Source organism: Bacillota bacterium (assembly GCA_013314855.1).
Classification (GTDB): Bacteria; Bacillota; Clostridia; order Acetivibrionales; family DUMC01; genus Ch48.
Map to the genome: position 1 here is coordinate 1 of JABUEW010000026.1, position 42,769 is coordinate 42,769.

Sequence of the window (42,769 nt, forward strand, 5' to 3'; positions counted from 1 at the left end):
TAATTAATATAATCAATTCCAGGGCTTTATTTAATTACAGGGTTCATATTACCCTGTGGATAATATATTACAATGGTTTTAACGACGCCTGTACTAAAGTGCAGGGGTTATACTTTCGACTAAAAGTAGATTAAAGTAAATGTGGGTGTTGTGCAAACCTGCCACTTTACTTATTCTCCATGGTTTTAGTAAATATCCGAAAGCTTTTCAACCCTGCATTCTACCGTATACGGGTCAATCATTACATACTTTTCCGGAGAATTCAATATAAGCCTTTGTGCAGACTCAATGCGCTTGTAACGGCATTGCTGAACAATAGGTGTTCCAAAGCTGAATACCCTCATTTCACCTATCCGTTCAACAGCACGTTTTACACCTTCGTATATTTCACGGGCTGCCCGCATGGGATGTTTACTGACAGCAAGATTCCTTCCAAGGCCACGTTTTGTATATACTGTTTCTACCCAGGGCAGGAATCTTTTAGCTTCCACTGTCCCCTGATAGTCACTCGCTACAAAAATTACAGGGACACCTGCAACTTCATTTGCCATTGCAGCATCTATTGCAATTTCTCCTACTTCAACTTCGTTAATTTTTACCCACTGTAAGGTCTTTGAACTAAAGGTATGGCAAAGGACTCCGTCTATAGTATTATCCATTGGATGATATCCGATTAATAATACGCCTGCAAAGGTATTGTCAATCCCAGGCCAGCGGTGCCTTGCCCCAGTTCCCATAACAATTTCACATCTGTCGTCCAGTTTATCATACTGAAGATTAAGGCTGCTGCCATGATTATCCCATATATAAACTTCTGTGGCTCCCGAATCAAATAAAGCCGCTGCTGCTGCATTTGCTTCCCTCACAGCTTGTTGACAGGCAAATTGATAGTTAACGCCGTCGGTTAAAGGCTGTTCAGGAGCACCCACGGTACAGGCAACTCCTTCCAAATCAACACCAATCATAAACTTCATAAATCAACTCTCCTTTTCAAGTTCAAGGTTTTCGATGTCCGATACTTGGACTATCCTCTGTGATTCCCTCATCTCACATCCCAGAAAAACACATGTATTTTTTCATTCCCCCCAAGTAGTTAAGGGTATGAATCGGATTGCGCAGGTAGTTACATCTACAGGGATACGAACAAGCCTTTGATAGTTATTTCTTACTTCCAACAGCAAATGGTACTTACCCTAGCCATCCTCTGTTGCAATTTGAAAATCCTTAACCAAAGTGTGCGGAACATGAAATGACGAATGACCTTCAAGCGGCCAAAAACATGGCATATTCTTAATTTCTCGGTTTAAATCACTGTCGAATACAAATCTGATCTCATTAATATGCTCAGCTTTTTCAAACGTGTATTCAACCCAGTCGCCCTTACTTCCGGTCCATCCGTTATCCTCACTGCCAATTGGCCTGTCGAATCCATTTCTTAATACCTCTGCGCAACCCTGCGATGTTAAAATCCTGGCTCTCATTGTGAGCTCCGGTATCTCTCTTTTATGCCATAGAAGGTAACAGTCGTCTTCCATTAATAATTTTTGAAGTGTTGCGATCTCTTTTTCATAAACACCTCGTGGTGTTAAACCCTTTTTTACGGCAATAGCCGCTGCAGTTCCAACCGCCTGTCCAATGACATTGCAGGTACCCATGACCCTTGTTGCACTCATAGCTGCATGTGTGGTACTTATATTTCTTCCCGCAAAGAACAGGTTTTCAATGTTTTTTGAATAAAGGCACCTGTAAGGTATGCCAAAGGGTGACGGTACAGAATGAAAAGTGGTCGGATACCCTAGGTGCTTAAATCCTGCAAGATGATGGTCATCCATACTCCATCCTCCGTAAGCCACTAAATCGTCAAACCTGCCCTGGGCCATTATATCATTCTGGGTCAGGATGTGATCCCCTACGTAACGTCTGCTCTCCCTTTTACCGGGAAGAAAACCGATCCAGTCTATCACCCAGTTATCAACCCCGTGATCTCCATGGTTTTTCATGTGGTCCCAAACCCCGAAAGCGATCTTCAATAATTCTTTTATCCACAGCACCTGTAAATGCAGTCATTGTACCACCGCCGCTTAATCCCATCATTCCTATTCTATTCGGGTTTATCTCAGGCCTGGTTTCAAGATAATCAATACAGCGCATAGAATCCCATATATTAAGGGTCAAAGTATATATTCCCAAAATTGAACCTTTCATATAATTTATATCACATGGGTCACGTCCTGGGAAATGTGAATTATAACCTTTTTCACCATATACCCTTACCCTTGGAATAATGGTTAAAAAGCCTGCTTTTGTCATTTGTTCTCCATAATTATGATTGTGTGTTTTAATATTCTCTACATGCTCAGGAGATGATTTTATCCCTGCTATAGGTTCGTTCCCAAACGGATTATGTCCATGACTGCACAAAATGGCCGGATTTGAACCATCCGGTTTCATTTCTTTAGGACGGAGGACATAGCAGGACACTGACATAAACTCTTCAGAATTAAAAACAACTTTCTCCCTTATAATGTCGCCATCTTCGATTAAGTATTCAATCTCAGCATCAAGATCGACTTTTTTAGGAAATTCCCCCAGGAGTTCCAACAATTTAGGATAGGATTTATCCTACCATATTGTCCAATCCTCTTTTGTCTTACCTTTAAATGCCAGTTCGGGTTCCCAGTCTGTAATTTTATTTTTCCAATACTCATCCATTAAAAAATTACGTCTAGCCATAAAAACCCCCCTCTTATTCATAATAACAATACTTGCATTTAGTAGCCATAGTACATCGTTATATTTGGTATATCTGGCATCACTTTACAAATAAATTATACCTTATACATTTGAATAATTCAACCGGATTCTTTGTTTTAATAGTGGCAGGTTTATGTGAGACCTGCATTTGCTTTAGTCGACTTTCGGCCGAAAATATAACCCCTGCACTTTAGTCCAGGTATCATTAAGTTTCGGAATGCCGGATAATATGTAAATTTGAAGCTGACCTCATGTACTTATTGGTTTTTTACATGCGGTCAGCTTTAAATTGTTATAAAATATGTCTGTATTGAATTTTAGATACTGAGTTGTATGTAGTTTTATTTTATTATTCCCAATGCCTTACTCTGCTTTTCACATTCATCCAGGTAAGCTTTGTAGTTATACTTAGTTTCCAACGTCTTTAAAAATTCATCGTATTTGTCGAGAGGTTCTTTTTTAAATAAAAACTTGATGATCATATCTCTAGGAGCCTGCCCGAAAACTCTACTTTAAAAAAGCTTCATTTATTTCCAGGCTTAATTTTATGGAAATTTATGTATAGTTATCTCTAAATAATATGTAGTTTTCTGAGTTATGCCGGTGGAATCCCGTATTTATATTCAGTTTTCATCCCCTTTTATTTCTCTCAACTCATCTGAGGACATAGTTCGTTCACCTCTTGAAATATCAGGTTTAGTTTTATTTTGTATATATTCCATAATCATTTTCACATTGTGATTTATAGATGCCATAATAATCTGCCATTTTGTTTTCTTTTTGCCTCTGTACCGTGACTTTCGCCCACCATGTGATTGTTACCATGGGATATGCTCCTCTCTCCATTTGCTCGTTTACTGTAATCTTTCTTGAATTCCTCAGTCTTTTGGTACACCCTCTGGTCCTGCAGTTTGTCTTCATAGGGATGGATCAATATCCGCCTCCCATCTATCTTTACATTGGGTGCATTTTTCCCTTTGGGGACAATTTCTGCATGTTTTCTCCGAAAAATGGACCGAAAACTTTTTTCTTCCCTCGAGGACCTCTTTAGCTTTGAACTCCCTTACCTTGCCTTCAGGGCAGGTGACAGTACCTTCTTTTAAATCTATCTTAAATTCATCTTTTGTATAACCACCGGCTCCATTATGACTGGACCTGACTTTAACACAAAACTCCATTTCCTCTTTACGTTTTTCCATCTCTTCAAAATCCGAATATGCACTGTCTCCATACATCTTTTTTATTTCTACACCATTACTCTTTGCTTCTTCAATAAGCTTACCCATATATCTCCCGTCCTCGGTGTTTGCACCGTCAACCTCAACAGCCACTAGGTTTCTTATACTCTTTATCATAATCGTTTCTCTGTATAAATATTTTCCTTCCTATTTCACTGTTAAAATATCTCTTTCGGTGCTCGGATAATGTATTTGCATCAATTCCATCAAAATCTCTTGGAGCTGTTATTGCATACTTTACCCTCTCATCAAACCTTGACTCGCCTTCAAATTCACGGTCCGAATACCCCTTTTCAAGCTGTACCAGCATCCCTGCAAATGTGTATACAGGAGATACTGATGGCCTTCCGTAATAGGAAAACAACGGCTGGAATATTTTCTCGTCCAGATTTTCCAAGACCCATTTTCTCATTTTATGCCAGTAGCTGTTTTCCGGAATTTTCCCTTCCAACCAGTAATCTGAAAATGTTATTTGCTTTTCTACACGACCCATCATATTACATCACCAATTTCTCCTTAGTTTTAATAATATTATAGCATAAATCTAGAGAAATTTAAAGATATATGTAAAATAATGAACATAATTTTAATAAATTAATTAATATCGTTAAATTTGTAGTATAACTCCTACTTTTATATTATGTATTACTATATTTTAACATTAAATGCATTATTTATAGTATGTCTTCGGGCAGGCTCCTAGGCGCACAGGAGGGTTCACAGATTACTGTCCGCATGTTGTATGCATCACCCGGTTATCAACAAACAGTTAAAGGAGAAGAGGGGCAGGAGAAATAGAGAGGAATGGCCTGTCCGCATATAGAATAATATGGTGAAGAAAGCCAGTTCTTATAAATGGTTTATTTGGGTAACACTACTTTTTGCCTATCTGATCGTGATTTTTCACAGATGGTCTTTCGGGGTTATCGAAGATAATCTGTCCAGTAGCTTTTGCATGTCGGCGACAGCTTTTGCAGGGATTGGTTCAATGTATTTTTACGCATATGCGTTTATGCAGATTCCGTCGGGAATGCTTGCAGACAGCTTGGGAGCAAGGTTCACTGTAACGGTGGGTATGCTTCTGGCAGGTACCAGTTCTTTTTTATTCGGTTGCTCATCCAGTATTTTTTATATTTTTGCAGGAAGATTTCTTGTAGGTATAGGGGTTTCGGTAGTATTCATATCTATTTTAAAAATATTGTCAAAGTGGTATGAAGAGAAGAAATTCGGCACAATGACCGGATTAACATCCTTTATTGGAAACATCGGAGGGATCCTTACCCAATCCCCTTTTGTAATCATACTATCACTGATATCCTGGCGGATTGCGTTTATAATGATAGGTACTATAACCTTGTTGATAGCCTTTCTATGCTTTGTCATTTTTAGAAATGATCCTGAAGATATAGGAATTTGCCTTGTTAAAAATAAAAAAAGGAAGTTGGAAAAACGAATAAAATCAGGATTACGCAAGCCTTGATAGAAATACTGAAAAATCCGTACACATGGCCGCCTTTTTTTATGAATGCAGGAATTTATGGGGCTTATCAGGCACTTGCAGGGGTCTGGGGGCAAAGTTATATAATGAAAGTTTACGGAATGAACAGAATCACTACTGCTAATTACATGCTTTTGCTATTTATCGGCGCTGCCTTCGGAAGTGTCGTTATAGGTAAACTATCCGATATGTTATCAAAAAAAAAGCTTCCAATGATAATATTTGGAGCTGTTAATCTTGGATTATGGGTATTTATTGTTTTGCTTAACGATGGAAAAGTGCCTTTCGAAACACTGGGAATATTACTGTTTTTGCTTGGTTTCTCACAAGCTGCTATTATTTTATCCTGGGCTTGCGGCAAAGAGGTTAATAACCCAAGATTTGCAGGTATATCCATGGCGGTTGTAAATATAGGAGAGTTTTTAGGAGCTGCAATTGTACCTATGATTACAGGGGTGTTTTTGGATAAATATAAGAATTTATTAAGTGCCCAGCAAGTATACGCAAGGTCTTTTACTTGCTACCTTATAAGTGCAGCCTTGGGTTTTGTTTGTATATTTTTTATCAAGGAAACGAAATGCAGGAATATATTTTAAGACTCTCATGCTTACGGTTAACGAACTTGATGTGGATTTCAACGGCCAGTATAACACATTGGTTATTGCTCATAAAGACACACCTGGCTCAATATTATATTTATTGCAGAATCCTTAAGCACCCTCATTCCAGAGAACAGAGGCCAGAGAACAGAGAACAAATTTTGGAAATTACTTCAAAGCAATACTTAAAATCTGACATCTGATTTCTGTTGTCTATTTTCCAGTATGGGGAATCCCCTTTCCAAACCCCAGCGTATAGTAATTTAATTACCAAATATTAGGGTTTTTTATAAATTACTATACGCTGAAAAAGTATTCACAATGAACGACATTCACAAAGTATTTTTTACAAATACTTTGCCAGTACATCCTTATCTACTTCCGACGCAGAGTCTTCATCAAGGAAAAGGTTGGCATTTTTATGCCTTTTGAGCATGGTAGCAGGTATTATATTTGTCACATCATTTTCCAGTGTCAGTTTTATAGCATTTGCTTTTACTTTATAAGGGACGCATGAAACTATTATATTGCATTGCATAATTTGGTGTACCGACATTGAAATTGCCTGCTTGGGAACATCATCCACCGTTGAAAACCACCCTTCCCTGACTTGCTGTTTTTTACAGGCTTCATCAAGACTAACAATAATATAAGGCTCCCTGGTATCGAAATCAGCCGGCGGGTCGTTAAAGGCAATATGGGCATTTTCCCCTATCCCTATTAACCCTAGGTGTATCGGTTCTCGACTAATTTCCTTATTTAGTTCAAGGATATTTTTTTCCACATCTCCTTCACCATCAACAAAAAATACTTTTCCCGGATTTACAATGCTCACAAATCTTTCTTGCAGATATTTTCTAAAGCTCGCCGGATGTGTTATAGGCAGGTTTATGTATTCATCCAGATGAAACATCTCAACCTTACTCCAATCCAAATCCTCTTTGACTAGATACTTCAATGTATCAAATTGGGATGCTCCTGTAGATAAAACTATTCTGGCCTTATTGTATTTCTCTATGCTCTGTCTAATAATGTTTGCTGAAAAAGCTGCGGCAGCTTTACCCAATTCTTCTGAATTTTTAAATACTCTTACCTTCATGCAAATCACTCCCCTTATTTATAGTAATCGATTACTATATATATTCATAATATCAGATATCCAAGAAAGTATCAATAAGAAAAATACTAATCGGAAAAATTTTGTTTATCATGTTTAAACCAAGAAAATAAAGGGCAGGTTAAAAATAAAACTTAACAATAATGTAATATATATATATCAAAATCTATGGTATGATAATAACATATAGTTAAAATCTCAGGGCTCGGGAAAGAATCCTATGGTAGTTTCTCAGAGTATTATCTTGGGATAAAGATAAAAATAATTGCAAAGTTTAATATTTAGAAAGGCTTAATACTTGGAAAGGTTAAAGGTAGCAAATATGAAAATACTTATGGTGTATCCTACATACCCGAAAACATACTGGAGTTTCCATTATGCACTGAGATTTATATCAAAAAAGGCCAGTTTCCCACCACTTGGTCTTTTAACAGTTGCATCAATGCTTCCTGAACATTGGGAAAAAAAGCTTATAGATATGAATGTATCAAAGCTTAAAGATAAAGATATTATGTGGGCTGATTATGTCTTTATAAGTGCAATGGTTATTCAAAGTAAATCTGCCCGGCAGGTCATAGACCGTTGTAAAGCGCTCGGCGTTAAAACTGTAGCCGGAGGACCTCTATTTACTTCAAGCTATGAAGACTATGGCGATGTTGACCATATTTTATTAAATGAAGGCGAAGTAACATTGCCTCATTTCCTTAAGGATTTAGAAAATGATACAGCAAAACACATTTATAAAGAAGATGGGTGGGCCGATATAGAAAAAACGCCAATCCCGTCATGGAACCTGATTAATATAAAAAAGTATGCATCAATGAATATTCAATACTCCCGGGGCTGTCCTTTCAACTGTGACTTTTGCAATATTACGGTCCTCTACGGGCATGCCCCACGTACAAAGCAAGCTTCACAGCTATTGAGAGAGTTAGATGCGCTTTATGAGGCAGGCTGGAGAGGCGGAGTATTCTTTGTTGACGATAACTTTATTGGCAATAAGAAAAAGTTGAAAGAAGAAATACTTCCAAGTTTAATTAACTGGATGTCTGAAAAGAAATATCCCTTCTCCTTTATGACGGAAGCTTCAATAAACCTTTCCGATGATGAAGAACTGATGCAGCTAATGATCAAAGCAGGGTTTGATACAGTATTTATCGGAATTGAAACACCTAATGAAGATAGTCTTGTTGAGTGCAACAAACTTCAGAATAAAAACCGCGACCTTATAATGTGTATAAAGAAAATTCAGAGATACGGGTTACAGGTTCAGGGAGGATTCATAGTTGGATTTGATAATGATAATGTATCAACTTTTGACAAACTGGTAAATTTTATACAGGAAAGCGGAATAGTTACTGCTATGGTTGGCCTTTTAAATGCTCCAAAGGGGACCAAACTATATAAAAGGCTGATGGGAGAAGGAAGGCTTTTACATGATATGTCCGGCGATAACACGGGTTTTACAATAAACTTTATACCGAAAATGAACCTTGAAATATTGATGAACGGATATAAACATATAATTAATACAATATATTCCCCAAAGCACTACTATGAAAGAGTGATAACCTTTTTAAAGGAATACAATCCTATAAAACAAGGTGTACAACGAATAAAACTTATTGATATTACAGCATTTTTAAGGTCTGTTGTACAATTGGGAATTATCGGTAGAGAAAGGTTTTATTATTGGAAGCTGTTTTTTTGGTCATTATTTAAGCGTCCAAAACTTTTCCCTCTGGCAATATCATTTTCCATATATGGCTTTCATTTCAGGAAAGTATTTGAAAATAATTAAGACCTACTTCATAGTCACTTATGAAAGTATCATGAGCGAAGAGTATAACGCACGCAGCAAGGCAAGGGATAAGGTGCAAGGTGCCCAGAGCATTTATAACCGCAGCATAGGAGCATAGAACATATCGAAGCTTACCGGAGCTTACCGGTGTTTACCGAAGCTTACCGGTGCACATACAAAACACGCAAGGGCACCTACACCGATTCCTATATTTTACTTTCCTACTTTCTTTGCTGCATTCTTAATACCTTTAATTATTGCGTCAAGGTCATCTTCAGTAAGTCTTGGATGATGAGGAGTATTAAACTCTCTCCTGTAAAAAAATTCTTCAGCTATTGGGCATAAATCCTGTGCGTAACCCATTTTCTTAAGGCCTGTAAAGTGATATGTGGGTTGATAGTGGAGAATTCCCTGGATTCCTTCTTCCCTGTAAAGGACCCTCAGGAAATCATCCCTGCTTGCGCCTAATTCCTTTTCCTCGACACAGACAGTATATAAGTGATAAACATGCTTACAGTTAGGATCTTCATAAACAGGGGTTATTCCCTTAATGCCTTTAATTCCCTCTGTTATATACCTGCCATATTCTATCCTCTTTTCATTAAGTTTGTCTAATTTTTTCAACTGTGCTATTCCAACAGCTGCCTGGGCTTCATTCATTCTATAATTATTGCCCCATTTCCCATAATAATCTACTACATCAAAGTGCGAAGGTATCCAGTAATCCTTTTGATCTTTCCAGTGTTCAAGGTTCATGCACCTAAGTTTTTCTATTCCTTCAGCATACTTGTCATTATTGCATGTAATCATTCCTCCTTCACCTAATGTAGTCATATTCTTCAGTGAGTGGAAGCTGAAACATCCAAAGTCTCCTATGGAACCTGCTTTTCTTCCTTTGTATTCAGCTCCCGGAGCATGAGCACAATCTTCCAATACAACTAAATGATATTGTTTTGCAATTTCCATAATTGGGTCCATGTCCACCATCTGGCCTCCATAGTGGACAACATAAATTGCTTTAGTCCTGTTTGTAATTTTCTTTTCAACTTCTTCCGGGTCGATATTAAAAGTTCTGGGATCAATGTCTGCATATACAGGAGTTGCCCCTTCTTTAAGTATGACAAGAGATGTGGCTATAAAGGTATTTGGTGTAACAATTACTTCATCTCCGGGCCTTAAACCGATAACCTGTGAACATACATGCATGGCTGTAGTACAGTTGCTTACTGCAAAGGCATACTTGGTACCACAGTATTCTGCAAATTTCTTCTGGAATGTCTGAACCTGGGGGCCCATTGTAAGAGAGTCCTGCTTCATTGCCTCAAGGACTGCTTTTTCCTCTTCCTCATCGTAAATACTACCGAAGAATGAATATGGTACTTTTAAAACCACCCCTTCATCAACCTTGTAGCTACTGGTGATACCCCCTTCTGATTCCTTGCCGACGTTAACCTTACTCATAAATAAGACCTCCTTTAAAAATATTAATATAGTAGTATAAATTATAAATAGTCCGCCAATCTCAAAGCATAATAAGCTTATCATTCCTGGGTCTTGAGACTTCTTAACACTTAATGTATCAGTACTTCAAAGGTTAGATATTAATTTATGCATTGTCTAAATTAATTATACACAAAAAAAGAAATACTTTCAAGATAAATTTTATTTTTCCCTAAATCTTTTCCTTACACTATTTACCTTAAATTTTTAAATTCTTTTCCTAAATTAAATTTCAGGTCCCATAAGGTCAAAAAGCTTATCGGTAACATATAATGACACCCCGGTTATAGCACGTTCAGCATCAATATTAACTCTTTCATACTGTAAATTCTTTGTAAATTGCTCATAAGCCCTGGAATTTGCCTCCTCTAGAGCAATTTTATACACGTAGTCTGTAGTTAAAAGTACATCTCCATTTATAATTATTCTTTTTGGATTAAATATATTAATAATATTTGCAATTCCTATCCCTAAATATTGGCCGCACTCTGTTAGAACTTCCTGAACATCATAATCTCCCATTTCAAAAGCCTTTACAATAGTTTCATATGTTAAAGCCATACCCTTTTCCCTGATTAACTTTTTTAATACACAACACCTGCCTTGCTGTAAAAGTTCATTGCATTGATTTATTACAGCATCTACGGAACACATGACTTCCAGGCATCCTCTGTTACCGCAAAAACAAGGAGGACCGTCTTTTTTTACGGTAGTATGTCCAATTTCTCCAATTACAGCTTCATTAACTTCATTTTTATAAAAATTAATAATCCCTACTCCCATCGTAAGGTCTAGAAATATAATATTCTCTTCTGCATTTATGCCGTTTTTACGTAATACGGCCAATGCTTTTGTCTTTGAATTATTCTGTATATAAACAGGAAGGTGAAAAAGCTTTTCAAAATATTCTTTCAGCGATAATCCCTTCCACTTCATACTTGTAGATATTTCAAGCCTTTCATCATTTAGAACCAGGCCGGAAACTGCAATACCAATACCTACTACATTAGCAGATTTCAGTTTTTCAGCTTTATTCAACATTAAGCTTATTTCTTTTTCAATCATTTTTAAAATTTCATGTTCTTTTACTTCCTTGTCCAATCTCAAGGTTTTCCTTTCAATAATATTGCCAATATTGCCATCCAGGTCGGTAAAGGCTACATCAATACTGGAAGTCTCAATGTTAACGGATATAATATTGGCAGCAGAAGGGTTAAACCTTATTAAAACAGCTTTTCTTCCTACCTCCTTTGAATCTACTCTTCCTACTTCCACGCACAGGTTTTTATCCATCAAATATGTTACTATGTTTGTAACGGAAGATGGACTCAAGCCGGTATTCTTAGCAATATCCGGCCTTGCCACCTCCCCTTTCTGTCTTATAAAATTCAACACTTTTAATCTGTTTATTTTTTGCATTAATTGCACATTTCCAACTGCATTATCTATTTTCAAGCCTATCCTCCTTATTAATCATTTAGGGCATTTAGGGCCTATATAACCTATATAAAGTTTAAACTTAGTGGATCAACAAATGGTATAGGAAATACTCTGCTGAAAAAATCAGCAAATACATCAAAATTCGATTCAGGCAAAAAGTCTTCCCTGCATACCTCAGCACCTCCAAAAATCATGTCATTTAACTTGGCTTTATCAAATATTATACATGTATACCCATTATAGGAAAAGCATGCACCTTTATCATCATTTATAAATTCCAGGTTGTCAATAAATCTATTATCATAGATTTCATAAAAATGCTGTTTTAAAGATTCCATAAATCCTTTGAAATTAACTATTTTTATTGTCCCGCTAAGCCTCTTTTCTTCTAGCGGTATATTTTTCTCTCTACAATAGTCTATAGCTGACTGGTGATAAGTCATAAGCCTCCCTTTTATGCTTTCAAGACCATATTCTTCTATAAGCTTGGAACATGCATCAATTATTAGTTCTCTTGGCCCGGCGCAGTCATATATAGTTGCTGTATTTCCGTCAATAACCATATAGAAGTAGGCTTTATAATTGCCTTTATCCTCAATTATATATGTTTTCTTCTGTGCCGACTTTTTCATAACAAACTTAGAAGAATTTAGCAACTCATAAAATTTATCATAATGGCGTACAAACCTTATGCTTTCCTGTCTATAAAGGTCCACAAGTTTCTCAAAACACTTCTGGCCAGATGTCTGGACATTGAATTCCCTGATATTATAGTTACATGTATTGTAGTTATTTAACAAGTTATTTAGAGCTTTATTGCCGTTATTTCCAGTAATACTATAGACATACATTAATCCTGCCGGCATACTTCCAATATTTCTATACAACCGCCTATCCCCGGATATTAGAAGTACATCAACACCCTCTTTGTTCATTTTATTAAGACAATCATCAAGAAGCATGGATGCATAACCTCTACCCCTATATTCTTTCAATGTAGCAACTCCCCCAAGAGATGCGATATTAATATTGCATCCGTATATGGATACTGTACCTGGAAGATAATTTATATTTGAAACAGGCTTTCCATCTTCCACAATAACTCGTATATTATCTATATTTTCTTCGCAAAACAAATCAGGAAACTCTTGAAACATTGACTGAGTAGCATCCTCAAAGTTACGGAAAACTTCATTGGACAGGCTTTCCACCAAAGGCAGTTCATCAACTCTTGCAGCTCTTGGTCCTTCCATTATATATCCCTCCTAAAGAAAGTTTTACACTCCAACCAGTCTTGCAATTTTTGCCGGCATTAGTTATGGCAAACAAAACGCCCTCTACTCCCCATAACACTATCCCTTCCATTAAAATTAATTGTACTATATGGATAATTATTTTGCAATATGATAAAAATAAAGCCCTTAGAGGCTGTAGATTAGAACGGGAGATTAACAAAAACGTTGTTCTAAATAAAGCAAGGTCGATTTTGCACATAGCTGAATTTACAGCCTCTAAAGCCTGTAGTGATTATAAGTCTCACAAAAGGTCATCAAGAATAGGCTTAAGCCCTACTGGCGTTACCGTATTGTCTGCCAGTTTATCAACAACTCTGCTTGTTTCATTAACACAGCAGGAAAAATTAAGGACGCTATTTTCTTCAAAGCAGGTATCATTAATCTTTTTAACTATACTGATTCCATATACTTTTTTTCCGGCAAGCTCACTTTTGTAGTCAATATTACTTTCAAGCAAGTAATATTCGAGCTCCATAGGAATGTCGTGGAAATAATCGTTAGATTCTTTTAACACAAGTTTTCTCTTTAGAAATTTAGTAACCAATTCATTTCTACCTCCCAAACTTCATATTTTTATTTATTACATTATTATTATACAATAATTTACTAAAAATTACAATAGTGTTAATTAATATTATTATATCCATTATATTATATGTCTGTTATATACTTTCAGGAGGAGAATTTAAGGTATCGTCTTTTTTTTTGCTCATCTTGACTCATATTGATTTTTTACTTGTGGCTCGGGTAGCTCCCGTAGAAATGCCTCCATCAACAAGTATTGTTTGGCCTGTCACGTATTTGCTTTCGTCTGATGCCAGGAATATAATTATCCCATCAAGGTCATCAGGCTGGCCGGGGCGTTTCAGTGGTATTCTGTCGCATATATATTCAACCCATTCTTTATCTTCATACAGTACTTTGTTTTGTTCAGTTCTGAACCACCCGGGAGCAAGGCAGTTTACCGTTATACCGTATTTTCCCCAATCATCTGCCAGGCTCATGGTCATCTGTTTAACTCCGCCCCTGCTTGCACAATAAGGTGTAATTCCTGCATAACCAAAGACACTGGTAACAGAGCCTATATTTATTATCCGTCCGTACTTTCTCGGTATCATCTTTCTCGCTACAGCCTGGGCAACAAAAAATGAACCCCGAAGATTGGTATCAAGGACTGTATTCCAGTCGTCCCATGTTATTTCCAAAGCAGGTTTCCTAATATTACAACCCGCATTATTAACAAGAATATCTATTTTCCCGTATTCTTCATACGCCTTTTCTACCATTTTTTGTATACTATTATAATCACAGACATCCAGTTCCACAGGCAATGCTTTTCTCCCCAGGGACTCAATTTCTCCCCTAAACTTCTCAAGAGAATTTATGTTCCTGCTTGTTATTACAAGGTCTGCACCGGCTCTTGCCAAAGCACGCCCAAAATATTGCCCCAACCCTCTGCTGGTCCCGGTAATTATTGCAACTTTTCCCGTTAAATCAAACATATTATCAGCCACTTAAACCACTCTCCCAATATTTTATTTTTCTCACGGTTTTAATATAACTTTCATTAAACCCGGTTCTTTATCATATAACCGTTTAAACCAGGCAGCACCCTCCTCCAATGGCGCAACGGCACTGATAAAAGTGTCTATATCAACAGCACCCCCTGCTATCATATCAAGACATCTTTCATATTCTCCAGCTGAAGCGCAACTTCCATTCAAGGTAATTTCCCTGGTTACAACCAATTGTAAAGGCAGCTCAACAACAGGAGACAGATTTCCTACTATTGTTGCTAATCCACCTTTCTTCAGGCATTTTACTGCAATATCCAAAGTGGATGAAATACCTACTACTTCGAAAGATACATCTACACCCCTGTTTTTAGTAATATTATATATTTCTTCCACAACATTTCCCCCGTCTGCCTTAATCCCCGCAAAAGCGCCAAATTTTTCAGCAAACTGCAATTTGTCCGGGTCTATATCAACTGCTATCACCTTGCCGCACCCTGCATTTATCAATAGCTGAATAATAAGAAGGCCTATCATTCCCGCTCCGACTACGACAACATTATCATTAAGCTTTAAACTAGTCCTGTTTAGAGCATGAAGAGCAATAGAAAGCGGCTCAACCATTGCAGCCCTTTCAAAAGATACAGTATCGGGAATTCTGTAAAGTATATGTTGAGGTACAGCCACATACTCAGCGAATGCGCCATTTTGACGGTATTCACTGCAGGATACCCCTAATACACGCCTGTTGTCACATAGGTTGATTTTCCCATTAAAACAGTAATAACACTTGCCGCAGTATATTGTAGAATCAAAGGTTACCCGGTCTCCCGGCTTAAAATTCCTCACGTTACTCCCGGTTTTATCAATAACACCGGAAGCTTCATGACCCATAATAATAGGGGGAATTCTACGCCCTGTACTTCCGTCCATACCGTGCACATCACTTCCGCAAATAGAACATGCCTTTACCCTTATTAATACATCCTCAGGACCTATTTCGGGAGTTGGTACGTCCTCCACTTCAAACTTTTTATAATCTTTTAAAACTAGGGCTTTCACACTATCACATCCTTATTATAGAATTAATGTAATTTTAATATAATTACATATGCATTATTAAACTCTTAACTTTATGCCTAACTTTATGCTGGCCTACTTAAGAACTGTCTCTATAAGCTTTAGAATTTGTAAATGTGCTTGCTAATTTCCTGCTTGCTAATTTCCTGCTTGTTAATCCTCCTATACCGTGAAGGGGTCATTCCCCGGATTTTCTTAAAAGCCTTACTAAAATGGAACTGGCTGGAATATCCAAGCCGGTCCGATATCTCGGATAGGGAAAAAGGGGTGTTTTTCAGCAATTCTTCAGCCATGCCTATCTTGAGGTTATCTACATACTTTTTAGGCTGCATTCCGGTAATATCTTTAAAAACCTGCCGGAACCTTCGTTCACTCAATCCTGCCATATCTGCCATGGTTTTTACCGAAATACTTTCCCACATATTAGATTTTATATGTACTATCACTTTTTCAATAGCCTCCCGGTGAGGGTTGCTGACTTCCCTGCTTTCTATATGCAACAGCCATTTATGAAGCAATATATTTAAAGTGGCTGAAGCTAATAAAAGGGATGCATTATCATTTTTCCTGAGAAGCTCCATGCAAGTATTACAATTGCCGGCTTCACCTTCCACATAGTCAACAAAAAAAACCTTGTTCAAGGGTAACTTTGTCCCCCAACCTGAAGCAAACTCAAACCACCAGAAATCCCATTTTTCACCACTACAAAAATAACGTCTCACCTTATCATGCTCAAAAAAGATAAGAGTACCAGGCCCTACAGGCATTTCTCCAATCCCTTCAATAGCTACTATCCCCACTCCTCCTGTTGTCCTTAAAGCTATCAAATCTTTATTTCCAACTCCCTTCTTCTTTACATCGTAGGTAGGGTCGGCATATACTACATATACTGTCCTCAGAGCTACGGGTTCTATTGCCATTGGCCTGTTGGTTATTGAAAAATCAAATTTCATAAAAACATTATACCTTATAATTGCCGTAAAGTATATATTTTTTACCGGATTTAACATTTGATTTTGCAGGAATAAGTACTATTATATATATTAAGATAAAATAATATATGATAGAAAAAGCGAAAAACATTTTAAAATTTAAAAAGATAAAAGATTAATGATTGTTTTTTCGGGGTGGTATTTTTGGATAGCAAAAGTTTATATGATGGAATACATGCTATGGTGCCAAGAGAGAGTATGAATCCAGGGGCAAGAAAACTCCGCGACTTCTATGAAAAAAAGCCTGATGCTCCAATTTATCAGTGTGAATTCGGATTTTATTCCCTGGATAGATGGAAAAGAGAAGGCTATATAGATGACAACACAAACCTTGCAGAGCTTTTTGGTTATGATGAACCCGGAAGTTATAGTCTTGGTGGTCTGGGATGGTGTGAAGCCGCGTTTTATCCACCTTTTGATGTTAAAATAATTGAAGACAGGGGAGAACATGAGGTTGTTCAAGACCATGCCGGCCGGCATGTGCTGTATTTCAAGGGACGCAGGAGTGGGTTTATGCCTGAATACCTGGACCATCCGGTAAAAGATATGAAAACCTGGGAAGAAAACTGCAAATGGCGTCTTGATCCTAAAACACCCGGCAGGTATACGGATTTGGAAAAAAAGGTAGAGCAAGCAAAAGAATGTGCCAAAAAAGGCATGATAATCGTACAGAACCTTATAGGAGGCTATATGTATCTAAGAAGCCTTATAGGGCCTGTAGATTTATTATATAAATTTTATGACGACCCTGAATTAATCTATGATTGTATGAAAACCTGGCTTGAACTCGCCGACGCAGTTATAGCAAAACACCAGGAATATTTAACACTGGATGAATTTTTTATAGCAGAAGATATCTGTTACAATGGTGGCCCCCTTATTTCTCCTGATATGATGAGAGAATTCCTCTTTCCATATTATCAGCAGCTTATTGCTAATATTAAGTCACGCCAGATAGATAAAAGCCGTCATTTATATATACAGGTAGATACTGACGGTTTTGCGGAGCCTGTTATACCGGTTTATAAAGAAATCGGGATGGATTACATGAGTCCTTTTGAAGTTGCTTCAGGCTGTGATGTTGTAAGGGTTTCAAGAAATTATCCCGATTTGCTGATAAGAGGGGGTATGGATAAAAGGGTACTTGCCCAGGGGAAGGATGCCATAGACAAAATGGTGGACAACATAGTCCCAATTATGAAGAAAAGAGGGGGATATATCCCTGTATGTGACCATGGTGTGCCTGAAGAAGTAAGTTTTGAAAACTATATGCACTTCCGCAAAAGATTGCTGGAATTTGCCGATTAAAAATAAATATCCAGGACGTGTCCCTGAAGTTCACCTTGCCATGTCATTGTTTTCCTAACTGGTCCAAAATCACTTCAATAACCTTCATGGTCCCATTTCCCAAATTGCTGGCTTTCATCCTATTGATTATTGCTCTTCTTTCTTTATAAACATTTAAAGCAGTTTCCAGTAGAACAGAAGGATTTAAATCTTCTTCCCGCAAAACATAACTAAATCCCTTTTCTCTAAACGACTCTGCATTTAATATCTGGTCACCTCTACTTGCCCTCTTTGATAATGGTATAAGAAGATTAGGCTTTTTTAATGCCAGAAGCTCAAACAAGGTTGTAGCTCCGGCCCTCGATACAATCACATCCGACATTGCAAACAAATGGGGCTGTTCTTTAGTTACATATTCAAACTGTTTATATCCTTTCAAACCAAGAAGAGTATTGTCAACAGCTCCTTTCCCGCATATGTGGCATAGCTGGAATGCAAACAGCAGTTCCTTTAATCCTGCCCTTACTACGTCATTTATAAACCTGGATCCTTGACTGCCGCCCATAATAAGCAATACCGGTTTTTCCGCCGTAAAACTGCACATCTTCCTGCCCACATTTGCATCTCCGGTAAACAACTCATTTCTTATGGGTATACCTGTCATACAGGCTTTATTCTTTTTAACATACTTATCAACATACTTCGCTGTTTCCGGGAAAGCATAGCATATTTTATCAGCAAAGGGAATAGACAACCTGTTTGCCAACCCGGGTGTTATATCTGATTCATGGATGACAATAGGAATTTTAGATAAGTAAGCTGCCCATACTACAGGCGTTGCTACAAAGCCTCCCTTACTGAATATAATGTCCGGCTTTATTTTCCTTATTATCTTCATAGACTGCCACAAACCTTTTAGAATCCGTGCTGTATCTGTCAAATTTTCAAGATCAAAATACCTTCTCAATTTACCCGCAGTAATAGGGAAATATTCAACTTCCATATCCTCAATAAGTTTTTTTTCAATTCCTGTTTTAGTACCTATGTAATAAATATCAAAATTTAATTTCCTTAATTCAGGGATAAGTGCCATATTGGGCGTAACATGACCGGCAGTACCGCCGCCTGTTAAAATAATCTTTGCCACTTCCTTCAACCTCTCCTAACTCTATAAATAATACAACTTAATCTATTAAATTATATTTTCACATTTTAATTATATCACAGTATTTTACTCCAAAATTATATCACGGTATTTCTACTCTAGGCTTATAACTTTAAATTGCTTAAATAGTATGAATAAAATAACCATAATAGCGAGTAAAGCAAAGTTTACAATGGTGAAAACCAAAAGGTACTTACCAGGTTTTGAACCATTACTCTTACAATATATCCGGAAAGAAATGAGACTTGCAAGAGAGGCAACAAGAGTGCCCATTCCACCTATATTTGCACCTACAAGCAAACCCGAATAATTATTGGTAAACCCGGAAAGCATTACAGCAGCTGGCACATTGCTAATAAATTGACTTATTAATATTGTAATTAACATTTCACGGCCAGAAATAAGTTTCCCCAGAATGTTTATTACATCAGGCATATTTCTAGCATTACCGACAAAAATAAAGAAGCATATAAATGTTAGAAGTAAAGAATAATCTGCTTGCTTATACAATCTTTTATCTGCTATAAATACTATTACCATTAACAACACCGAAGCTATAACATAGTTTACTATATTGAACACTGATAACAAAGTTAATAGAAAAAGAGCAGAATACAAAACTAATTCCTTTGTGTTACTAATCTTTACAATTTCTAAGCCAGTTACATCTACTGGCTCATTTTTTATAGCAAGTATACAGGTAAAGACAAGCAAACCTCCAATAACAACTACTGGTAACGTGGCAGTAAAAAAGTCGGCAGGAACTATATTGTAAAAAGAATATAGGTATAAGTTCTGAGGATTACCAACAGGTGTCATGGTACTTCCAATATTAGCTGCCGCTGTCTGTAACGTGATTATCCCAATAGCGAATTTCTCTTTTCCGGATAAAAATAACACAGACAGTGTAAATGGTACAAACGCAATGAGAGCTACATCATTTGTAATAAGCATGGATGAGAAAAAACACAAAGCTATCAGTACTAAGGCCAGTTCCCTTGTATTCTTTGTTCTTTTTAAGAGCCATACGGCAGCTGCCGAGAATAAGTTCAACTTTATAAAGCCACTTATTACAAGCATTAGGCATAAAAGTAAAAGAATCACCTTGGTATCAATATATTTTAGATAATTAAGGGAAGGATGGACAAAAAAGCAAGAAATAAGCGCAACTAAACTCGCACATAAAAGCACGACTTGCGATTTTATGAATTGTGTAAATACATTAAGCAAATTTACTTTATTAACCTTTTCTATTATTTTACTTTCCATAAACTTATTTCACTCACCATCAAATCATATCACTAAACTATCTTGACAATTTCAGAAACCCTTTGATTTGTCAAGTCCGAAATATCCGACGTTCCGTTATATACCCAATAATTACAATCTTTTTGGGAAAAACAGAGCTCAGTACACTTAAACCCATGCTTTACCATAGTTTCAGCTGCTTCCTGGGTCGTCATATTTTTGAAACTCCGTGTAACAATTCCAATATTCATAAGAATTCTCCTCTCAACAAGAATATATCTTAGATTTTTAGTTTGTAAAACAGATAAATTTTAGCATACTGTAATTCTGTTTTCAATTTTAAATTTCCTGTTATTTTTAAAGCTATCACATATAATCTATCATACAGATAAGAGAAATACGGCCGCGAGGAGTATTGTAATCTTTTCATTATAAAGGAGCTTTATTAACTTCTTTTTATCTATTGGATAAGTATATAAGAGACTATGTTTGTAAAGAAAGGTATGAAGTGCATGTGTAGAACAGAAAAATGAAGAATAATAAGATAAAAACTAAAATTATTCTTACAATATTATAACAATATGTGTTATAATTCAATTGTGTTATGATATTTAAATGAAAAACTTAGTTTAATTGCAAATAAATTAGTATTTTTATGAGCAAGGTGATGTTTAACAGTGGTTGAAATAATAAGCGAACCTATAGGTGATAGGTTTTTTAATTTAGTTACAGATAGCAAAAATAAAATTCGGCTATGTGCTCCCTATATAAAGGAACCTATAATAAATAAAATATATTGTAATAAAAGACCTTATACAAAAGTAGAAATAATTTCTAATTTTAGTTTACCTAATTTTTACAATAAATCTTCAGATATTGAAGCTTTTAAAATCCCAATAAAAAATAAAGATAAGGTATATAATTGTCAGACACTTCATGCTAAGATTTATATTTTTGATGATAAGTATACAATAATAACTTCATCAAATCTTACTTCGGCAGGATTTGAAAGAAATACAGAGTATGGCATTTTTATCAATGATTATATTTTAGTAAATCAAACAGTCAATGATTTTAAAACTATTTGCCAAAAAGAAAATACAGGAGAAGTTAACGAAAACATAATTAATAGGATACAATCTATTTTAGAAAATATTTATTCGCCTAAAATACTAGGTTTCAATATAAATGAACATACTGAGGCGGATAGCGTTTTACATGTGGATACAGAACTATTAACAAGTAATTTCAATAATTGGCAAAAGAAAACATTTAAAGTTATTAACTTAATAAATAAAAATGAGTTTTCACTATCTGACGTATATGCTTATGAAAGTGTTTTTGCCGAAGCTTTTCCAAATAACAATACTATTAGAGATAGTATAAGAAGAAATCTTCAAGAATTGAGAGATTTAGGCTTAATTAAGTTCTATGGAAATGGTATGTATAAAAAATTGTGGGGTTAAATAAGACCTTACTATTATGTAGTTGCTTCTTTCCCTTGTCCCAGACAGACTTTACTTTCCAGATATAAGTGACATGTATTTTCTTTTTTGACTTAATGAACGCGATACACCATATAATAATTTTTTCATATCTATCTTTTACTTCCGATTATGTTTGAGATTCTTTCTTTTGGTCACTGAGAAACCAAAATATCCAAGGGATTGTTTCAAATTCCGGTATTCTCCATGCAAAAAGCATATAAGCCCCGCTTTCTCAAGACAAAGCTTCCCATTTTTGTCCAGCAACTTCTCGTCTACATTAACAGCAACAATTTCTCCTATAAACATAACATGGGAGCCAAGCTCAATAGCATCTCTTACTACACACTCAATGTTCACCGGGCTTTCTCCAATAAGCGGTACGTCTACTTTAGAGGCTTTTTCAGCAGTAAGTTTCATAGCATCAAACTTATCTACATCACGGCCTGATTTTACTCCGCAATAGTCTGCAGCAAAAGCTAACTTTTCAGTAGTCAGGTTGATTACAAACTGGCCTGTTTCTTTTATTAATTGATAAGAATAACGCTCTTTCCGTACTGAAATTGACACCATGGGAGGTTTGGAATTGACAGTTCCCACCCATGCAAGGGTTATAATATTAGGCTTTTCATTCTTTCCCATACATGTAACCATTACCACCGGTACCGGATTTAGAATTGCCGATGGTTTCCAAACCTGCTTTGCCATTTGAGTTCCTCCATCTTTTCTATAATAATTATAATATGTTTATTATAAGTTTTATCATAACTTATTAATTACCGAATTTCAATGTTCAGTATAAATGGAAGCATTTTCTTCATAAAAATAAAATGCGCCCGTATAAATTAAGTATTACATACTTATTTATACATTATTTTTTTATACTTAGAGGATTTATAAGTTTTATGTAGAAATACTAAAAAGTAAGTTTTTAATTTAAATAATAAAAAAATGAATGATTTAAAAGAGAGGGTGATTTTCCATGATAAAAAGAAGCGATGAAATGGTAAAGGAAATAAGGAACCGGATGAGAGGCGGAAACGGTGATGTTGAAATATGCCATATATTTAAGCAGGATGAATTGAAAGGGAAATCAAGGCTTTTTGCAAAAATCACATTGGAACCCGGTTGCTCAATAGGTCCTCATGAGCATGTTAATGAAGAAGAAATATTCTATATCCTGAAGGGTACTGCAACAGTGGACGACAATGGGAAAATAAGCCGGCTTAATCCGGGGGATGCATTACTTACGGGTGGAGGAGCTATGCATTCAATTGCAAACGCCGGTAATGAAATCCTCGAACTGATGGCTGTGATTATTCTTTATTAAATTAAATTGACACTTATTAAAACCCCTTGCTTGGCATAATAACTGCCAAGCACTTGGGCTTCTTATTCAACTCTGCTCTGTCTCATTGAAAGCAGCTCGGGGAAATACTGCTTGGCAAGGAATTCCATCTCTGCATCACCAATAACAGTAGTTCTGCCATTTTCATATTCTTTATCAATCCATTGCTTGATCAAAGCAATTTTTTCGTTCCTTTTATCAATAGCCTTGTCGCCTTTAAGTGAAAAATAGTTGTTCAACCATGCAGCAATTCCGGCTAATCCTGAATGTGCATCCACTACGACAACAGGAGGTTTACCCAAAATTTTAGTTGTATCAAATATGTTATAAATTTCTTCATCCTTTAAAAGACCGTCTGCATGAATTCCCGCCCTTGTAGCATTAAAAGCTCTTCCAACAAAAGGTGTCCTGGGAGGTATTTCATAGTTGAGTTCATTTTCAAAATATTCTGCAATTTCCGTTATTACCCTTAAATTCATTCCCCCATCATTTCCCCGAAGCTGTACATATTCAATTACCATTGCTTCTAGGGGAGTGTTTCCTGTCCTTTCGCCAATTCCCAACAGTGAAGTATTGACAGCTGAAGCACCATAGAGCCAGGCAGTAGTAGAATTGGTTACAGTGCGATAAAAATCATTATGTCCGTGCCATTCCAGCCATTCTGAAGGGACCTCGCCATAATTTACTAAACCGTAAATAATTTGAGGTACACTTCTCGGCAAAGCTACACCGGGTATGCTTACACCAAGGCCCAGAGTATCACAGGCTCTTACCTTTACAGGTATTCCAGCCTGCTTTGATAGTTCCATTAACTTATTTGCAAATGGAAGAACAAAACCATAAAAATCAGCCCTGGTAATATCCTCAAAATGGCACCTGGGAATAATACCCGCTTCTAAGGCTGCTATAACTATTTCCAAATAACTATTCATAGCCTGGGTCCTGTTCATTTTCAATTTCTTAAATATATGGTAGTCAGAACAAGAAACAAGAATTCCTGTTTCTTTTATACCTATTTCTTTAACTAATTGAAAATCTTCTTTTCTGGCCCTGATCCACGCAGTAACCTGGGGAAAGTCATAGCCCTTTTCCATGCATTTTACTACAGCTTCCCTATCTTTTTTTGAATAAACAAAAAATTCACTTTGTTTAATAATGCCGCTTCCATTGTCCAATTTGTGCAGTAAATCAAACAATTTGCATATCTCTTCCACAGTATACGGAGAACGCGACTGTTGTCCATCTCTAAAAGTAGTATCAGTTATACAGAGATTTTCAGGAATATTCATAGGAACAATCCTATGGTTAAACACTAATCTTGGAACTTCATTGTACGGATATATGTTGCGAAATAGATTAGCCTCCTTTACATCTCTGTATTGAAATTCTATCTCCATCATTCTTGTAGATTTATTGTATTTAACGTTCACAATATACCTCCTTTTCTAAATTTTACCATGTTATTATTTATGAAATTAGACCATTGGACAAAGCAGGATTTCTCAAAATAACTTTAAACCTGAACTTTATACCTGCCTCTCCTTTTAACAATCTTATACAAAACTTAAAATTCATCACTTTGGACTAAAACATGATAGAAACAAAGAGTAAAGCAAAGACTATCATTTAAAATTAAAAGCGGTTATCACCTAACCCGTTTGTGAAAACCGCTTTAAGGTAAAAGTCTCCCCCTTCCCCTCAAAGCTTCCGAGGTTAGCTGACGGATTCGGGCCGAAAGGAATTAGCCCTACCGGAATGTCCAGCGGTTTTCTACCGTAGACCTTTACCGGATTCACCCCAGTATATTGGTTCCCCCGTATCCTGTAATTGAGTTATTTTACAGGAATTCAGCATTCACAACCTATTAGTTTATGTTATGAATTAATTTATGTTCTTGTGGTTTATTTCTTAATACAACTATTAAACTTCGTAATTATACTCTATTATATTCTATTATAGATTATATTTTATCATAAAAAATATAGGTTTACAATTATTTTTTGAAGGTATTTCTTGTTATTCACCACAAACATACTTATTTAGAAACTCAGCAATCTTTTTCTCATACCCTTCCTTATCAACGTTATATGCAGTGCCATGGCTGGCTCCGTCAACTATAAACAGTTCCTTTTCACTGCTGCAATTTTCGTACAACTTGTATACCATTTCCAAGGGCACAAAACTATCTTTACTTCCATGTATGAAAAGGATAGGGGTTTTTGATTTGCTTACCTGCCGTAATGAAGAAGCCTCTTCAAAGTAGTACCCAGCCCTTATTTTTGTAAGAATGCTGGTGCTTTGCAAGAGAGGAAATGCAGGCAAGTGATACATTCTCTTAAATTGGTATGCCAGCTGTTCCTTCACAGATGTATATGCACAATCGGATATAATAGCCTTTACATTACCCGGAAGCTGCTCTCCACTTGTCATAAGTACAGTGGCTCCCCCCATGGAAACCCCGTGAAGGACAATTTCCGCATTGTCTCCAACACGGTCAATAATATATTCAATCCACTTTACATAATCTTTTCTGTCATGCCAACCAAATCCTATATAATTGCCTTCGCTGCTGCCATGCCCTCTAGCATCGGGCATAAGTATGTTATATCCAAGGGTTTCATAAAAAAACTTTGCATAAACTCCCATTGCTTTTGCCCACGAAGAGTAACCATGAGCAAGTATTGCCGTCCTGTTTGTTGGAGTTTTAGCTTCAAGATAGTACCCATGCAATTTTAAGCCGTCAAAGGATGTTATTTCAACCTCTTCAAATTCCTGTTCATAAACCCAGTTGCTATCAGTTTGTTCCATTTGGGCTACAGATAGGATCTCGACTGAGGCTTGCAGGTCTTCACTATCCCGTAAAAACTCTTTTGTATTACGGGCTATAGCTACTTTGTAAAAATAAAAACTACCGGTTATATCTCCTACAAGCAAAATAATAATAAAAATTACCAGCAATACTTTTGTTAACATTTTCATCTTTTCCTGCTATCCTCATAAATACATTTTTTAGTGCTATTTAGTGCTATTATTAGATCGCAGATATAATAACATATACAACCGCAGTATTCAATTGTATTTACCATAAAATGCAGTGGTATATTATGGTTTAGCGTACCCTGAAAAGTATCTTTTCCTTTTAAATTTTGCAGCAAATACTATACCGGCTACCATAAACAAGAAACATACTACTAGCATGGGCATAAGACGCGCATACTGTTGCAAAATCCCTCTGAAACTAGTATTTCCCTCGTTATGCAACTGATTATTATTTATATTACCCCGAGCCATATTATCCCGGGGGAAACCGCCCTGCCCGTCAGGGAAATTATCCTGTCCCCTGGGAAATCTGCCTTGCCCGCCTGGCAAGCCGCCCTGTACGTTAGGCAAACCGCCCTGCTGATCCGGAAAGCCGCCTTGCACGTTCGGAAAACCGTCTTGTCCATCCAAAATTTCTCCCTGCCTGTCTGCAAAAACTCTCTGTCCATCTGCCGGAAAGTTGTCCGCCTGTCTATCATTTTGTTGTTGAGGATTAAAGTTATGTTTCGGGAATTTTAATTTGACACAGACCCTAAACGGTGTTTTGCTGTCATTTGAGGCGGCTGTATTTGAAAGCGGTATCCGGCTTAAAACCAATATACAGCCTGGTATCTTTTTCAATGGCGACAAAGAAAGCTTTGAGCGTCTGATAAATATTCTGATGGACAACGCGATAAAAAATACTCCCCAAGGCGGTGTTATTTCTGTACTTTTGAGCTGTGATAGAGGGATTGTAAAGATTGTAGTAAAAAATACAGATCCGGGAATCCCTCCTGAAGATATTGATAAGATATTCGAGAGATTTTACCGCTCCGATACTTCCCGTACCAGGGAAAGCGGCGGTTACGGCCTGGGCCTTGCAATTGCCAGAGCAATTGTCCAAAAACATCATGGGAGAATATATGCCCAAAGCAATGTCAATGAAACTACATCATTTATTGTAGAATTGCCTCAGGGCCGAAAATGAAAACGAGTTTGCCCAATGTTGGTTTTGACCTTAAGTCCCCTGTAACGGTTTATGGCAGCTCCAAGCTCTAACTTTCTCGGAAGGGCGAGGTTCCCAGGATGGCCCGTATAGGGCGATATTTCATCTAACCCCTTTTGTTCAATAACCTTATATAGTTTGTCTAATGCCTCAGCTAATGTCAACCTGTCATCCAGAATCTTCTCGATTAAGTACATCAACATAACGGCAATACAGTTGGTCTGGCTGGTATCTACCAACTGTTCAATATTACTTAAATCAATTGCAGTTTTATTATATAACACGGTGTGAAGCCCCTTTGATTTTATCTCCCTGCCCTTCCTACCTTTGGGGAAGCTGGATTTTAATATAATTCTCGGGGTTATTTCTCCAAAAACTCCACTTGCCGGACTTTCCCTTACATACCGGGTTGTTTCGGCTATTTCCTTTGCCATTCCTGTAACATCCTTAGGAACATACTCATCCATCATTATAACTGTATCAGCCACATCAAAGTAATCTCCCGACCCGCCAATAACCAGGACAGTTGACACCCTATGCTCGTTGTATAACTGTCTAACCCTGTCGATAAACGGGGTTATGGGTTCCTTTTCCTTAGCCACCAGCTTTTGCATTCTGCCATCCCGGATCATAAAATTTGTTGCTGATGTATCTTCATCTATCAATAAAAGCCCGGTTCCGATTTCAAGAGCTTCCATTATATTTGACGCCTGGGATGTGCTTCCACTGGCATTATCCGTAGAAAACTCTTTTGTATCCTGACCATTGGGAAGATTATTAATAAATGGCGATATATTCACCTTTTCCACTTTACGCCCATCCTCAGCCCGGATTTTTACCGCATCGTCACGGGTAACAACATATTCTCTTCCATCACCGGCAATATGGTTATAAACCCCACGTTCCAACGCTTTCAGCAAAGTAGATTTGCCATGGTAGCCGCCACCCACAATCAGAGTAACACCTTCAGGGATACCCATCCCCTTGATTGGGCCTTTATTGGGAAGATTCAATTCTATTTCAAGACTTTCAGGGCTTTTAAAAGGAATAGCACCTTTTTTCATAGGGAAATCTGAAATTCCGCTCTCCCTGGGAAGTATTGCTCCATTGTTTATAAAAGCCACCAATCTTCTTTTTTTGATTTCATTCCGCATAAAAAACTGGTCTTCCGCAAGCTTTACCTGTTCTTTAAGCCTTTTTACATCTATATTTCTGTAGTAAAGGGAATTTTCTACAATTTGGGGCAATGCATTTGAAAATATAAAATCTGCCGCTCTGCCTAAAATTCTCCGGCCTTGAGCAGGAAGTCCCACTTCAAACCGGGCTTCCACTCTGGTATTGTCTATAACTACTGATGTGCGATTAAGTATCTCTTGGCCACAGTAGTCAATAGTGAGTATTCCGCTTTTACCGGATCCTCCAACGCCATCGTAATATTTTTTTATGGATTCCCAAAAAACCCGCGTTAAAAAATCACATACTGCAATATTTTTGTGCGGTTTGTCATACAACTCCAGTGGAAAACCTGCATTTTCCATGGGTACAATAATCCTTGCCTTGGTAGGTGATGCGAAAGGGTCACCCTGGACATGGTCAATAGATAAAATGTAACCTTTGTACCTGTACTGCCCCATTATATCCTTATAAGCTTTATAACCTCTTCCATCTATTTCATACAGCTTTTGCCGAAGGTCAGTGTAGTTCTTCAATAACTTTCCTCCATTTCATCCATTTTAGGAATGCTCGTGCTTTAACTTTTAGCTTTATTATAACATAGAAATCTTTATGATAGAAATTGCATTTTTGTGAAAGGATATTGCATTTTGTATGGCGAATATATAAACATAGTTGTATATAATGTATATATATAGTGAACAAGTGGTGAATAAAATGAATAATTATTTTACACCTGATTATAATGGCGAACCTTTTGAGTTGTTTTCCACAACTCATATTATTACCATTATTGTATTGGCATTAATAAATTTCTTCATAATATTTCATTATAAAAAGAAAAAAGAAGAGGAGAAACTTAAGAAAAGATTCCGTTACATATTAGCTCTCTTTTTGCTTCTTAACGAAACTGCATATACTACTTGGAGTGTTGTAACAGGTGACTGGACTCCCGGCTACTCTCTTCCCCTTCACCTTTGCGATATGGCTATGTTTTTTTCTGTAATAATGCTTATTTCGAAAAATTACTTTTTATACGAAATTACATATTTCTGGGGACTTGGCGGAAGCTTGCAGACATTGATAACCCCTGATCTTTACCCCTATTCCTTCCCGCATTTTATATATTTTAACTTCTTTTTTGCTCACAGTGCTGTAGTTACTGCAGTGTTATTTATGACTCTTGTTGAAGGGTTCAGACCTTTTAAAAAATCTATATTAAAAGCTGTTATATTTACAAATATTTACATGGTGATTATATCAGCAGTAAACATTTTAACTGGCGGAAATTACCTATTTCTTTGCCACAAGCCAAACAGCCCTTCAGTTATAGATTATCTAGGTCCATGGCCCTGGTATATTTTAGGTCTTGAGATAGTAGGAATAGCTATTATGTGTATTCTTTATATGCCATTTTTTATAAAAGACCTGAAATCTTTAGACAGTTAAGCTTTTCAACTTTTGCAAGCATTGAGTATTCTTAATATGCTTATAGTTACTGCTTATGGTTTTGCCAGGTACAAATTTCCACTTAGGAATGCTTTATATTAATAGTGTTGATAAGTATACAGTATCACTAGTTTAATCTGACGACTAAAGCTTGCTTTTCATCATCCGACTTTGCATAAAAATACGAGTTCAGATACTCTGTCAAGTAGTAGAAAAACGAGTAATAGCAATAATAACAAAATCGGTTGGAATTCAATTGATAATCTATACCGTGATTTTTCAAAACCGTATTTATAGTGTCTGTTTGTTTTTTATCCCATATAAAAAACCATGCATCTCGCTCAATTGGAGAAAGTTTAGGATAATCCCAGTCCACAATCGTCAGTTTTTCTCCATCTATTATACAGTTACCACCCGCATCTCCATGAGTGATGTGGAATCCATCAAAATTAGTTTTACAACGGTCAGAGAATATTTGCAGTCGCATTGCATAATGTTCAAGTAATTTCGTTTTGTCTGCAAGTAACAAAGCAACCTGTTTTGATATTTTGGAAGCCTGCAAGACAAGTTTGCTGTATAGTTCCTTATACTTTACTACCACATCAGAATCAAAGGTTTCTTTTTCAAGTGATAAATTATCTGTTGGTAGATTATAGATTGGTGCAAGCTTTTCAAAGAGTTTGTCAATAGGATAATCCTCGGTGTCTTCTCCCTCAACAAACTCAAAAATGCCCATTATACCGCCATTAAAGTCACAAAATAGATCACCGCTTTTTGTTTTTATAATTTTCGGTATATAATCGATTCCGTTTCGTGTTATATAATCAATGATGGAAAAATTTTTTTTATAAATTGCCTTATGATAATCCCAATAATCAATTTTAACAAAGAACTTACTATCCTGCGTAACAGCGCTCCATGTTTCTCCAAAGAACCCACGCTTGGCAGGCGCAATACTAAGCAAATTCAAGCCATATGTTTTAAGGATAAAATAAGTAAGTATATCTAAATATACTTTGTCCATATTCTTCTTCACCACTCCTTTTTCCACATTTTACGGTGACAGATTGTTTCAAAACCGATAGCGGTATAAAATTCAGGTACGCCGCTAAAGCAATAAGTTGCACCGAGTGCCTTTATTTTCTTCATTGCTTCGGTAAGTGCAATTGTGGCAAGTCCTATCCTGCGATATTCGGGAACAGTCGCAAGCGGCTCGAGATAAGCATACTTATTTATCTCATCGAACCACATCCCGGCAAAGCAGGCATAATCACCATTAGGAGCCTTGATTACAGTTGTTAAGTCTTTTCTGAAATTTGGGCACATTCCGTAATATTCTTTTGCGGTCAATCCAAACAATAACCGGTCATGGTATTTACCGTTCATAAACACTTCGTCTCTGACAATACCTTCCTGTCTGCAAGTTTTATAAATGTTTTGTTCCATAACAAATTTCTCCTATCATAACGTGATTAAGTAATTTTTCAATTCATCAAAACTGATAAACTGCCTGATCTTTACCCCGTTGGTTGTCAACAGCTCAACAAATTTCACTTGATGATTTTGCGCTGCCGATACAAGCGGTTCCAGATTATTGGGGTCGAACGCGCCAACTAAGTCGGGTAACTGAGTTGATGATACACCTGTGTCTTTTAGGGCTTGCTCAATCTCATTAGTTAATTCTGCGCTTGCGAACAGAGCTGTAACTGCATCATGTGTTTCACAGGCATGATAAATTTTATTGTAAAAGTTTATCATTTCCTCATAAAACCCACTTAGAGCATCCGTAAAGGAAACTGCTTCACAAATCTTTTCTTTCTCTCGTAAAATAAGGGTTTCTGTGTTTTGTATCAGTTGTCCGTATGCTTTTTTGAATATATCAATATCACTGTCGGTAAACACTGTATCATACAGTTCCGAAAAGCCCTCCGGTACAAGCGGCATATTCAGTATTTCTTGTTTTAGTTTCCCACGGCCTCTTTTTACTGTAATTCTGTTCAATAGCGCAAGTGCATAGGTTACGGTATAAATAATGCCAATGGCATATATGCGACCGTCCGAAATGGTGTGTGCATTTAGAAGCCCCCAATAGTCTTTATATACTTCATTTAACTTATCGCTTGCTTTATGGATAAACTTTCTCCTGTCTCTTGTATCAAGCGCTTTTTGCTTAATCTGATTAAATCGCTCAATATCTGCTTCGGATGAATAATAAAGTACCTTTCCCTCCGTAATGATAGATGTGGTTTTCTCATTAAAGTTTGCAATATGCTCCAGTCGTTCCCATGAAATCGGCCAATAATCAAAGCCAACTCCATCAAGAACGAATGTAAAACCAAGATTGTATCCACGTTCAGTATTAGGTACAAAAAACATATCTAAATCTGATCTACTGTGCGTTTCGCCATAAATATACGAACCCATAATGACTACCAATGCAATGTCATCCTTGTAGTCTGTTTTGATTTTTTCAATCAGCAATTCTGCTGCACGAATCATATTCATATCTAAATTCCTCCCAAAATAAAAAACTCCATTTTTAAACGATTAATTGATCGCCGAAAATGGAGTTACTTATTGCGTTATTTACCCAAAAGAATACAGAAGCCCCTTTGGATATACCTTTGGATATAATTATAGCGCAACCAATGACAAACCGAATAAATTCGATTAAGCAATCCAAATTCCGACAACAAATCAAAGCCCGTACAACCGGACTATTTAACCTATTATCAGTTAATTTGAGATTACTTTAAAATCATCGTCGCGCCTCATTTCAATAAATATATATTATTATTTCATATTTTTTCTTTGTTGTCAATTTTTAAAATTCAATAACACAGCCACATCGATATACCCTTCTCCGCGTTTATTGCCCAACTTTTCTAACACATCCGCACCCCCTCGTCCTGTCCGGGTTCCCGGAAGGCTTCGCCCAGCTCGTAGTCTTGTTCGGCATTCCTTGTGTCGGCAAGCGTCCAGAGGACATGCCCCATATCCTCGTTCAAAACAGTGCCCTGCTCGTTCAGCCACTGGTCCCGCACCACCTCCAGCGGGTTTTGAAAGCGCAGCAGATATTCCAGATAATCGGCATTGCATCCGCCATTTCTCAATTCCTTGTAGACCAGGCTGGTGGCGGCGATTTTCCCTGCCTTTTCGATCATTTCCGTGGGATCAAGTGCCAACCATTCCTGAACACAGGAATTATAGTTTGTGTCCGGCTTTTCCAGCAGCTTTTGTTTCAAATCCTGTTCGTTCATCAGAAGACCTCCTTTCAGCATAACAAAAAAAGAACGGAGGTCATCCGCTCTTTTTCGCCATGCACATTCTTTAATTATGCCGTAGAATCCACTCCAAGAGTTGCTTATCATCCATCTCGCCGGCGGCAAGCTTTAAGCCGGTTTCAATAATATCCTGATCCGAACAGGTTAGCTCGATGCGATTGATCTCCAGAAAAACCAGCATGGCAAGCATTCCGATTCTCTTATTGCCATCTACAAAGGGATGATTTTTTACGATGGAATACCCCAAACGCGCCGCCTTCACCTCCAGTGTTTTATATACATATTCACCGCCAAAGGTCTGAAATGGAGCGTTGACCGCCGAGTCCAGCAGGTTCTCGTCACGAATCCCGTCCAATCCTCCGGTTTCCTTGATCAACGCGCTGTGCATCATCACGATTTGTGGGATGCTTAATCTTTTCATTTAGCCAGTTCCTCAAACGCCGTCCGGTGCTTTGCAATCAGGCGGCGGGCTATACTTTTCACATCCTCGTCAACTGCCATTTCCTCCGCCTGAAATTCGCTGAACTCTATGATAATATAACGCGGCACATTGTTTTTCAAAATGACCGCAACACCATTCTCATCAACCAAGCGCGCCACCTTGGAAAAATTCTGATTGGCCTCGGTAATGGATACAAGGCTGTTTGTGTTGATATTCATTCATAGCACCTCCTACTTCTATTATACATAGAAATAGGATAAATTCAACCTATTTTATTCAAAACATCCCGCCGAGGGACTTGATGATCTCATAGCCGATGATGTCGAGATAGGTAAACAGGAAGCACATCAGCATGATGAAGGAGAAAATCCGGATTTTGGGCGGTATCTTCTGCGCCTCACCCTTGAGTCTTTGCAGCTCCAGCACCTTAAAATCGTGGGCGAGCATCTGAAAATAAATCGCACCGTCATCGCCACGCAGCACACCAATGAGTCCGCGCACTACATCAGAGAGTTGCGGTGAATTGAGCCTTGCCTCGAACCGCGTGAGTGCTGCCTCGTAACTTGATGAGCGTATGTCTGCAGTCACGATGTCCAGTTCACTTGCAAAAGCAGTGCCTGCGTTTTTCTTAAAATTCTCCAGAATGGACAGCACATCGCGGCTGCTTTTCAACGACTGTTCGATGGTCGCCACAAACCTTGGCAGTTCGCTTTCGATCTGCTCTCGTTTGACCTTCAGCTGCTCATCCGCTTTTCTGGTTTCCTTGAAATAGATCAGCACGGCGAGCCGCACGGTAGTTTACAAGTTATCTAAAATTAAACTAGGAACTATTCAAATAATACTTTCTTGAAAGATAGCATTTATAGGTAATCTACGACATGAGAATATTACTATATATTCAATTTAATTGTAGAACCCTGTAATTTTACCCAGTAATTATATTATATAAAGAGTTTTATAACTATATATAGAACCTATATAATGTAATTATGATTAATATGACTACTATTAGTAAGTCGTTCAGGAGGTAAAAATGCATTTATATATATAAAAAAATAAAAAATAATATTGAATACTATTATCAATGTAATTTAAAATTTATAAATAAACTAAAACCGTCCAACTATAAGGAATTATTAAAAATAAGCCTGGATCAATATAAGCAGTATGTTACTGATAAGGGTGATGTATTTAATGATACAAAAATTTATGTAACAAATAAAAAATATATGGTACAGAAAAAAAGATAGTTATTAAATACAATCAAGCTCATTTTGATGCAGAACATAAAACATTAAATGAGCATTTACTAGAGACAGAAAAAGGGTTAAAAGAACTTGAAAGTAGATTAAATTGAAGGATCAACGCCTCAAAGTCTTTATTCTCGATGACCGTATCCTTAAGCCTGCGGCTTCCCGACCATATCAGGTGGAAGGTTTTCCGGATATCAAAGGGCTGGCAGCTATAAGAGGTGCAGCCGCTGCCGTAGCTGTAGCGGATCAGCTTGAAGAAGGCGGCGGCGCGTTTTACGTCCGACATGGTCGCGTTTTCAATGAGGATCGATTTGATTTCCTCAAACTGCGGCTCGATCAGATAGATCTGCGCCAGTTCCAGTTCCTCGTTTAAGTATTATTGGTGAATTTCTCCTTGAGCAAGTATTTTTTCAATGCGGCAAACTCATCTCTACCGTTTAGCGGCAGAAAATTCAGTTCCTTAAGCAGAGCAAAGGGGCGTTCTTTTACGCACAGGAACAAATTGGCAAGGTCGGTGTTATAGTTATTATAGACCTCCATGCTTGTATCCGGTTTCCTGCCGAAGAGTACCCAACCGCCGCCGCCAAAGACCTCAATGTATCTTACAGTCATCCCTCTCCGATAGGATGCTCATAATGCGGTCCGATGACCAGGAGTCCCGGTAATGGCAGTGGTAAAGGAACAGCATTTCACCATAAGCTTGACGGTTAAGGTCGGAAGAACATGCCTTTATCTTATCTAACCACTCGTGCAATATTTCATTTGGGCAGCACCAGGGCATCACGCGGGCGATGGAATAGAAAGCGACCTGTTTTTCAAGGACCTGGGGGCAAGTCCTAATAACTGCGTCGTACATACGTGTAGCTTCTTCTGGATCACCATTGAACAGTACAGGCATATGCATCATGGTCAATGCCCATACGTTAGGATGCTTTTCATAACGTAGCCTGCTCTTGACGATACGTGCCCAATTGTTGTAATCAGGTGGTTGGCGTTCGAGATATCCTGCTGTAATGGCACGTAACATGGTGCCACGGCCGTGGGGTAAGAAGAATAAACCACCCGTCCCGAATAGAATTGATCCTTTGATTTCTTTTGCTTTCTCCTCTTTGGGTTCATTCATTTCGGGCCAATTAGGTTCCGGGTGTTCTGCCACCCACTTTTCAAGTAGTGATAAAACTTCCTCAGGAAGACTATTTTCACGTCCAGCCAGTTTTTCAAAAGCTGACGCCGCTCCCTCACGAAAATGTCCTGAAGAAAATCCCCTTTTGTCCAGGTTTTCAACCACAGTAGTTAGCTCATTAAGCGGTAAGCCTGATTCAGCCAGACCATCTAAGCCAGCACCGGCATAGGTTTCATGCCGGCCGGGCTCAAGACTGGCAATCAAGCGGACGGCGCGATGTGGATCAATCTTTGCCAGTTCCCTAAACTCCCTCGACTGCTGTACCGAGCCACCGCTGCGGGAAAAATCCTCCCATCGACGCTTGGGGTTATCCCACTGAGTTCCGTCTGGCAACTGATTGAATAAATTCATTAATTCGCCATCGGAGGCTTTAGCCATCTCATCAGCCTTTAACCGGGGACCGATCCACCCACCTGAAACACCGCCATCACAATCAGCCGATCCTGGGAAAGCACGTTCTTCTTCCGCTTTTACTTGCCTGGTTCTTAGACTTAGATACTCCTTTAGCTCGTCACTCATGCCGTTAGTTTCGTGCCCCGCCTGTTCTAGGATAGAGGCAATTTGTCCCCAGGCCGGGAGTTCCAAGGTTACTTTTTCAGCGTTGACGCTGTTTAGCCTGACATCGTGGCGACATTCGAATTCGCGTGAAGACGCTATGATGTGTACACTTTTTTGACCAGAAAGATTATGGATGAGGTTTAACAATACGTTTAAACGGCCCGACTTGCGGTCGAGTAACTCGGAGACTGCGTCGAGCTGGTCTATGATCACGACGACTTTTTCCCTCTCAGCCAGGGCCAAGACACCATCTCTAACATCTAAGCTTAGGTCTAACACTTTTCGTAAATCTTCAACCGTATTGACGTCCGTGCTCAGCGTGTCGGCTTTGATTGCAAGCACGGGCATGCCTTTTTCCTTTAAATGGTGGGCAAGGGTTGAAAGCAAGGATGATTTACCTGAACCAGGACTGCCCAGGACCAAAGTGGTGGAGTGTTCTGATTCCTCGATGCGTTGAAGCAATTCCGTGAATTCTAGGAATTCTAGGCGCTCTATCTGTCGTCCGTCCATAAGGGTTCTTTGATAATTCAACAGTACGTTTGAAGCTAGCAAAAGTTCCTGCCGTAATCGATCAATTGTAATTTCACGATGTCCCCCACCAAGGTTCAGCAGGATATCTGTTAAGTGTGCCTGGAATTTTTTCTCAAAATCCCTCGTTCCATCAAAAAAACAAGCTAGAGCCTGGTACTCATTAAAAATTGCTTCTCGAAAACGCCTTAAAGCCTCAAGTTGGTAATCATCTTGCTCATGAGGCGGGGCACTTTTTTTGTTAAAAAAGATACTAACCCTGGGGTGGCCTCCACCCTTTTCGTTCAGTTGCCGCGCCAAGTTCCACTCTTCCTCTGTACCGGTCATACCCAAGCCAGCGTCGCTGCCAAAGCGGTGCCAAAAAATAAAAACAAACCAGTCAGGATTAAATTTTTCCACGGCCACGTTAATGATGGATTGGGGGCGCCCAATATTAGAACATACGTCTTCCCAACCAAATACGTCCAAAGAAATATGATTTGCTCTGCAGATAGTTAATATAGTATGATCTTCGTTACAAACACGCCGCACTGCTTCTCTTTCCAATATGCAATCGCCAGATGAAGCAATAAAAATCCGCAACTGCTTGACAGTATCAACCACTAAAAAACCCCCAAATTATTTCAAAAGAACTATTTCGATCTTAAGCACACAAAATGCGGTTAGGTTCATAAATGCCATGCTATGGATGTTTAAGCTCTCTACAACTTCCCATTATAGACATAATTATATCATAAATTTTGGTAAACTTGTTAAAAGACTTTTTTTCGGCTAATTTTTCAGAATATCATTCGTGCTTTCCTGGCGAGCTATATCCCCATATTTATCAAAGAAAATTCAGTCAGGCTATTAATACTTTTATGGTTGTTTATTTTATAAAAGTAAAAACCCGATCATTTTAAAAATAATCGAGTTTTTATTATTAATTATCATCGTTTTTACCCTTCAAAAACTGCCTTTCAAAATCGCCAGAAAGCCTTATTTCATGCGGCTTTCGGCACGTTTTATCAGAACTATGCACTCCACATGCTTCGAGCGGCGAAAAACGCTTAAAAGAAAACACGTGGGAAAGTATGCTTGCCATTATTTTGAAAGTCCTATAAACATCAACTTTACTATTTGAACCGCTTCCGCAGTGACCGGCCAACCTTTTATTGTCGTATCCATATCAATGGTCGAACGGGCATCGAGCCCGACCATCGCTGCAACGAGCATTCCACCCTTTAAAACGAAGTTGTTTTTATAGTCCGACAAAGAAATGCGCTCGAGCAATCTTTCGAGTATATAGTTTCTGAGGAGTATTTGCGCATCAATATTTTTCTGTTTTGCCAGATTGCGAATTAATGCCTTTAACTGAGTAGCGGTCTTCATAACAGCACCTCCATATAATTTCTGAGAAGCTTGGTTACTTTGAAGGTTTCTGCATATTCCATAAGTTTAGGAATATTTTTATCCATGCGCTTGGCATACCGTTTTAAAGCGTCGGTTAAAATTGAAATGTCCATTTTACTGCGGCTCCTAATCATATCGCAAACCGTCCTTTCCATATTATAAGCCTTAACACTTCTGCCAAAAGGTGTGGTCAAAGTTGTTAAACCTACTTCATAAAGCTCCTTCCTGATCGAAAATACTATCAAGCCTTCATCTTTGATATTCTTTGTGTTATAACCAATTGGAACGGTTACACTGTAGATTAATGGATCCCTATCAGAGAGATCATGTAAAAACAGCGCAGTATCATGGGAAAATACAATAGCCGGTTTCCTGCGCTGCAGATAGTACATTTTGTCAGCCAATGCATCGGGAGTCAAATATACTCCATAGGCTATTCTCTCAAGCTTACCTTTTTCCACAAGCTGTGACAGATAAATTTTGGGAATGCCTTCTGCTACTATGTCTTTTGTGCAAATAAGTCCATCACTTTCTTCAATTATCTTTATGAGTTTTTCCATGTAACTCAATTAGCTCACCTACTCTATTTTACTTTTATGCTAATATTGTATCCAACTTTAGCATAAAAGTAAACAACAAAATATTATTGACTAAACAAAAATTGCCATCAAGCCACATTTAACGTGACCTGATGGGCCCATTTCTGTATCTGCTTTTTCATATTCAATTGCCCATTTATTCTTTATCTGTAACATCCTCTGTACCGCCACCAAAATACCACCCATGACTCTCTACAAAACGAATGAACCTTTCCAGGAAGTCATCGTGGGTCATGCATGGCTGGATAGATACACATCCATTAATTTTTATAACCCGCTCATTTTTTATTCCATCCGGCATTGGCAAAGCATCTGAAATTCGTTCAGCGGCTTTGACATATTTTTTTATTCTTTCATTATCCTGCTCTGTAGGATTTTCAATTCTTGTCAAATCCATATTGTCACACAAATCCGCAAGCTTTACATGGCAAGCGGTTTCATTTGTTAGTATTCTGTTTATAAACTCGTCATAGCTTTCGTCAGCATGCTTTGTCAGGCAATCCAGAATAGTGATTACTTCCTCTGAAAATCCCTCTTTTCTAAGATCATCAAAGGTAATATCCGAATCCTCAACAACATCATGTAGTACAGCACATATTCTTTCCAGTTCATTTTTCCTGGACAACATCACCCTAAGCGGATGAAGGATGTACGGTTCTCCACCTTTATCAACTTGCTCGGAATGAGCACGATTAGCTATCTCTATTGGTTTATTCAACATTTCACTGCCTCCCCCTCTTCTATTTTACCAAGTTCATTAAATTTTCTTTTTTTATAAATGTGCAGCAAGCGCAACCACTACTTAATTTGAATATCCATTCTGAATAAAGTACAATAATCTACCAACTCATATTTCGCGTAAGTGCTCAATATCATGGGGTAAAGCTATTTACAGTTTATAGTAAATTATAATAAATTACATTTGCCATATCATGTGAAACATAGGATAATATAAGCAAAAGAATATTATGTTGATAGATATGGTGGATGTGAATAATGGATTTTGAATATCGATCGGGTTTGATAGGAAAAATAAACATAGATGAAATTGACTTCAATAATGCACCTTTTGTCAAAGAGACAATGGAACTGGTATTGAACGGCTATGAGGAACTTTACTGCAAATATATTGAAATGTACAGAATAGCCCAAAGTTATAAAAACGAAGTAAATACGCTTAAAGGTGAGAAAGGTACACCTGATATAAAACCTAGTAAAAAAAGCACTACTCAGGAGGCTGTAAAAAACGATACGGACACGATAGAACCACAGTCTAAGAAAAACTGGTCCAAATCCTCCTAAAAGGGAAAAATTAAAATAGACCGTGTGGAGATAATAAAGATAGATAAAAGTAAACTGCCACAGGATGCTGAATTCAAAGGTTACGAGGAAATTACGGTACAGGAAGTTGTGATTAAAACGGATAATGTACTTTACAAGCGTGAAAAGTACTACTCTCCATCTTTACACAAGGCGTATATCGCTGAGCTACCGGAAGAAGTAATAGATACAGAGTTTGGGCCTAATCTCAAGGCCTTGTGTGCAACCTTGTATTTTGACTATCGTGTAACGGAAAACAAGATAGTCAAGTTTTTAAATGAATTTGGCATTTCAATCTCCGAAGGTACGCTATCCAATATTCTGATTAAAGAGAAAGCAGATGTGCTTACAAAAGAGAAGTCGAAAATTTACATGGCAGGTCTCAAGAGTACAAAATACCAGCAGACGGATGATACCGGCTTTCGTGTAGATGGTGTAAACTGCTATGCACAAATTATGTGCAATCCTTATTATTCGGTCTATTTTGTAAACAGGAATAAAAATAGAGAAACTGTACAATCCATAGTTTCCAATGGTACAGGGAAAGTAGCTTTCTTCGATATACTTGTAAGCGATGATGTTCCACAATTTGACAAGGTTACCGATATAAGAGGATTATGCTGGGTGTATGAGTACAGGCATTATAAAAAGCTTATTCCTTTTATTGATCGCAATAAGGAGTTAGTGGCAGAGTTCAAAGTCAAAATCAGCTCGTTCTATAAAGAGTTGAAAAAATATAAGGAATCTCCCTCCGAGGCCTATAAGAATGAACTTTATGATAAATTTGAGAAACTGTTCAGTACAAAGACAGGCTATGATATGTTGGATGAGAGGATTGAGTTGACCAGAGCCAAACGGTCTCAGTTACTTACAGTGCTGGAACATCCGGAAATTCCTCTGCACAACAATTTATCGGAAAATGGCCTTAGAGAGATTGTTGTAAAACGCAAGGTGAGCTGTGGTACAAAAACCAATGAGGGAACCACAGCATGGGAGAATTACCTGACCATATCAGCAACCTGCAAAAAACTGGGGGTAAGCTTTTTTGATTACATAAAGGACATATTCTCCGGTAAAACACAGACTCTAAGACTTGCGGATTTGATAAGGCAAAAAAGCGTATGTTCATAAAGAAACCCATCCGTTTTAACGAAATACGCCCTTTTGCCATGCCTTCAAGCCTTTAGTTTCTTTCAAATGATCTAACAGCTTTTTTAATCGCATGGCGTTACGCTCCAATCTTTCAACCTTGGGAACTTCTTTTTTGAATAATTTGATACTATCAATAAGAGTTTTTTTTACTTCCTCGGGATTATTTGTATCAACATTTCTTAGTCTTTCAATCATATTTTTCAACTTGGTTCCGATATCCATGCCCTATTACCTCTCTGTTATAATCTTATAATTTATTATCGCTTATATGTTTTGACGTAGCAAAGGTAATTTACCCCAGCTTATTGAGCACTTACACATTTACAGCTATATTATGTAAACCATATTTGATATATTTTTAGCAGGGATCCATTTTGAAAATTAACAATAGCCATGCTGACTACACTTAAAAAGTATGGTTACTCATATACTATCCCAGTACAAGATTTTACATCAAAGCAATTGAAGTTTATATGCCTGGTATTGGCAAAGTTAAGTTGGCGATTGTCAAAAACGGCTATAACGTCACCTTTCAAAATACCAGGTTTATTATAACTGATATGCTTGATACTCCTGCTCAGGGTATTGTTAAAAAGTATCTTAAGTCGTTTGGGATATCGAAACCTTCTTCAGAGATATCAAGCAACACCTTAACTTTGAAAAAGTGCAGGCACGTGACCCTAAGAAGCTTGAAGGTTATTTCTCTGCAATGTTTTTTTCATTCATATTCATACAAATATTGCAAATTCAGAATAACCTCAATACAGTTGGTGAAACCTGTAATCTTCTTACAGGATTTTGTGCAAATTAAAGTTAATAATGTTGTTTACATTATTAATGTAACATCAAAAGACCTTAAAAGTAAACAGGTAAATGATGTCACAGATCCAGTAGCAACAACCATTTGGGACAAATTAAGTGCCTGATATGTAGAGTAAAGGACAGGTGGCCACCTGCCCCTTCTCATCAAACCGTACGTGAAGTTTTCCCTCATACGGCTTTCCAATGTTCTTTCCTCCCTCAGCTTGCGGAGTATGAGGCTAGCGTCACTA

At 37.6% G+C, this 42,769-nt stretch carries 45 protein-coding genes and 3 pseudogenes; 11 read left to right on the plus strand and 37 right to left on the minus strand.

What is annotated here, in order from left to right; translation table 11 throughout:
* Positions 1–185: 185 nt before the first annotated feature.
* The 7 genes from HPY74_06375 to HPY74_06405 all read right to left on the minus strand — a co-directional run bounded on the left by HPY74_06375 (position 186) and on the right by HPY74_06405 (position 4,488).
* Positions 186–974 carry a M55 family metallopeptidase gene (locus HPY74_06375; GenBank protein ID NSW90292.1) on the minus strand — a complete coding sequence of 263 codons (789 nt, stop codon included), beginning with the start codon at positions 972–974 and terminating at the stop codon, positions 186–188.
* A gap of 219 nt (positions 975–1,193) precedes the next feature.
* Positions 1,194–2,000: an FAD-dependent oxidoreductase gene (locus HPY74_06380; GenBank protein ID NSW90293.1), complete on the minus strand. Its 807-nt coding sequence runs from the start codon at positions 1,998–2,000 to the stop codon at positions 1,194–1,196.
* Entirely contained in the window at positions 1,972–2,604 is a 633-nt protein-coding gene (locus HPY74_06385; GenBank protein NSW90294.1) for a hypothetical protein, read from the minus strand. The genes HPY74_06380 and HPY74_06385 overlap by 29 nt, the downstream gene beginning before the upstream one ends.
* Positions 2,605–3,095: 491 nt before the next feature.
* A complete protein-coding gene (locus tag HPY74_06390) occupies positions 3,096–3,236 on the minus strand; it encodes a hypothetical protein (protein ID NSW90295.1) in 141 nt (46 codons plus the stop codon).
* Positions 3,237–3,496: 260 nt separating this feature from the next.
* Positions 3,497–3,688 carry a hypothetical protein gene (locus tag HPY74_06395; protein ID NSW90296.1) on the minus strand — a complete coding sequence of 64 codons (192 nt, stop codon included), beginning with the start codon at positions 3,686–3,688 and terminating at the stop codon, positions 3,497–3,499.
* Entirely contained in the window at positions 3,672–4,109 is a 438-nt protein-coding gene (locus HPY74_06400) for a transposase (GenBank protein NSW90297.1), read from the minus strand. Before HPY74_06400 ends, HPY74_06395 begins: the two co-directional genes overlap by 17 nt.
* Entirely contained in the window at positions 4,075–4,488 is a 414-nt protein-coding gene (locus HPY74_06405; GenBank protein NSW90298.1) for a transposase, read from the minus strand. The genes HPY74_06400 and HPY74_06405 overlap by 35 nt, the downstream gene beginning before the upstream one ends.
* Before the next feature lie 333 nt (positions 4,489–4,821).
* Here HPY74_06405 and HPY74_06410 point away from each other — a divergent pair, with 333 nt between their 5' ends.
* Positions 4,822–5,472 carry an MFS transporter gene (locus tag HPY74_06410; GenBank protein ID NSW90299.1) on the plus strand — a complete coding sequence of 217 codons (651 nt, stop codon included), beginning with the start codon at positions 4,822–4,824 and terminating at the stop codon, positions 5,470–5,472.
* A complete protein-coding gene (locus tag HPY74_06415; GenBank protein ID NSW90300.1) occupies positions 5,469–6,086 on the plus strand; it encodes an MFS transporter in 618 nt (205 codons plus the stop codon). The genes HPY74_06410 and HPY74_06415 overlap by 4 nt, the downstream gene beginning before the upstream one ends.
* A gap of 349 nt (positions 6,087–6,435) precedes the next feature.
* Here the strand turns inward: HPY74_06415 and HPY74_06420 are convergent, their stop codons facing one another.
* Complete coding sequence (locus HPY74_06420; protein NSW90301.1) at positions 6,436–7,188, minus strand: glucosamine-6-phosphate deaminase; 753 nt, start codon at positions 7,186–7,188, stop codon at positions 6,436–6,438.
* A gap of 340 nt (positions 7,189–7,528) precedes the next feature.
* Here HPY74_06420 and HPY74_06425 point away from each other — a divergent pair, with 340 nt between their 5' ends.
* A complete protein-coding gene (locus HPY74_06425) occupies positions 7,529–9,007 on the plus strand; it encodes a DUF4070 domain-containing protein (protein ID NSW90302.1) in 1,479 nt (492 codons plus the stop codon).
* A 213-nt stretch (positions 9,008–9,220) separates the two neighbouring features.
* Here the strand turns inward: HPY74_06425 and HPY74_06430 are convergent, their stop codons facing one another.
* The 7 genes from HPY74_06430 to HPY74_06460 form a co-directional block, all read right to left on the minus strand.
* Positions 9,221–10,468 (minus strand): DegT/DnrJ/EryC1/StrS family aminotransferase, encoded by a 1,248-nt coding sequence (locus HPY74_06430; protein ID NSW90303.1) that lies wholly within the window; start codon positions 10,466–10,468, stop codon positions 9,221–9,223.
* A gap of 264 nt (positions 10,469–10,732) precedes the next feature.
* The gene (locus HPY74_06435; GenBank protein NSW90304.1) at positions 10,733–11,962 is read right to left on the minus strand and encodes an ROK family transcriptional regulator; all 1,230 of its coding nucleotides are present in this window, start codon (positions 11,960–11,962) and stop codon (positions 10,733–10,735) included.
* Positions 11,963–12,009: 47 nt separating this feature from the next.
* Positions 12,010–13,200, minus strand: a complete 1,191-nt coding sequence (locus HPY74_06440; GenBank protein NSW90305.1) for a GNAT family N-acetyltransferase — start codon at positions 13,198–13,200, stop codon at positions 12,010–12,012.
* A 283-nt stretch (positions 13,201–13,483) separates the two neighbouring features.
* A complete protein-coding gene (locus HPY74_06445; GenBank protein ID NSW90306.1) occupies positions 13,484–13,786 on the minus strand; it encodes a hypothetical protein in 303 nt (100 codons plus the stop codon).
* A 175-nt stretch (positions 13,787–13,961) separates the two neighbouring features.
* Complete coding sequence (locus tag HPY74_06450; protein NSW90307.1) at positions 13,962–14,756, minus strand: glucose 1-dehydrogenase; 795 nt, start codon at positions 14,754–14,756, stop codon at positions 13,962–13,964.
* 30 nt (positions 14,757–14,786) lie between these two features.
* Entirely contained in the window at positions 14,787–15,818 is a 1,032-nt protein-coding gene (locus HPY74_06455) for a galactitol-1-phosphate 5-dehydrogenase (GenBank protein ID NSW90308.1), read from the minus strand.
* A gap of 119 nt (positions 15,819–15,937) precedes the next feature.
* On the minus strand, positions 15,938–16,789 hold the full coding sequence (locus HPY74_06460) for a helix-turn-helix transcriptional regulator (protein NSW90309.1): 852 nt from the start codon (positions 16,787–16,789) through the stop codon (positions 15,938–15,940).
* Positions 16,790–17,008: 219 nt separating this feature from the next.
* On the opposite strand from HPY74_06460, the gene HPY74_06465 reads away from it, so the two are divergent.
* Complete coding sequence (locus HPY74_06465) at positions 17,009–18,136, plus strand: hypothetical protein (GenBank protein NSW90310.1); 1,128 nt, start codon at positions 17,009–17,011, stop codon at positions 18,134–18,136.
* A gap of 43 nt (positions 18,137–18,179) precedes the next feature.
* On the opposite strand, the gene HPY74_06470 is transcribed toward HPY74_06465, so the two are convergent.
* The 3 genes from HPY74_06470 to HPY74_06480 form a co-directional block, all read right to left on the minus strand.
* Positions 18,180–19,262: an undecaprenyldiphospho-muramoylpentapeptide beta-N-acetylglucosaminyltransferase gene (locus HPY74_06470; protein ID NSW90311.1), complete on the minus strand. Its 1,083-nt coding sequence runs from the start codon at positions 19,260–19,262 to the stop codon at positions 18,180–18,182.
* A gap of 111 nt (positions 19,263–19,373) precedes the next feature.
* On the minus strand, positions 19,374–20,549 hold the full coding sequence (locus tag HPY74_06475; protein ID NSW90312.1) for a citrate transporter: 1,176 nt from the start codon (positions 20,547–20,549) through the stop codon (positions 19,374–19,376).
* A 32-nt stretch (positions 20,550–20,581) separates the two neighbouring features.
* The gene (locus HPY74_06480) at positions 20,582–20,779 is read right to left on the minus strand and encodes a hypothetical protein (protein ID NSW90313.1); all 198 of its coding nucleotides are present in this window, start codon (positions 20,777–20,779) and stop codon (positions 20,582–20,584) included.
* A 426-nt stretch (positions 20,780–21,205) separates the two neighbouring features.
* Between HPY74_06480 and HPY74_06485 the strand changes: the two genes are divergently transcribed.
* On the plus strand, positions 21,206–21,994 hold the full coding sequence (locus tag HPY74_06485) for a type II deoxyribonuclease (GenBank protein ID NSW90314.1): 789 nt from the start codon (positions 21,206–21,208) through the stop codon (positions 21,992–21,994).
* Positions 21,995–22,132: 138 nt separating this feature from the next.
* Here the strand turns inward: HPY74_06485 and HPY74_06490 are convergent, their stop codons facing one another.
* Positions 22,133–22,720 carry a flavin reductase family protein gene (locus tag HPY74_06490; protein NSW90315.1) on the minus strand — a complete coding sequence of 196 codons (588 nt, stop codon included), beginning with the start codon at positions 22,718–22,720 and terminating at the stop codon, positions 22,133–22,135.
* Positions 22,721–22,994: 274 nt separating this feature from the next.
* On the opposite strand from HPY74_06490, the gene HPY74_06495 reads away from it, so the two are divergent.
* A complete protein-coding gene (locus HPY74_06495; protein ID NSW90316.1) occupies positions 22,995–23,342 on the plus strand; it encodes a cupin domain-containing protein in 348 nt (115 codons plus the stop codon).
* A gap of 62 nt (positions 23,343–23,404) precedes the next feature.
* Here the strand turns inward: HPY74_06495 and HPY74_06500 are convergent, their stop codons facing one another.
* From HPY74_06500 to HPY74_06510, 3 genes are all read right to left on the minus strand, one after another.
* Positions 23,405–24,760, minus strand: a complete 1,356-nt coding sequence (locus tag HPY74_06500) for a 2-isopropylmalate synthase (GenBank protein NSW90317.1) — start codon at positions 24,758–24,760, stop codon at positions 23,405–23,407.
* A 616-nt stretch (positions 24,761–25,376) separates the two neighbouring features.
* Complete coding sequence (locus HPY74_06505; GenBank protein NSW90318.1) at positions 25,377–26,339, minus strand: alpha/beta hydrolase; 963 nt, start codon at positions 26,337–26,339, stop codon at positions 25,377–25,379.
* Between the two features lie 123 nt (positions 26,340–26,462).
* Positions 26,463–26,810, minus strand: a complete 348-nt coding sequence (locus tag HPY74_06510; protein ID NSW90319.1) for a hypothetical protein — start codon at positions 26,808–26,810, stop codon at positions 26,463–26,465.
* Positions 26,811–26,919: 109 nt separating this feature from the next.
* Here HPY74_06510 and HPY74_06515 point away from each other — a divergent pair, with 109 nt between their 5' ends.
* Positions 26,920–27,366, plus strand: coding sequence for a sensor histidine kinase (locus HPY74_06515; protein ID NSW90320.1), 447 nt, complete (start codon positions 26,920–26,922; stop codon positions 27,364–27,366).
* On the opposite strand, the gene HPY74_06520 is transcribed toward HPY74_06515, so the two are convergent.
* Complete coding sequence (locus HPY74_06520) at positions 27,351–29,093, minus strand: ABC-ATPase domain-containing protein (GenBank protein NSW90321.1); 1,743 nt, start codon at positions 29,091–29,093, stop codon at positions 27,351–27,353. The two genes, HPY74_06515 and HPY74_06520, sit on opposite strands and share 16 nt — an antisense overlap.
* A gap of 181 nt (positions 29,094–29,274) precedes the next feature.
* Between HPY74_06520 and HPY74_06525 the strand changes: the two genes are divergently transcribed.
* Positions 29,275–30,006, plus strand: a complete 732-nt coding sequence (locus HPY74_06525; protein NSW90322.1) for a TIGR02206 family membrane protein — start codon at positions 29,275–29,277, stop codon at positions 30,004–30,006.
* Between the two features lie 127 nt (positions 30,007–30,133).
* Here HPY74_06525 and HPY74_06530 read toward each other — a convergent pair whose 3' ends face one another.
* The 13 genes and pseudogenes from HPY74_06530 to HPY74_06590 all read right to left on the minus strand — a co-directional run bounded on the left by HPY74_06530 (position 30,134) and on the right by HPY74_06590 (position 39,966).
* Positions 30,134–31,030: a hypothetical protein gene (locus HPY74_06530; protein ID NSW90323.1), complete on the minus strand. Its 897-nt coding sequence runs from the start codon at positions 31,028–31,030 to the stop codon at positions 30,134–30,136.
* A gap of 8 nt (positions 31,031–31,038) precedes the next feature.
* Positions 31,039–31,452, minus strand: a complete 414-nt coding sequence (locus HPY74_06535) for a GNAT family N-acetyltransferase (GenBank protein ID NSW90324.1) — start codon at positions 31,450–31,452, stop codon at positions 31,039–31,041.
* 15 nt (positions 31,453–31,467) lie between these two features.
* Positions 31,468–32,511: a hypothetical protein gene (locus HPY74_06540; protein ID NSW90325.1), complete on the minus strand. Its 1,044-nt coding sequence runs from the start codon at positions 32,509–32,511 to the stop codon at positions 31,468–31,470.
* 380 nt (positions 32,512–32,891) lie between these two features.
* Positions 32,892–33,266: a DUF3848 domain-containing protein gene (locus HPY74_06545; GenBank protein NSW90326.1), complete on the minus strand. Its 375-nt coding sequence runs from the start codon at positions 33,264–33,266 to the stop codon at positions 32,892–32,894.
* Positions 33,267–33,336: 70 nt separating this feature from the next.
* Positions 33,337–33,711, minus strand: a complete 375-nt coding sequence (locus HPY74_06550; protein NSW90327.1) for a type II toxin-antitoxin system death-on-curing family toxin — start codon at positions 33,709–33,711, stop codon at positions 33,337–33,339.
* Positions 33,708–33,950, minus strand: coding sequence for a type II toxin-antitoxin system Phd/YefM family antitoxin (locus tag HPY74_06555; GenBank protein ID NSW90328.1), 243 nt, complete (start codon positions 33,948–33,950; stop codon positions 33,708–33,710). Before HPY74_06555 ends, HPY74_06550 begins: the two co-directional genes overlap by 4 nt.
* 58 nt (positions 33,951–34,008) lie before the next feature.
* Positions 34,009–34,518 (minus strand): annotated as a pseudogene (locus HPY74_06560) (secretion protein F).
* A 561-nt stretch (positions 34,519–35,079) separates the two neighbouring features.
* Positions 35,080–35,588 (minus strand): annotated as a pseudogene (locus tag HPY74_06565) (DNA adenine methylase).
* Positions 35,578–37,857 (minus strand): AAA family ATPase, encoded by a 2,280-nt coding sequence (locus tag HPY74_06570; GenBank protein NSW90329.1) that lies wholly within the window; start codon positions 37,855–37,857, stop codon positions 35,578–35,580. Before HPY74_06570 ends, HPY74_06565 begins: the two are co-directional and overlap by 11 nt.
* A gap of 319 nt (positions 37,858–38,176) precedes the next feature.
* Positions 38,177–38,338, minus strand: coding sequence for a hypothetical protein (locus HPY74_06575; protein ID NSW90330.1), 162 nt, complete (start codon positions 38,336–38,338; stop codon positions 38,177–38,179).
* The gene (locus HPY74_06580) at positions 38,338–38,625 is read right to left on the minus strand and encodes a nucleotidyl transferase AbiEii/AbiGii toxin family protein (GenBank protein ID NSW90331.1); all 288 of its coding nucleotides are present in this window, start codon (positions 38,623–38,625) and stop codon (positions 38,338–38,340) included. Before HPY74_06580 ends, HPY74_06575 begins: the two co-directional genes overlap by 1 nt.
* Positions 38,622–39,215: a type IV toxin-antitoxin system AbiEi family antitoxin domain-containing protein gene (locus HPY74_06585; protein NSW90332.1), complete on the minus strand. Its 594-nt coding sequence runs from the start codon at positions 39,213–39,215 to the stop codon at positions 38,622–38,624. The genes HPY74_06580 and HPY74_06585 overlap by 4 nt, the downstream gene beginning before the upstream one ends.
* A gap of 334 nt (positions 39,216–39,549) precedes the next feature.
* Positions 39,550–39,966: pseudogene (locus HPY74_06590) on the minus strand (GTP pyrophosphokinase).
* A gap of 275 nt (positions 39,967–40,241) precedes the next feature.
* Between HPY74_06590 and HPY74_06595 the strand changes: the two are divergent.
* Both HPY74_06595 and HPY74_06600 read left to right on the plus strand, forming a co-directional pair.
* Entirely contained in the window at positions 40,242–40,547 is a 306-nt protein-coding gene (locus HPY74_06595; GenBank protein NSW90333.1) for a hypothetical protein, read from the plus strand.
* 24 nt (positions 40,548–40,571) lie between these two features.
* Entirely contained in the window at positions 40,572–41,696 is a 1,125-nt protein-coding gene (locus HPY74_06600) for a transposase (protein ID NSW90334.1), read from the plus strand.
* A gap of 15 nt (positions 41,697–41,711) precedes the next feature.
* Here HPY74_06600 and HPY74_06605 read toward each other — a convergent pair whose 3' ends face one another.
* A complete protein-coding gene (locus HPY74_06605) occupies positions 41,712–41,939 on the minus strand; it encodes a hypothetical protein (protein ID NSW90335.1) in 228 nt (75 codons plus the stop codon).
* A 251-nt stretch (positions 41,940–42,190) separates the two neighbouring features.
* Between HPY74_06605 and HPY74_06610 the strand changes: the two genes are divergently transcribed.
* Positions 42,191–42,643, plus strand: coding sequence for a hypothetical protein (locus HPY74_06610; protein ID NSW90336.1), 453 nt, complete (start codon positions 42,191–42,193; stop codon positions 42,641–42,643).
* Positions 42,644–42,769 lie beyond the last annotated feature (126 nt).

Bases quoted from the DNA above. Each gene is read 5' to 3' on its own strand.
- HPY74_06475 (NSW90312.1), bottom strand. From the start codon at position 20,549: ATGGAAAGTAAAATAATAGAAAAGGTTAATAAAGTAAATTTGCTTAAT.
- HPY74_06535 (NSW90324.1), bottom strand. From the start codon at position 31,452: ATGGAACAAAACATTTATAAAACTTGCAGACAGGAAGGTATTGTCAGA.
- HPY74_06480 (NSW90313.1), bottom strand. From the start codon at position 20,779: ATGAATATTGGAATTGTTACACGGAGTTTCAAAAATATGACGACCCAG.
- HPY74_06505 (NSW90318.1), bottom strand. From the start codon at position 26,339: ATGAAAATGTTAACAAAAGTATTGCTGGTAATTTTTATTATTATTTTG.
- HPY74_06390 (NSW90295.1), bottom strand. From the start codon at position 3,236: ATGATCATCAAGTTTTTATTTAAAAAAGAACCTCTCGACAAATACGAT.
- HPY74_06380 (NSW90293.1), bottom strand. From the start codon at position 2,000: ATGAAAAACCATGGAGATCACGGGGTTGATAACTGGGTGATAGACTGG.
- HPY74_06490 (NSW90315.1), bottom strand. From the start codon at position 22,720: ATGGCAAAGCAGGTTTGGAAACCATCGGCAATTCTAAATCCGGTACCG.
- HPY74_06465 (NSW90310.1), top strand. From the start codon at position 17,009: ATGGTGCCAAGAGAGAGTATGAATCCAGGGGCAAGAAAACTCCGCGAC.
- HPY74_06540 (NSW90325.1), bottom strand. From the start codon at position 32,511: ATGAATATGATTCGTGCAGCAGAATTGCTGATTGAAAAAATCAAAACA.
- HPY74_06440 (NSW90305.1), bottom strand. From the start codon at position 13,200: ATGGAAGGACCAAGAGCTGCAAGAGTTGATGAACTGCCTTTGGTGGAA.
- HPY74_06460 (NSW90309.1), bottom strand. From the start codon at position 16,789: ATGAAATTTGATTTTTCAATAACCAACAGGCCAATGGCAATAGAACCC.
- HPY74_06500 (NSW90317.1), bottom strand. From the start codon at position 24,760: ATGATGGAGATAGAATTTCAATACAGAGATGTAAAGGAGGCTAATCTA.
- HPY74_06410 (NSW90299.1), top strand. From the start codon at position 4,822: ATGGTGAAGAAAGCCAGTTCTTATAAATGGTTTATTTGGGTAACACTA.
- HPY74_06430 (NSW90303.1), bottom strand. From the start codon at position 10,468: ATGAGTAAGGTTAACGTCGGCAAGGAATCAGAAGGGGGTATCACCAGT.
- HPY74_06605 (NSW90335.1), bottom strand. From the start codon at position 41,939: ATGGATATCGGAACCAAGTTGAAAAATATGATTGAAAGACTAAGAAAT.
- HPY74_06580 (NSW90331.1), bottom strand. From the start codon at position 38,625: ATGAAGACCGCTACTCAGTTAAAGGCATTAATTCGCAATCTGGCAAAA.
- HPY74_06530 (NSW90323.1), bottom strand. From the start codon at position 31,030: ATGGACAAAGTATATTTAGATATACTTACTTATTTTATCCTTAAAACA.
- HPY74_06555 (NSW90328.1), bottom strand. From the start codon at position 33,950: ATGAATATCAACACAAACAGCCTTGTATCCATTACCGAGGCCAATCAG.
- HPY74_06400 (NSW90297.1), bottom strand. From the start codon at position 4,109: ATGATAAAGAGTATAAGAAACCTAGTGGCTGTTGAGGTTGACGGTGCA.
- HPY74_06405 (NSW90298.1), bottom strand. From the start codon at position 4,488: ATGATGGGTCGTGTAGAAAAGCAAATAACATTTTCAGATTACTGGTTG.
- HPY74_06420 (NSW90301.1), bottom strand. From the start codon at position 7,188: ATGAAGGTAAGAGTATTTAAAAATTCAGAAGAATTGGGTAAAGCTGCC.
- HPY74_06595 (NSW90333.1), top strand. From the start codon at position 40,242: ATGGATTTTGAATATCGATCGGGTTTGATAGGAAAAATAAACATAGAT.
- HPY74_06375 (NSW90292.1), bottom strand. From the start codon at position 974: ATGAAGTTTATGATTGGTGTTGATTTGGAAGGAGTTGCCTGTACCGTG.
- HPY74_06550 (NSW90327.1), bottom strand. From the start codon at position 33,711: ATGAAAAGATTAAGCATCCCACAAATCGTGATGATGCACAGCGCGTTG.
- HPY74_06495 (NSW90316.1), top strand. From the start codon at position 22,995: ATGATAAAAAGAAGCGATGAAATGGTAAAGGAAATAAGGAACCGGATG.
- HPY74_06575 (NSW90330.1), bottom strand. From the start codon at position 38,338: ATGGCAAGCATACTTTCCCACGTGTTTTCTTTTAAGCGTTTTTCGCCG.
- HPY74_06425 (NSW90302.1), top strand. From the start codon at position 7,529: ATGAAAATACTTATGGTGTATCCTACATACCCGAAAACATACTGGAGT.
- HPY74_06525 (NSW90322.1), top strand. From the start codon at position 29,275: ATGAATAATTATTTTACACCTGATTATAATGGCGAACCTTTTGAGTTG.
- HPY74_06610 (NSW90336.1), top strand. From the start codon at position 42,191: ATGCCTGGTATTGGCAAAGTTAAGTTGGCGATTGTCAAAAACGGCTAT.
- HPY74_06545 (NSW90326.1), bottom strand. From the start codon at position 33,266: ATGAACGAACAGGATTTGAAACAAAAGCTGCTGGAAAAGCCGGACACA.